We start from the raw sequence: 57,178 nt of genomic DNA on the forward strand, positions 1-57,178 counted from the left end.
ACGGATTAACAGTCCGCCGTTCTACCGACTGAACTACAGAGGAATCGTGTGAACGAGGCGCATAGTATCGACCTCAGTTCGTCTTGTCAAAGGGGGAACACGCACTTTTCGTTCGTTTGTCGACAATTTCAGCAAATCGCTGATTTTATAGCAAATTTGTGCTGAAATTACACAGCAAATTGCGCCGCCCGCAGGCGGCGCGCAGGATTAGAACAGTACGGAGTAGTTCAGACCAAACGTACGGCCACGGCCTTTATAAGTATACAGACCTGGTGCACCGTAGGTTGGGCTATACAGCCCCGGCGCACGCTGACCCCAGGCGGTGGTGTAGTCTTTGTCCAGCACGTTTTCCACGCTGAAGCTCACTTTACCCACCGGCAGGTCGTAGCTGCCCAGGAAGTCGACCGTGTTATAGCCATCGATCTTCTTACCGTCGGCATCTGACACGTCAAAGGTCTGCGTACTCTGCACGCGCAGGGTCCAGTCGCCCGGTGCCCAGTTGACCCAGGCGCTGGCTTTCGACGGGCTGGCGCTGTCTACCGTCAGCTTCTCCCATTTACCGTTTTCGCGGGTTTCAGACTTAATGGCGTTAAAGTTCGCGCCGGTGCTCCAGTCGCTGTCGGTGAAGAAATAGTCCACCTGGCCTTCAATCCCGTAGATACGACGTTTGTCGTCTTCCAGGTTGATGGTCATGTCCGTTTTGTTGATGGTGATGGTTTTATCCGAGAGCGAGTAGTACGCCGCAACCTGCGTGCGCAGGTTATCGCCGGTGTAGCGCCAGCCCAGCTCATACGCGTTAACCTTAATGCCGTCCAGCGTCGAGTCGTTAACGTTCACGCTGTTCAGCAGGCGATAGTGCCCGTCGACAAGCTGGTAAGTACCGGAGCCGTAGTACTTCGCCAGGTCCGGAATTTCGAAGCCCTGGGAGAAGTTAAACCACAGCTGCTGCTGTTCGGTCAGACGGCCAAGGATCCCGGCGTTGAACAGGAAGTTGTTGTAATTGGTTTTCCCGCCCGGTACCGCATCAGCCGATGTGGCTTTCCCGTTAGCGATGGCCTGTTGCTGGGTATAACCGACGAAGTCATCCACCTTGTTTTCGGTGTACTGATAGCGCACGCCGCCGCTCAGGGTAATGGCATCAATGTCGTAGCTGGCCTGCAGGAACGGTGCGAGGTTGGTAATGCTGTAACCCGGGTAACGGCCCACGTTATAGGCGTTCTCCAGATCCATACCGCCGCTTGCTGCCGCTTTATCCAGGTTGAAGAACTGCTGGTTAGCGTCGAAGGTTTCGTGGTCAGCATCCACACCCCAGGTCAGCGTTAAATCATCCATCGGTTTGCTGTTCAGCGTCAGCTTGCCGCCGTAAAAATCGGTTTTCTGCTGCGACGCACCGATGCTGCTCACCATGCCTTTGGTCAGTGTCGGGAACGGGTAGTAGGTCAGGCTTTCGTCACGATAGTAAATCTGTGCGACCAGATCCTGGCCCCAGAAATCGGTGTTGGAGTACTGCAGGTTAATCAGATGCCGCTCTGTGCCCGGCAGGCGGTCAGAGTTCAGGTTGCCTTTATTGTAGGCTTTGGCATCACCCGTAACCGCGGAGAAGTTTTCCCCGAGGAACAGGCCGTGCTTCCCGTCGGACTCGCTCTTGTAGTATTGCGTCGTAAGCTGCAGCTGCTGGTGATCGTCGATGTTGAGGGTGCCTGTTCCCATCACATCCAGACGGTCGGAATATTGTAATCCGGTCTGGGTGTTATCAATAATCACCTCGTTGCCTTTGCCGTCGTACCAGCCGCCGTAGCGCTGATACGATACTGACAGCCGGCCTGAAGCATTGTCGTTGCCGCCGCTCACCGCGGCTGACACGTTCTCATCGTGATCGTTATGGCTGTTAAAGCCACTCTTTGCTCCGGTCTGGAACTCCACTTCGGTATCCGGCTGGCCTTTTTTGGTGACGATGTTCACCAGACCGCCGGTGCTGCCGCCGCCGTAGAGGGACGTGGCGCCGGAGATCACTTCGATACGGTCAATGTTGAACGGATCGATGGAGTCGAGCTGGCGGCTGTCGCTGCGGGAGGAGTTCAGGCGCACGCCGTCCACCATCACCATCATCGAGCGGCCGCGCAGGTTCATACCGTAGTTGGTGCGGCCCTGGCTGCTGACGTCCATGCCCGGGATCAACTGCGCCAGGACTTCTTTAATCTCTTTTCCACCCTGAACCTGCTGTTCAATCTCAGCACGCTCAATAACCCAGGTAGTCTGCGCCATCTCCGCCACGCTGCGGTGCGCGCGGCTGGCGGAGACAACAATATTTTCTTCCTTTTGTTCTTCCGCCCACGCAGAGGTAGAAAGCATTGCAAGCAAGCAAGGATTTAAAACCCAAAGATGAGAACGTTTCATTGTTATGTAGTTCCTGAATGTGTGTGTCAGTACTCGGCGGTTCTTGCTAAAGATTGATAAACCTGGCTGCTGTCCGGGCGGGGAGTGCTACGCCAGTGGATCACGCCAGGGGTAGTGGCCAGCTCAAACGGCTCGTCGTCGTGCGCGCGATTCAGAATACGCGCGGCGCGCCAGGCCATCAGGCTGAGCTGGGGTTCGGCAATGCCAAGACGGTGCATCCCGGCATTCACGGCGAACAGGCGGTTGCTCTGCGGACCGTCCCATTCAAGGGTGAAATCATTGTTGATGCAGAAGGTTTCGTCGGCGTCCAGACGCAGGCGATGGGAGAGCGGTGCCAGAAACGCAGGCTGCACGGTGCGATAGCCGGTCGCGAAAATCACCACGTCGGTATCGAGTTGTTCACGGCCACCGTCAAGGTGATGCTGTAACGTCAGGCGCTTGCCGTTCTCCTGCTGCGCGATCGCGGTGACCGAGCGAGAGGGCAGGAGGTGTGCCCACGGTTTTTCCCGCAGCACTTCGAAGCGGTGATACATGGCGCGATAAATCGCCAGCAGAGACTCCGTGGTGATGCCGTCGGAGGTCATCTTCTGCTCGTGCAGCATCTGACGACGCGCCTCTTCGCCAAGCGTGGAGAAGCTGTCTACATATTCCGGTGTGAAATACTCGTTGGCGAAAGCCGCTTCATCCAGCGCGTTATAATTGTTGCGTCGGGAAACCCAGTTCAGGCTCAGTGGCTGACCCCACTCCCCGCGGAAGATATTCAGAAAAAGATCTGCACCACTCTGACCTCCGCCGACGACGGTGACGCGCTTGCCCGCTAAGTCCGGCGTGCGCAGCATCATCTCGCTGGCGTGGAAGCAGCTGTCATCCTGCGCCGGAGCGCAGTCAGGCAGGTTAATCTGTTTGCCAATTCCCACGCAGACGTGACGCGCCAGGAAGCGATCGCGCTGAGTCACCACGTCGAACAGACCGTTTTTTTCATCAAAACTGACCTGCTGTACCTGCTGGCTGAAGGACAGGTTGGTGAGGTTTTCCGCGGCCCAGCACAGGTAATCGGCAAACTCTTCGCGAGAGACCGTACGCTGCTCGGTGGTCAGAAAACGATAGAACTTTTTACGCTGCACCAGATAGTTAAGAAAACTGTGGCGATTGGTGGGCTCCACGGCGCTCACCAGATCTTTCAGGAAGCTGGTTTGCATATGGCAGTCCGGCACCATCATGCCAGGGTGCCAGGAGAAATGCGGCTTGCGTTCAAGAAACAGCGAACTAAAACCGTCCAGTCCCTCAGCCAGTGCGGCGATGCTGAGGTTAAACGGGCCAATACCAATGCCGATGAAATCATACGTTTTCATTGCGCTGACTCCTGGGAGACCAGAAAAAGAGGGTTATCAAGATCGGTGACATAGTTCGGCAACATGCGGCTGCCGCCGTCGTGTTCGGAGAAGGTCAGTTTGACCGGGTTGAGGATCACCCGAATAATTTGCGGCTTAAACAGATCAAACTTCGCAAAGCGTTCGGCGAGATCGGGATGCGCGGCCATATAGCGGCGCAATACCTCGGCCAGGATCTGGTAGAAACGGGTTTCGCTGACGCCGCTTTGCAGGGTAAGGCGTGAAATAAACCGCAGCACCGTGACAAAGTTACCGGTTTGCAGATCGTGAATGATGTAATCCGCACTCAGGCGCGCCGTGACGGACTTCACCTGTTCAGGCAGGCTTGCTGCCTGCGGGAAATCTTCATCCACCAGGCGCATGTCACCCTGGAAATCTTTCAGCAGGATGCGTTGCGGGGTGGCGTCTTTCATCACCAGCGTCACGTTCTGGCCGTGGGCGATAAGCGCCACGCCGTAGCGGCAGAGCAGGTGATAGAAGGGGATGACCGTCGCGTCAAAGAGCTTTTCCAGCCAGGCTTCAGCGGTCAAACCGGATTGGGCGATCCATGCGTCAATCAAGGGGCGTCCGGCGTTATCGCTCTCCATCAACGCAGCCATCAGCACCGCCTCTTCACCCTGCTGAAGATAACAGGACGGATTTTCGCGCCAGATAACCCCCAGCATCTCCTGATAACGGTAAGGCGCTTTCGGCAGCGCGGCGTAACCCGGGTGGGAAAGATACCCGGCCGCGGGCTCGCCAAGCACCTGCGCGCCACAGCGAATAAGCGTGGCATCGCTGGCGAACTGCTGCTGTAACCAGCGTGAGGCCAGCGGGCCAGCGGCAATGTACTTACCCGGAATACCGCGATAGCAGGAGGTGTTGTAAATGGTCAGCGGCAGCTTGATGTCAAACGGCGTGCGGCGGCTGGCATTGGTGAGGGTACGCAACGATTGCTGCGCCAGGTACTCGTCGCCAAACTCGCCCAGCTCAACCATTTCGCCGCGCGCGAGTTGCGCCAGGAAATGGACAGCAATCTTTTGTTGCCACTGCCACGGATGCAGCGGCACGGGCAGCCAGTTATCATCAAGATCCAGCGCCTGCCAGCGGGCATCAAACCGGGCGCGCTCGGCGTTATCCATGGCGCTCGCCAGTAGGGTATTGATATCGCAATCAACATCGCTGCTCCAGACCAGGTGCGCACGTTGCACGGCGACCCAGTGCAGGCGAAAACGGCCACGGTATTCCGGGGCATACTGGCGTAGCGCATCCAGCCCCCAGCCGCGGCGTCCCTTGTTAAAGATAAACTTAGGATGGCCGCTCATCAGGCACTGTAATTCGTCCGGGTCGAGATGAATGAGCGCGTCAGCATCCAGCGTTTCGCGCGCCTGTAACAGCTGAATATCACCCCGCAGCGTGGCATAGAGATCTTCCAGATGCTCCGCGGTCTGCGCGTCGCTCATCTCCAGTACCGTCGCAAGCTGCAGCAGTGCAGTTTCTGCGTCCACTGCGTTACCGCTGACGGTGGTCAGGCTCTCGGGGTCGATATGCAGCCAGCCCCAGATCCCGCGCGTGGCCTGGAACTGCCAGGTCTCCGCGCCCATGGTGATTTGCCAGCGATTGTCTGCCAGCTGCCGGGCGCTCAGGGTGCGTTCATATTCCAGCTCGGCGAGGATCTTCGCCACCATGTCGCGGTTCACTTTCTGCCAGTACACGTTCACAGTCCCACCTCGCTGAAGAAGCGATGACGCTGGTTCATGATGAGGCGCGAGCGTTTATGCGGGAAGTCGAACTCTTTTACGGTCTCGAAACCGGCAGACGAAAGATGGCGGAACAGGCGCTGGTTGTCGAAACGTGGCTCGGCAACGATGCGTGTTGTGCGTGGCTCATCCAGCCACAGATAATGGCTCAGACCGCGCAGCCAGCTGCGGATATACTGCGCGCCGCGCCAGTTTTCTTCCCCAACCAGCATGTGCAGGCCGCGGTCAAACGGCTGCCAGCGATAGTGACGGCCAATACGGTCTTCCGCCGCCCAGTAAATTTCAAAGTAGCCGAACGGCTGGTCATCAAAGCAGCCGATAAGCGGATAACAATAGGTCGAGTCGAGCTGACGGCGCAGGTAATTTTCCTGCTCCGCCTGCGGGCCGGCCATCTCCCAGAAGGCGTTAACGCGCGGGGTGTTCATCCAGCGGGTGAAACGTTCGCCGTCCTGCGCCACATCGGCCACGCGGAAACTCAGGGTGCGTTTAATCTGCGGGTCGTAACGGCGATAGACTTCGCCTTGCGGACGGTGAGGGCGCAGCGGGAAGTAAAGCTGACGGCTTTCATCGAACTGCATGCCGCCGTGGTTCTGGGGCCGTTCTCCCTTCAGCCACAGAGGCAACTGCCAGAACGTTTCGCGCGCCAGATAATCTCCGCTGGCAAGCGTAAACAGCGCCTGCGCCTGCGGTTCATCCTGCCAGGCAGACCAGGGGAGCGTGACGCCGGTCAGTGCCGGTGCGGCGATGAACAGCTGATCCAGCGCGTCGACTAACCAGCCTTCCGGGATACCACTCACGCGCTCAAGCACTGCGCTGCCGTCGAGACCTAACGTCAGGGGTAGAGTGTTCTCCGTTGCGGTGCAGCGAAAGCCATAGCCAGAATGGGCGATATTCGCGTTTGCCATCACGCCTTCTCCTTGTAAAACGGGTTGCTAAAGTCGAAATAGATCACTGCCGGATCGGCGATGGTGTTTTCGTTGCGATCGTGCAGGTAGCAGAAAAAGTTGCCTTTACAGTTCCAGGTTGGGCTGTCGAGCACGTAGTCGAGGCAGCGGGTCTGTTTCGCTGTTTTGCGTAATTCGACCAGTGCGTTACGCACCTGCGCCATCAGGCTCTCTTCGCTGTCGAAACCGGCGGCGGCGAGGGCGGCAGTCACGGCAAGCGTTGAGTTCAGCAGCAGGTAGTAGGGGAAGTAGCGCAGCAGCTGGCTTTCGCCAAAACGGTTTTCCACATCATGTTCACCCGCCTCTTTTAGCCATTCATCGGCCCCTTCAGTCCAGGCGCTGCCCTGACAATCGCGGTAGATCAGCCCGACGGGGAAATCCTGCTGCATCTCAACGAGGATATTTTGCTGGTGCGCCAGCAGAACCAGGCCGTAATCCGCTTCCGCGCTAAACAGCGGAAGTAAAACGCGATCGCAATACGCCTGCACCCAGCAGCGCGCAGCCCCGGCAAGGGGTAAATCCAGGCGCTGGCTCAGACGACGTACCGCCGCAACCAGCAGACTGTCACCTCCGTCCGGTGCCGCCTGCGTCAGGCTCACCAGTACGTTGGTCTGGCTGTCTGGTGTCCCGAACAGCAGGTTCACGCGCAGGGCCATCAGGCTCTCTTCCTGGATGACGCCATTTTCATCACGCAGCCCCGCCCAGCCGTCTTCCTGCATAACACGCAGGGTCGGGTAGCGTGCCTGTAAGGTCTGCCAGCGCGCTGTCTTAGCCAGACGCGCCAGGCGCATACCGCGTTTAACCTCTTTCACCGACAGCGTGCGCACGGAGTTGGTCAGGCGCACGCTGAGGGAAAACTTGATCATGTCGCTGTTGGTTTCGCTGTACAGCGAGCGCGAGGAGCTGGTGGGCAGCCACTGCGCGCCCGCTTCGCCCAAATCCTGCAGGTCGCCGTTAGCCACAAGACGCTGGCACCAGGCCTGACCCAGCAGATGCTCGGCCTGCCACGGATGCATCGGCAGCAGCCAGAAGGTATCGGTGAAGTGACCGAGGAGCTCAGGGGCGCTCTGGGCTGCGAAGCGCAGCAGGCGTTCGCGAAGAGAGACGGCCAGGCTGTCGCCGGCAATCAATTCACGCTTAACCGCAAACCAGCGCAGCGGGAAGCGGGAGGCAAAATCAGGCAAATAGCGGCGCGCTTCACTTTCGTTAAACGGCTCGTGAGATTTGGGGGCCGGGTGAAACGCATGGCCCACCAGCAGCGCCTGTTCTGCTTGCGCAAAATTCAGCGGTTTGTCACGCAGGGTTGCCCAATTGTGGCGCAAATCGATGGCCTGCCAGGTGTGGGCATGGCTTTCAAGGGTGCGTTGCTTAAAGCGAGCCAGCGTTTCGGTATCGAGTGAGCCCTTAACTGAAGGTTTTTCCAGAATTAAGTCAATCAGTTGCGTGAAAGTGACGGCGTCACCGCTGTCGCTGTCGCGCTGGATAAGCGTCGCCGGAAAGTGATACTGATGATGCTGAGTTGGAGAGAAATAGCGTACCGGAACCCGAATGGCCTGGGTTGAAGAGAGCGGAATATGAATCTGCGATAGCTCATCCGCAACGGTAGCGGGGAGATAGCGCCAGTCCTTCGTTTCACGCAACAGGGCGTTCAAAAAACACTGGGCCGCAACGTCTGTACCGGCGGAGCGGGGCAGAGTACGCATAGGTGTACCTCATTCCATGATTGATAATAATTATCGTTATGATATGCATTCTGTTTACAGTCGCAACTATTTTTGCAATATTTGTTTTCATAAACTTCATGATTTCCACACATTTATTGACACTATGTTCACATTCTCATGCGCACTTACCCTGAAACACTGACGGAAAACCTCACCCCGAAAGCGAACTGGCCACTGGCGCTATGCGCCGGATTGTTAGGTATTGGGCAAAACGGTTTGCTGGTCATGCTGCCGCAACTGGTCACCCTGACCGGGTTATCGCTCTCCGTCTGGGCGGGGCTGTTAATGTTCGGCTCCATGCTCTTTTTACCCGCATCGCCGTGGTGGGGACGCCAGAGTGAGCGACACGGCTGCAAGGTCGTGATGCAGGCCTCGCTAAGTGGCTATCTGGCAAGTTTCGTCGTGATGGCGCTGGTGGTCTGGGCGATGGCAAGCGGGATGATGAGTGCTGTCTGGGGGCTGGCGGGCCTGATCCTCTCGCGCACGCTGTACGGCCTGACCGTCTCAGGGCTGGTGCCCGCGGCTCAGACATGGGCCATTCAGCGCGCGGGTCTGGATAAACGCATGGCCGCGCTGGCGACCATTAGCTCCGGCCTCAGCTGCGGTCGTCTGCTGGGGCCGCCGCTGGCGGCGATGATGCTTAGCGTCAATCCGGTGGCACCCCTCTGGTTGATGGCGATTGCACCGTTTATTGCTCTCCTGCTGGTCCTTCGAGAGGTCGCCGATCCGCCGCTGCCGCCGGTCGCGCATCAGGCGACGCGTGTGCAGGTTTCAATGCTGCCGTACCTTGTGCTGGCGTTGCTTCTGGCCGCACTGGTGAGCCTGATGCAGCTTGGCCTGTCACCGCATCTCAGCCCTCTGCTGGAGGGTAACCCGCGAGAGGTGAGTCATCATGTCGCGCTGCTGCTGAGTCTGGCCGCGCTGGCAACGCTCGCTGCACAATTTCTGGTGGTCCGTCCGCAGCATTTCAGCCCGGTGACATTGCTCTGCCTGGCCGCGGTACTGATGGTGACGGGACTGGGGCTAATGTGTATTGCCGGGCTGGTGTTGTTCTACGTGGGGATTGTCATGACGTCGCTGGGAGCCGCCATGGCGACGCCGGGATACCAGCTGCTGCTGAATGAACGGCTGACCACCGGAAAAGGGGCGGGAGTGATTGCCACCAGCCACACGCTGGGCTACGGCCTGAGTGCGCTGCTGGTGCCTGTCGTCACACGTTTATTCGGCGAGGTATTTTTAACGCAGGCCGCCTGGGTGATGGCGCTGATGTTTCTGGTGATGAGCCTATGGGTACGGGCGGTCAATCGTACCCATATCGACCCGTCTTAATGGAGCTGGTGAGATGAATTGCCGGCAGGATCCTCATTTTGCCGCAGACGCAGCAGAGGGTCTTGCTGATAAAACTGACAGAACCGTTGCCACAGGGCCGGGAAACGGGGGGCGAAAAGCTCAGGTGCGCTAAAGAAATATTCTGACAGCACCGCAAAGCACTCCGCAGGATCGGTTGCCGCATAGGCATCGATGCTGGCAGCACTTTCGCCCACCAGATCTATCTCATCCTGGATATTATCCATTGCCGCATGCAGATCGTGTTCCCAACCTGCAACCTCACGAAGCGGGATCAGCGGTACACCGCTGGCACGATCGCCGTTGCGGGTATCCAGCTTATGCGCCACTTCGTGAATGATCAGGTTAAAGCCTGATGCGTCGAACGAGTCCTGAATATCAAGCCAGTTCAGAATGATCGGTCCTTGCTGCCAGCTTTGCCCGGACTGCACCACCCGTTGGTTATGCACCAGGCCGAAATCGTCCTGCCATTCATCGTCCACCACAAACGGTGCAGGGTAGATGAGTACTTCATGGAAGCCATCCAGCCACTCAATACCGAGTTCCAGTACCGGCAGACAGAAAAGCAGGGCGATACGCGCGTTTTTCAGGGGATCCAGCTCGAAGCCCTGCAGCGGAACCAGACGTTTTTGCTGCAAAAAGCGATCCGCCAGTTGAACCAGTTTTGATTGTTCATCCGGCTGAAGATTAGCCAGAACAGGGATCGCCAGCGCTTCATCCCACGGCAGCGCCATATTTCGGCCAGCGTCATTCGTTTTCCAGGGCCACTTAATCATCGCTTTGCTCGCAAACTCGTCACTTGAACAAAAGGGGAAGGTAAGGTTCTGTTAAAATGCCAGACATTCGGTCATTGCTTCAATTCCAGCCTGGATAAACTATCACTTCGTACGTAACGGTGGATAGCGGTTTGCTGGTATCACCTTCATTTTGTGAACTCAGTCGAAGCCTAATCTTATGACACTTACCCCATTATGGTCAGCGTGAAAACCAACTCCTTAAGGGATTTCGGCGCTTCACCGGTTGCGGCAGGACAATAAGCCGCTATTATTTTTGACTTTCGTTCGTATTGCCAGACAGGACATTCAGACGCTATGCCCGTAAATTTTGACCTTAACGATCTTTATGCTTTCAGAGCGTTAGTGGAATACGGCAACTTTCGGGTTGCTGCTGAATCTATCTGTTTGTCCCCGTCAGCACTGAGCCGCAGGATTGAAAAACTGGAGGCGGCGCTGGGAGCGAAGCTGTTTGACCGGACCACCCGCCACGTGGCTCTGACACTGTACGGGCAGAACTTTGCTGAACGTTCAGCCCAGTTGCTCGATAACGTTGAGTCCATGCTGGCTGATATTGATAAAGTGAGTGAAGAGCGGACCGGGCTGATTACCGTCGCTACGGTACCGTCTGCGGCCTATTACTTTATGCCGGATGTCATTCGTCGCTTTCAGTCCCGTTATCCGCGTGTCCGGATTAAGCTCATCGACAGCAGCGCGGGGAATGTCATTGACGCGGTTGCCCGTAGCCAGGCGGATTTCGGGATCTGTTTCGCCGGGAGTTTGCCCTCTGAAATCGAGTTTTTCCCCCTTGTGGAAGATAGCTATGTCGCCGCGTGCAGGCGCGATCACCCGCTGGCAAAAAAGACTCACCTGACGTGGCAGGCGTTTTATCAGCAGGACTATATCATCCTCGACAAAACGTCAGGCAACCGTAACCTGCTCGACCGGATGCTGGGGGATATCGTGCCTGCGCGTCCCAGCGTTTGCGAAACGCGCCATGTGACCACGATGCTCGGTATGGTAGAGGCGGGCATCGGCATTGCTGCCGTGCCCGCCATGTCGATGCCGACGTCAGAGCACTCGCTACTGACGTCTGTCCCGCTCGTGGCACCGGAGGTGAAACGCACTGTGGGGCTGATTCGACGCCGGGGGCGCATCCAGTCTTACATTGCGGCTGAACTGGAAAAACACATTACTGAGCAGTACCGCGGGACGTAACGGGGCTCATCCCCGTGTCGCGAATCACGGCGCTGGACTGTGTCGAGGAAAGGTAATCCAGCAGCGCTTTCCCTTCGCCAGGATGGTCGGCGTGGCGGGTCACGGCGCCAGCAAAGCGGGTGATGTATTGCAGGTTGTCCGGGAGTTTGCCAATAAACGTCACTCCCGGAATCGGCAGCAGTTCGCTGACCTGCTGGAAACCTACCGCGTATTTCCCTTTCGCCACTTCTTCGGCGACGGGGGTGCGCTCAACCTTCGTTGCTTTACCCATTACCTCTTTTTCAATCCCCAGCGTTTTGAACAGCGTCTGGCTGACGTATCTGCCGCTGGCGCTGTCGGAGTAGGCGATGGACTCCGCCTGAAGCAGCGTATGGCGAAGTTTCGCCTCGTTACTGATATCCGGGACGTCAGCGCCTTTTTTTACCACCATACCGACAGGGGAGTCCGCTAGTTCCGTGCGCGAGCCAGGCTGAGTCAGGTTGTCCTTTTCAAGTGTTGCCAGCGCATCGCCCACCATGATCACCACGTCGGCTTTTTCCCCGCGCGCAAGCCGGTTAGGAATTGCCTGCGGAGTCGTTCCCATAGACGGGCCGGGAATGAGCACAATGTTATCGCCGGTCTGGCGTTCATATTCCGGTGCCAGCTTTTCAAGGGCGGCTTTAAAACCGCCTGAGATCATGACCGTCACCTCTTTCGCTGAGGCACTGAAGCTCAGGACGGTCAGTATCAACGCGCCGGTGATCAGTCGAGGAATCAGTCTCATGCCGCCCCCTCTGATTTCACGGTATTTTGCAGCGTCACTGCACGACGACGGTACAGGTAGAGCGTTGCCAGCAGGGCGCACACCGCGGCGAAACTCATCCAGTAGCCGGGAGAGGCTTTATCCCCGGTATATTCAATCAGCGCGGTAGACATTACCGGCGTGAACCCTCCAAATACCGCCGTTGCCAGACTGTAGGCCAGGGAGAACCCCGCTACCCGAACTTCAGAAGGCATGATCTCCGTGAGCGCCGGGATCATCGCACCGTTGTACAGGCCATAGAGGAAAGAGAGCCACAGCAAGACGCTCAGCATCATTGAGAAGCTCGGTGCCTGCGCCAGCAGCGTCAGTGCCGGGTAGCTCGTCGCCAAAGCCAGCAGCGTCATGGCGATAAGCACCGGTTTACGCCCAAAGCGGTCCGACAGCGCACCGCCTATCGGCAGCCAGATAAAGTTGGAAATTGCCACCAGAAGCGTAACCAGCAGGCTGTCCGAAGCGCTGAGCATCAGCACTTTTTTCCCGAAAGTCGGCGCGTAAACGGTGATCAGATAAAAGGCCGTGGTGGTCATTGCCACCATCAGCATGCCGGCAATGACCACCTGCCAGTTACCGAGCAGGGTTTTAAAGACCTGATGCATCTCCAGGTGATGGCGGCGTGCATTGAACTCCTCTGTCTCTTCCAGCTTGCGGCGCAGGAAAAAGATAAACGGTACGATTAAACAGCCGACCAGGAACGGGATACGCCAGCCCCATTCACGAATGGCGCTCTCTGCCATCAGCGCATTCAGCGCAAACCCCATGGCTGCCGCAACCATAATCGCGACCTGCTGGCTGCCGGACTGCCAGCTGGTGTAAAAACCTTTGCGGCCGGGCGTGGCAATTTCAGCCAGATAGACCGATACGCCACCCAGCTCCGCTCCGGCAGAAAATCCCTGCAACAGTCGGCCAGTCAGAACCAGTAACGGTGCCCACAGACCTATGCTGTGATAAGACGGAATAAGTACGATCAGGAAGGTACCCGCCGCCATAATCGACAGGGTCACGATGAGTCCTTTTCTGCGCCCAACCTTGTCGATATAGGCACCCAGTACGATTGCCCCGATGGGGCGCATTAAAAATCCTGCGCCGAAGACGGCAAACGTCATCATCAGGGAAGCAAATTCACTGCTCGCCGGGAAAAAGGTATGCGCGATGTAGGTCGCATAAAAGCCAAAGAGGAAGAAGTCGAATTGCTCGAGAAAGTTGCCGGACGTCACGCGAAGTATCGCGCCCGCTTTCGAGCGAACGGTTGCAGGTGAGGTTGAGGAAAACATGGTTATCTCCAGTTTATTGTTGACGTTTTGCTCGTCTGTTTCTGAAAACTGGATCAAGAACCCCAAATTTATAAGCGCAATTAATACATGGACTGATGCATTTAACGCATCAATAGCGCGTGGTCGATCGGGAGTGATTGTCGTAACAACAACTTAACAATTAATTGATTTTTTATTCACCAGTTTGGGTAAGTCACTGATATTGCCGTTTTGTGACATCGCGCAGAGGCACCCTTGTTTGCAGAGAAGACAAAAGCCAGGCGATGCCTGGCTGTTAACTATCACTTACCGCGACTTACCGCAACGCGTTGGCAATCGCACTGAACATCAGTGAGGCTTCCAGCGGCTGTGCGCTAAACGACGGTTCGGCCTGCGGCCAGGTGGACCACTGAACGATCACCAGATTTTCCGCCTGGTTTACCATGATCATCTGCCCAAAGATCCCCAGCGCCCAGAGCGAGCCTTTCAGCGACTCATTCGCCGCGGGCACCACCTTCGTGGCCGTGACGGGCACTTCGTTGTTCCACCACTGATAGCCGTACAAGCCGGTCGGGTGTGCGTCAGAGACAGAGCCATCAGCCTGCGTCCAGCGTGAGGCGTCTTTCACCCAGTTGTCGGGCAGGATCTGTTTACCGTTCGGTAGTGTGCCGTTATGCAGGATAAATTCCCCGAAGCGTCCCCAGTCTTCCAGCGTGGCGTTAAAGCCATGCGCGCCGACATCATGCTGACCTTTACGGTAGGCATGCCATACACCGTCGCTCGCCATGCCGTACGGCTGCCAGATGCTCTTCTCAAGATAGGCGGCCAGGGTCATGCCCGTTGCACGCTCAAGCACGTCACCCAACAGCCAGGCGCCACCGGAGGAGTAAGACCAGTGCTGGCCTGCCGGGTGTTCGCGTTTCAGCCCCGACACCAGCTTACGCACGCAGTCATAGGTGCCTGGTTTCGCTTCACACTCGGTGAGCTGCGCGAAATCGGAGGCGGGATTAGTGTAGTCTTCGTTCCATGCCACGCCGGAGGTGTGGGTGATCAGCTGTTTTAACGTCACGCCGTCCCAGGCGGTGCCTTTCAGGTCTGGCTCGTATTGCGTGACCAGGTCGTCGAGTGAGCGAATTTTTCCCTCTTTGAGAGCCACGCCAACCAGCGTTGAGACCACGGATTTCCCGACCGAACGGGAGGTCCAGAGCGTCGTATCCGTATTGCCTTCGCCGAGATATTTCCACGCGATTTTGCCGTCTTTCAGTACTAGCATGCCGCTCACGTTCTGACGTTTCAGGTAGTCCTGCAGGTTATAGGTCTTGCCGTTGACCTGATAGCGGGCGTCAGTGAGCGGTTTCTCTGCGCTGAGCAGCGGCGTGGCGTTGCCGTGATGGAACACATCTCCCGCGTAGTTGCGGTAGTCATTTCGAAAGCCGACCACGCGATCCGCCCGGCTCCAGGTGAGCATCTTGTGCGTGTCAGGAAGCTGTTTGTCGAACGGAGCAGGGCAGGTGTTCAGGTCAGTACCGTTGCAGGCCGCCAGCGCGACAGGCGCAAACAGACCGCTACACAGGCTAATTACAACGCCCGCCAGCAGCGTGCGGTTCAGTGAAGGACAATTCATCATTTTTCTCGCTGTGATTAGGAACGCCTTCAGTTTAAGAACCCGCGGCTTATAATAAAAAACGCGTAATGGGGGAAATTCCCCCCGAAAACTGAATGGAGAGTGGCGTGTCGACGGTAATTTATTCCTTTGCCCAACTGGAAGCGTTTACCGCCGTGGTGGAATACGGTGGCCTGGCAAAAGCGGCGATGAAGCTCGGGAAAGATCGTACGACGCTGCGCGACCTGATTGATTTTCTCGAAGATGGATTAGGGTACAGGCTGTTTGTGCGTGAAGGACGCACGCTGCGTCTGACCCCTGAGGGCGAGCAGCTGCAGCGGCAGGCGCACCTGCTGATGCGCCAGGTGAAAGCCTTTGAGGCATTTGCCAGCGCGGTGCCGGAGCGTGCTACGCAGGACATCACGCTGGTTTACGATCCCTTTACCTCGAGGCCATTTTTGCAGGCGCTGATTGGCGAGATGGCGAAGCGACATTTACGTCTGAGCCTGGTCAGCGCCTCCCGGGATGAGGCTGAAGCGATGCTGGCCAGCGGGCAGGCGGATCTGGGCATTTGCCAGGCACGTAATCGCAGTGTGGGTAATGAAATGGAGTGGCGGGCGCTCGGGGCGATCGATATGGATTTCTACGCCTGCAACACGCTGTTCGCCGAAGCCACGCAGCCGCTGTCGCTGCTTGAGTTGTCGCTGGTGCCGCAGGTGATTATGCACGCCGCCTCGGATGAGCCGGTGGCGCGTCGTCTGCAGATTTCGGGGCACACCCTTTTTACCAACGAGCTGGAGATGTTGCGGGGCCTGCTGGAGCAGGGATGCGGCTGGGGGTTTTTACCGACGCATTTCCAGCCGACCGGGTGGAAAAAGGTAAAAAGGCTGCACACCGAAGTGGGCAGCCAGGGGATAAGTCAGACGATGGTGACCATCTGGAAGCCGGGAAGCGACAAGCGAGAGAAGATCGCTGAAACGCTGTCGCTGTTACCGGCGTTGTGGAAAAAATCAGCGCTGTGAACACCCATTGCACTGCTGATTCTGGATCTGCTGGAAGAAGTCGTTACCCTTGTCATCCACCAGGATAAACGCCGGGAAGTTTTCCACTTCGATTTTCCAGATGGCTTCCATACCCAGTTCAGGATAGGCCACGCACTCCAGACGCTTGATGCTGTTTTGTGCCAGTACCGCCGCCGGGCCGCCGATGCTGCCGAGGTAGAAACCGCCGTGCTTATGACAGGCATCGGTCACCTGCTGGCTACGGTTGCCTTTCGCCAGCATGATCATGCTCGCACCGTGAGACTGCAGCAGGTCGACGTACGAATCCATCCGTCCTGCCGTGGTTGGGCCGAGAGAGCCTGATGCATAGCCTTCCGGAGTCTTGGCCGGGCCTGCGTAGTAGATTGGATGGTCTTTGACGTACTGCGGCAGTTCTTCACCGTTGTCGAGCAGCTCTTTCAGCTTCGCGTGGGCAATATCGCGCGCCACGATGATGGTGCCGTTCAGCGACAGGCGGGTAGAGACCGAATGAGCAGAAAGCTGGGCCAGGATCTCTTTCATCGGCTTATTCAGATTGATGCTGACCACGTCGCCTTCGCCCTGTTGACGCAGGGATTCAGGAATATACTGGCCCGGATTGTGCTCCAGTTTTTCAATCCAGATACCGTCGCGGTTGATTTTGGCTTTGATGTTGCGGTCAGCGGAGCAGGAGACGCCCATACCAATGGGGCAGGAGGCGCCGTGGCGCGGCAGACGGATCACGCGAATATCATGGGCGAAGTATTTCCCGCCAAACTGTGCGCCCAGGCCGAGGTTCTGTGCTTCCTGAAGCAGTTCCTGTTCGAGCTGAACATCACGGAACGCCTGACCGTGTTCGTTACCTTCGGTGGGCAGCGCGTCGTAATAGCGCGTGGAAGCGAGCTTAACGGTTTTCAGCGTCGCTTCAGCCGACGTTCCCCCAATCACGAAGGCAATATGGTAAGGCGGGCAGGCCGCGGTACCCAGGGTACGCATTTTCTCAACCAGGTAGTTTTTCAGCTTCGCCGGGGTAATCAGCGCTTTGGTTTCCTGATAGAGATAGGTTTTATTCGCGGAACCGCCGCCTTTTGCCATGCACAGGAATTTATACTCGTCCCCGTCTACGCTGTAGAGATCGATCTGCGCAGGCAGGTTAGTGCCGGTATTGACCTCTTTATACATATCCAGCGCGGCATTCTGGGAATAACGCAGGTTATCTTCGATGTAGGTGTTATAGACACCCTGACTCAGCGCGGCTTCGTCACCGCCACCGGTCCAGACGCGCTGGCCTTTTTTACCCATGATGATCGCCGTGCCGGTATCCTGGCAGGTGGGCAGCACGCCTTTGGCCGCGATTTCAGAGTTGCGCAGGAACTGCAGGGCAACGTATTTATCATTTTCGCTGGCTTGTGGGTCGTTAAGAATAGCGGCAACCTGTTTCTGATGCGAAGGGCGCAGCATAAAGGCGGCGTCGTGGAAGGCCTGCTGTGCCAGCAGCGTCAGCGCTTCGGGTTCCACTTTCAGGATCTCCTGACCCTCAAATTCGGCAACAGAGACGTGTTCTTTGGTCAGCAGATAGTATTCGGTATCGTCGTGTGCGAGAGGGAAGGGGTTCTGGTAGTAAAACGGTTTGTTTGACATAGCGTATTGCTCCAAAAAAATAAAACCGCCGGAGAGGTAGCCCGGCGGTCAGGGATCAGAACATCATGGACATCCATGGATAACCAATCAGCAGCAGGGCCGCCAGGAAGATGGCACCAAAGATGGTGCCGAGGCGCCAGTAGTCTTTGGTTGGCAGGTAGCCGCTACCGTAGTAGATAGGGCTAGGGCCGGTACCGTAAGGGGTGATAATCCCCATGACACCCAGGGAGGTCACCATCAGCAGGACGAACACCTCCATATTCATGCCCGGAATGGTAGAGGCGATGGTCAGCATCGCTGGCAGCAGCGCCGTGGTGTGTGCGGTGGTGCTGGCAAACAGGTAGTGCAGCAGGTAGAACGCCAGCAGCAGTACGATGGTGGCAACACCCGGCGAGATACCGCTCATCAGCAGACCGCCTTCTTTACCCAGCCAGCTAATGAAGCCCGTGGAGGAGAGGCCATCCGCCAGTGCAACCAGGGTGGCGAACCAGACGAAGGTGTTCCAGGCGGCTTTATTCCCGGTGATATCGTTCCACTCCAGCACCCCGGTCCACAGCATCAGACCCACGATTAACAATGCAGCCATCGCCGGTTCAATCCACGCGGCGGCGAAGATCCACATCAGCAGCGCACAGCAGACGAAAATCAGCAGCAGGATTTCGTTACGGGACAGTTTGCCCAGTTTTTCCAGTTCACGGGTCGCCCACAGTGGCACTTCGTTGTTCACTTTAACTTCAGGCGGGTAGAACCAGTAGGCCAGCAGCGGCATGGTCAGAATCAGCAGCACGCCCAGCGGCAGGAATGCGATAAACCAGGTGCCCCAGGAGATGTCGATCCCCACGGTGCTTTTCACCAGCGCCAGCGCCAGCAGGTTCGGTGCGAGGGCAGACAGGAACATTGAGCTGGTAATACAGGCCGCGGTGATCGCCACCCACATCAGGTAAGAACCAATTTTACGCGCGCTTGGATCGTTCGGTTTCGAACCATACAGCGGCGGCAGGTTAGCGATAATCGGATAGATGGTCCCGCCGCTACGCGCGGTGTTGGAAGGTGTAAACGGTGCCAGCAGCAGGTCCGCGAAGGTGATAGCGTAACCGAGCGTCAGGCTGCGACGACCCAGATATTTCACCAGAATCAGCGCCAGACGGCGGCCGAAGCGGGTTTTGTCATAGCCTGCGGCAAACATGAAGGCACCGAAAATCAGCCATACGGTAGAGTTACCAAAACCGCTCACGGCCCATTTAAAGGAGGCACCCGCCAGTTTGAATTTCGGGTCGGCCAATTGTTCCGGGCTGAACAACACCCACTGGCTGCAGAGCGCAATCGCCACGACGCCGGTCAGGCCAATGACCGCGCCTGGCAGCGGTTCGAAGATCAAACCGACAATCACGCCGACAAAGATAGCGAAGTAGTGCCACGCGTAAGGAGGAAGCCCTTCCGGGACCGGAACAAACAGTAACAGCACGGCAACGACAACGGGCAATGCCATCATTAGCAGACGTTTTGCCTTTCCGTTGGATGCGTGACTCGCCACAGGGGGCGTTACAGCAGTTTTTGTATTCATAGTTTCGCGTCTTAAGTTGTCAGGAATTCGGTTATGCGCTGAAATATTCATTTGCTTTCTTTAGTTTGTTTTTATTTTATTTAGTTACTAAAGGTGCGCATTTGCTATTTCAGTAATAGCGATTTAACGCATTTTTGATGCGCTAAATTAAAAATTAATGATATTTATATATTGCGCCTTTGACTGTCTCGATGCTTGATCGCGATCAAAAAAATAGAGTTGCGGTGGTGTTTTTGTTCAGTTGATAATAACCACTCTGGCGTATGTGGGTATTATTTATTTTGATATGGATTTTACTCAATGTTGTTAACATTTCAAATAACCATTTTCATATAACTCTTTGTTTTTAATGGTTTTCTTTTGTCTCTTGGGATCGTGAAAAGGTCATTGATACGTTAACGGTGTTTAAAGGATTGTGAATGGAGTAATTAATATTGCTAACACCAATGTGTTATTAATGTTATTGAAGGGATTAAATAGTTTTTTAACTAACGTAATAGCTTTAGAAACTAAAAAAATCATTATATTAGTATTATGACATCGGAATAAAAAATCGAAATAAAACTGAGCCCGATAACGAATTCTTAATTTTAAAGTTTGGAGTTTCTATTATGAGCACTAACGAACGTATTCTAAGCCCCTTCACATTACCGAATGGTACCGAACTGAAAAACCGTTTGTTAATGGCCCCTATGACGACCTGTACCGGTTATTACGACGGTACGGTGACCAGCGAGCTGGTTGAGTACTATCGCGCCCGCTCAGGCAGTATTGGTACCATTATTGTTGAGTGCTGCTTTGTTGACGATCTCGGTCTCGCCTTCCCGGGTGCGATTGGCATTGATAACGACGAGAAAATCGCCGGGCTGGCGAAGATCGCTGAGGCGATTAAGTCCAAAGGATCTAAAGCGCTGCTGCAGATCTACCACGGCGGCCGCATGGTTGATCCGAAACTGATCGGTGGCCGCACGCCGGTGGGGCCAAGTGCCGTTGCCGCGCCACGTGACGGCGCCGCCACGCCGGTTGCCCTGACGGGGGAAGAAGTCGAAGGGATGATCGGTAAGTTCGGTGAAGCAGTACGCCGTGCGATTCAGGCGGGTTTCGATGGCGTTGAAATCCATGGGGCCAACACCTATTTGATTCAGCAGTTCTACTCTCCAAACTCTAACCAGCGTGACGACGAGTGGGGTGGCAGCCGCGATAACCGCGCGAAATTCCCGCTGGCCGTGCTCGACATCACCCATAAAATGGTGCGCCAGTACGCCGATGACGCCTTTATCATCGGCTATCGCTTCTCCCCTGAAGAGCTGGAAGAGCCGGGCATCCGCTTTGAAGACACCATGTACCTGCTGGAAAAGCTGGCCGCGCGCGGTGTGGATTATCTGCACTTCTCCGTTGGCGCAACCCTGCGTCCTTCTATTGTCGACACGCAGGATCCGACCCCGCTTATCGAAAAATACCGCGCAATGCGTTCTGACACGCTGGCGCAGGTGCCGGTCATGGGCGTCGGTGGCGTGGTCAATGCCGCGGATGCGAACGAGGCGCTGGAACATGGCTACGATCTTATCGCCGTAGGCCGCGCCACCATCGCCTACCCGGACTGGACAGACCGCATCGCGGCGGGAGAAACGCTGGAACTGTTTATGGACAGCACCCGACGCGAAGCGCTAAGCATCCCTGAGCCGCTGTGGCGTTTCTCGCTGGTGGAGGCGATGATCCGCGATATGAGCATGGGTGAATCGAAATTTAAACCGGGCATGTTTATTGAGAATGTTCGGGACGATAGCAACGAACTGGTGATTAACGTCAGCCTGGAGACCGACCGCATCGCCGACATTGAACTGGCTTCTGGCCCGACCCAGGACGTTGAGTTTGTCACCAGCTTCGAAGAGATCCGCACCCGTATTCTGGATGCAAACACCCCGCACGTGGATGCCATTACCGGTGCAACCAGCCAGAGTGAAGCGGTCAAAAAAGCGGTGTCCAAAGCCATGCTGAAATCCAGCAAAGCGCTGGCAGCCGAAGAGGGTGTCGACCCGAACGAGACCCGAAGCGTTGACGTTGTGGTGGTCGGTAGCGGTGGCGCGGGTCTGGCCGCAGCAATCCAGGCGCATGACGAAGGCGCAAGCGTGCTGATTGTTGAGAAAATGCCCTCCATCGGCGGTAACACCATTAAAGCGTCTGCGGGGATGAACGCCGCGGAAACACGCTTCCAGCGGGTGAAAGGGATTCAGGACAGCAAAGAGCTGTTCTATCAGGAAAGCCTGAAAGGCGGTAAAAACAAGAACAACCCGGCACTGCTGCGCCGCTTTGTTGAAAATGCCCCACAGGCGATCGAGTGGCTGGCAACCCGCGGCATTATGCTCAACGACATCACCACCACCGGCGGGATGAGCATCGACCGTACTCACCGTCCAAAAGACGGTTCTGCGGTGGGCGGCTATCTGATTAGCGGCCTGGTGCGTAACGTCAACAAACGCAACATCGAGGTCATGCTCGATACGTCGGTCAGCGACATTCTCTTCGAGAATGGCGAAGTCACCGGCGTACGTCTGACCACGGAAGAAAACGAAACCCTTACCGTTGCAACCAAAAGCGTCATTGTGGCTACCGGTGGTTTCAGCGCCAATAGCCAGATGGTGGTTAAGTACCGTCCTGACCTGGAAGGTTTCGTGACCACCAACCACAAAGGGGCGACAGGGGGCGGTATCGCGCTGCTGGAGCGTATTGGCGCCGGTACGGTCGATATGGGTGAAATCCAGATCCACCCAACCGTTGAGCAGAAAACCTCGTACCTGATTTCCGAATCCATCCGCGGTGGCGGGGCGATTCTGGTGAACCAACAGGGGAACCGTTTCTTCAACGAGATGGAAACCCGCGATAAAGTCTCTGCACAAATTATCGCCCTGCCGGAGAAATACGCTTACATCGTCTTTGATGAGCATGTCCGCGCCAAAAACAAAGCGGCAGATGAGTACATCGCCAAAGGGTTTGTCACCAGCGCCAGCTCACCTAAAGCGCTGGCTGAAGCCCTGGGTATGGATTACCACGCTTTCCTGGCGACCCTGGAGCGTTACAACGGCTTTGTTGAAAAACAGCACGATGACGATTTTGGCCGTACGACCGCGCTGCGTGCACCAATCAACGAAGGGCCATTTTATGCCATTCAGATTGCGCCGGGTGTGCACCACACCATGGGCGGTGTGACCATTAACACCGAAACCTGCGTACTGGACAGCAACCACAACGTGCTGCCAGGGGCATTTGCGGCCGGTGAAGTGGTCGGTGGTATCCACGGTGGTAACCGCATCGGGGGTAACGCGGTGGCAGATATCATTATTTTTGGTACGCTTGCCGGACATCAGGCGGCGATGCGCGCGAAAAGGGCGTAAGTCAGCCGTAAGGGTATGCCGGATACGCCCCGTGTATCCGGCATTTCAACCAGGGAGCTTGCACCATGTCTTCTGACCACCGCGTCTACAGTTACTCCGCCGTTCTGATGGGATCGCCCATTCTCCTGAAGCTTTTCTCTCATGATGAAGCCCTCGCTTCTCGCGTTTTTAGACTGATTAAACAGTATGAAGACCTGCTGACCGTCAACCGTGCCAGCTCGCAGGTGATGGATATCAACCATGCTGCCGGTCAGCATCCTGTCACCGTCAGTCGCCCGGTTTTTGAGCTTATCCGCTGTGCGAAAGCGGCAAGCCAGCTCAAGGACAGCGCATTTAACCTGGCCATCGGCCCGCTGGTGAAAAGCTGGAAAATCGGTTTTCGGGGAGATAGCGTTCCGCCTGCCGATGAAATCGCGTCGTTGCTCGCCATTACCCATCCTGAGGATGTGGTCCTTGATGAGGCCAGCAGCAGCGTGTTCCTGACCCGGGCGGGCATGGAGATTGATCTGGGGGCCATCGCCAAAGGCTATATCGCCGACAGAGTGCGCGATTACCTGCGTAAAGAGGGCGCTCAACTGGGGCTTATTAATCTTGGCGGTAATATCCAGACGCTGGGTTCACCGGAGGGGGGCTGGAGCGTGGGGCTCAAAAAACCGTTCGCCGGGGAGGCGCTGATCGGTACGATGACCGTAGAGAACATGTCGGTGGTGACATCGGGTACCTACGAACGCTTTTTTGAGCAAAATGGCAGGCGTTATCACCACATACTTGACCCGCGTACCGGCTATCCGCTGGATAACGAACTGGACAGCGTCACCATCATTTCGAAAAACTCCATTGACGGTGATATCTGGACCACGCTGATGTACGGCATGGGCGTCAGTAAAGGCTGTTCAGCGCTGCGTGCACGACCCGACATTGAAGCAATCTTCGTGACCAAAACAAAAGAAGTGGTGCTCTCTTCAGCGCACCACTTCCATTTTACCTTGCTGGATAACAGCTACCGCGTTACTGACAGTACTGCTTGAGCAGTGCCGTCTGCTCGGGCTGCAGGCGATAGCGATACACCGGCCGCCCGGTGGCACCGTAGTGAATGCTGGTGAACAGGATGTTGATTTGCGCCAGCCAGATCAGGTATTTGCGACAGGACACGCGCGAGATATTAACCGCGTTTGCCAGATCATCGGTGGAAAACTCCGTCTCCGGGTGCGCATCAATCCATTGACAAATCGTACGCAGCGTTTGCGGCGTTAACCCTTTCGGCAGTTTTTTACTGTCCGCCAGTTCCGGCGCACCGCCGTGGATCAATCTGTCGACGTCGGCCTGCTCATAGTACTGATGCGATCCCATCAGGCTGTGCTTTGCCTTCCAGCCGTTCAGCGCCTCTTCAAAACGCGGGAACTGGAACGGTTTAATCAGATAATCCACCACACCGTAATGGATGGAGGTCTGGATGGTGGCGGCATCGGCGGCGGAGGAGATCATAATGACATCAATCGGCCGGCCTGAGGCACGGATGACGGGAAGGAGATCCAGCCCGTTATCCTGCTGCATATAGACATCCAGCAGCACCAGATCGACAGGCTGGCTGGGGTCGTTAATGATGGCCCTGGCCTGGTTGAGCGTGGAGGCGACGCCACAGCAGCTAAAGCCTTCAACACGGTTGACATACAGACGGTTGAGGTCGGCCACCATGGCGTCATCATCGACAATTAACACATTTATCACGCGATATTCCTCTCGCTATCCCAGGGGATGTGAACAAAAAATTGGGTAAATACGCCAGGCTCAGACTCGACGGTAATGTCTCCGCCCAGGTTCTGGATCTGCTGACGAGCAAGGAACAGCCCAACGCCGCGATTTTCGCCTTTGGTTGAGAAGCCCTTTGTAAAAACAGCCTCGAGCTGAGCCGGATCAATACCGGGGCCATCGTCGCTGACTTCGCAACTGAGCCAGCCATTCTGATAATGTAGCAGCAGGCCAATTTCGCCTTCCTGCTGTCCTTCCATCGCGTCGAGCGCGTTTTCAATGAGGTTACCCAGCACGGTAATCAGCACCGCAACCTGCTCTTCGTTGGCGGTATCCGGTATCTGGCACTCATCGGCCAGCGTCAGGGCGATCCCTGCTTCCTTAGCCCGGTTGATTTTACCCAGCAGGAACCCGGCTATCACCGGAGATTTAACTTTGCTCTGAATGGTACCAATATCGGTCTGATAATTATGCGCCGTCTGGATAATGTACTCTTCAAGTTTGTCGTAGCGCTTCATATGCAGCAGCCCGAGGATCACGTGCAGTTTGTTCATAAACTCGTGCGTATGGGAGCGCAGGGCATCGACATAATTAACCATGCCATCGATACGCTGCATCAGCTGGCTGATTTCCGTTTTATCGCGAAAAGTGGTGATGGCACCAATAACCCGCTCCTGGCTTTTAACAGGCACCATGTTGCACAGCAAGAGTCGCCCGTTGCAGCTGATCTCCTGATCCTTGCGCGCAATGCCACTCTTCGAGACTTCCCGCAGGCTTGCCAGCAGGGGAGCACTGGCATTTTCGGTCTGTTTGCCGGAAGGCAGAAGCAATATTTCTCTGGCGGTGTGGTTAATCATCGTCACCCGACCCTGAATATCCACGGCCAGTACCCCTTCGCGAAGCGACTGCAGCATCGCCTGCCGCTGTTCGAACAGCGCAGAGATCTCATACGGCTCAAGGCCGAACAGGATACGTTTGAGCACGCGAACCAGGCCCCAGATGGCCAGCGAGCTCATCAATATACTGAATAATATGGTCCAGACGGCGTTAAGCCGCCCGCGGGCAATCTGATCTTCCACTTTTTTTAGGGAGATACCGACCACCACCACGCCGATCTGCTCGTGCTGGCTATCAAAGACGGGGGTGAAGACGCGAAGCGCTTCGGCGAGGGCACCCCGGTTAACGGCGACATGCTCCTTTCCTTCCAGCGCGGGCGTCAGGTCATCGCCGATAAAGTGCAGACCTAGCAGGGCTTCGTTCGGGTGCGAGTAACGAATACCGCGCATGTCGGTGACGACGGTGAAGAGCAGGTCGTTGCGCCTGGTGACCGCCTGGGCGATGGGCTGAATAATATCCGCCTGGGGAGCCTGCATCAGACCGCGTTGAATTTCGGGACTGTCGGCCAGCGTTCGCGCGATACCAAGGGCCGTATCCTTAACATCATCGCGGGTGGCGCGGGTGATTTGGACGGAATAGAGCGCAAATACCATCAGCAGCACAGAACCGATAATCGCGCACACCATTAACGTGACCAGGGTGTTCAGTTTCATGGGGCGCTTGCGCGTAAGGGGGAAGGGCTGCAAATCGCTCATCAAAACTCCGCGATGATTAAGAAAGGGGTAATTATCGCCGATGACGCGCGTTTCTTAAAGCCATGTAAAGGCATGGATTCGGTCCTCTTTTCGTGACCCTCCTCGCAGGTCACCTGTCTAAAACACTTTATAGTGTAGGGGTACTCATAATAAGGAGGTTGTTTATGAGCATTACGCTTACCGGTTCGGTCAAGGAAAGACGGCACGCCAGCACGATGAATATCGATAGATTGTCCACGCTGGACATGCTGAAAGTCATTCACCAGGATGATGCCCTCATCTCCGCTGCAATAACCCCATGTTTAACAACGATCGCCCGCGTGGTGGATAACGCCGCTGCGACCCTGAGTCACGGTGGTCGTCTGGTCATTGTTGGCGCCGGCCCGTCAGGCCGTGTCGCGCAGCAGGCAGCCGATGAGTATGCCCCGGGAAAAACGCCTGTGATCGCCATAACGGCGGGAGAGGAGGCGGGCAGCTACGAGCGCGGTGTCGCCGACCTGCAGGCCATCAAATTTGGTGAACAGGATATGATGCTGGCGGTCACTGTCAGCGGAAAAACACCGTGGGTCTGGGGCGCGATGCGCCATGCGTGGTCGTTGGGTTCCCCGGTCGCGGCTATTACGGATGACGCGCAAAGTGAAGCCGCGCAGCTGGCAAGCATGGTGATTGCCCCGGAGCTTGGCGCGGACGCGATCGCGGGTTATATCAATACCAAAGCCGGGATCGCACAAAAAATGATCCTGACCATGATAACCACCGGCCTGGCGGTTCGAACCGGACGCGTGTTCAGCAACCTGCGCGTGGATCTGGACGCCAGCAACACCAAATGGTCTGAACGGCAAATTGCCATCGTCATGGAAGCGGGGGGATGCACCCGGTCAGCGGCGAAAGCCGCGCTGGAGAGCTGCAACTATAACTGCAAAACAGCGGTGCTGATGGTGCTGACAGGGCTGGATGCCTGGAAGGCGCATGAACTGCTGGCGCAGAATAACGGCTATATTCGTCTGGCACTGCAGGAAGCACCATAACATTTCTCTGTTGAATAAAAAAAAGCCCGCGATGCGGGCTTTTTTTATACTAGGAAGTTAGAACTGGTACGTCATACCTACGCCAACGATGTCATCTGTAGAGATGCCGTTTGCTTCGTAGAAGCTTTCGTCGTTGTCCAGCATGTTGATTTTGTAATCAACATAGGTGGAGAAGTTTTTGTTAAAGCTGTAGGTCATACCGACGTCGATATAGTTAACCAGATCCATGTCGCCATGCTGGCCCTGTGGGTTACCCGCATTGCCAGGATAAGTCATGTCCTTGCCTTTGGAGTAAACCCATGCCAGGGACGGACGCAGGCCGAAGTCGAACTGGTATTGTGCCACGGCTTCAAAGTTCTGCGTCTCATCCGCAATCCCGGTATCGCCATATGGCGTCATATTACGGGTTTGCGCATACATCATCGCCAGATAAACGCTGTTGGCATCATATTTCGCGCCAACGGTCCACACTTCCGCAGTCTTACCGCCGGCGAAACGTGCGCTGTCTTGTATACCCTTCGCTTCCTGCTCATTGGTACGGTCAGAAGAGGAGTAGGCCGCGCCTAAGGTCAGGCCAGACAGATCGCCGGAGAAATCATAGCTAGTGGACATACCGAAGCCATCACCGTTCTGGAAACGCACGTCGTTATGACCGTTCTTGGTCCCTTCCTGATCTTCTGTTGCGTCCTGACCTTCGTTTGCCCCCTGATACTGCAGCGCAAAATTCAGACCCTCAACCAGGCCGAAGAAATCGGCATTACGGTAGGTCGCCACACCGTTTGCACGGCCGACCATGAAGTTGTCGGTCCAGGTATAAGAATCGCCCCCAAATACGGGCAGCATATCGGTCCAGGCTTCAACATCATACACGACGCCGTAATTACGACCGTAATCGAATGAACCGTACTCGCCATATTTCAGGCCAGCGTACGCCAGACGGTTAAATGAAGTATCACCGGCGTCTTCGGTATTATTGGCGTAGGTTTTATATTCCCACTGGCCATAACCAATAACATCGTTAGTGATTTGTGTTTCGCCTTTGAAACCAATTTGTACATAGGTTTCATCGCCATCATCCCCAGGGTGATCAGAGAAGGTATGACGCGCATCGATCTTACCGTACAGATCAACTTTATTGCCGTTTTTGTTATACATTTCAGCTGCATGTGCTGCGCCAGCCATTAATAATGCGGGTGCGAGAATTGCCAGAACTTTTCTTTTCATTATATATTCCCTTTAAAGATAATTAATATGAATATATGTAATCACTCTCTGTCATTACAGAATTGATACTATTCTACGCAATGTCATTTTGGTTCAAAAATAAATGTAATTAAAATCGTAGAAATATTGCAAAATATTTCTATCTGTCGCTTTATTTTTCTGGTGAATTAGAGTTTAGGATATATAGAAATAAATTATCATTAAGTATTTAGCGGCAGTATTATTTAATATCTCCAATTGATATTAAATATATTTCCTCGGGAATGCAGGGTATACGCGTCCCTGTCAGGACAGCCGTGATAGCGGCGGGGAAAGTTGCTATTGTAGCCGTTTTAACAACAGGACGTGATGATGGAACTTACGCAGTGGCAGTCTCGCTTTGAGCGTTGGCTCGATGAAAACCACGCGACCCACGACGCCGCGCACGATATTTCGCACTTTCGTCGTGTCTGGATGACGGCGCAAAAAATCATGGCGAACCAGGCGGTCGATTCACTGGTGGTACTGACCGCCTGTTATTTCCATGACATTGTCAGCCTGCCGAAAAACCATCCCCAACGCAGCCAGTCATCACGTCTGGCGGCCAGCAAGACGCTCGACATTCTGCGTCGCGATTTTCCGGATTTCTCCTCTGAACGCTATGCGGCCGTGGAGCATGCCATTGAAGCGCACAGTTTTAGCGCCGGTATCGCGCCGCACAGTCTTGAAGCCAAAATTGTTCAGGATGCTGACCGGCTGGAAGCGCTTGGTGCTATTGGTCTTGCGCGCGTCTTTGCGGTATCGGGGGCGCTGGGCGTGGCGCTCTTTAACGCTGAAGACCCGTTTGCCGATGCGCGCACTCTTAATGACCGCGCCTTTGCCCTCGACCATTTTCAGACCAAGCTGCTGCGCTTGCCTGATACAATGCACACAGACGTGGGGCGCGAACTTGCGCAACACAACGCCGATTTTCTCATCCAGTTTATGGCGAAATTAAGTGCCGAATTACAGGGCGACTGCCTGGGGCTGGATAGCCAGGTGCTGAGCCGCTTCCGTCGCAGTTTGAGCGAGTGAACTGTGGTAATCTGTTTCCAGTCTTTATTCTCCGGTTAAAAGAATGCAGGAAAATCGATCAGTGAGTGAGCCCGCGCCAGAGCAGGCTGAGAAATCAACGGCAACGGTGCAGGCTTTATTGCGCCAGCTGCTGGATATCTATGATGCTAAAACGCTGGCGAATCAGCTGGTGGCGCACGGTGAAAGCCACTGGAGCCCGGCAATCCTGAAGAGACTGCTGACCAGCGAGCGGGCAGGGCAGCGTCTGAGTGAGGGCGAGTTTCGTTATCTGCAAAACCTGCTTCCGCGTCCTTCAGCCGCGCACCCGAACTATGCCTTCCGTTTTATCGATCTGTTTGCCGGCATTGGCGGCATTCGACACGGGTTTGAGGCCATTGGCGGGCAGTGTGTGTTTACCAGCGAGTGGAACAAACATGCGGTCCGTACCTACAAAGCCAACTGGTACTGCGATCCCCATGAACACCGTTTCAACGCCGATATCCGTGATGTTACGCTGAGCCACAAAAGTGGCGTGAGTGATGAAGAGGCGGCTGAGCACATTCGCCAGTCAATTCCGGCCCATGATGTCCTGCTGGCGGGCTTCCCGTGCCAGCCTTTCTCGCTGGCCGGCGTGTCGAAAAAGAATGCCCTCGGACGCGCCCACGGTTTTGCCTGCGATACGCAAGGCACGCTGTTCTTTGATGTTGTCCGCATTATCGACGCCCGTCGTCCGGCGATTTTCGTGCTGGAGAACGTCAAGAATCTCAAGAGCCATGACGGCGGAAAGACCTTCCGCATTATCATGCAAACGCTTGATGAGCTGGGGTATGACGTAGCGGACGCTCAGCATATGGGCGCGGATGACCCGAAAATCATCGACGGTAAACATTTCCTGCCGCAGCACCGCGAACGCATTGTGCTGGTTGGTTTTCGCCGCGACCTCAACCTGAAGGGGGATTTTACCCTGCGGGATATTCCCTCTTTATATCCTGCGCGTCGCCCAACCGTGGCCGACCTGCTGGAGCCTGTTGTCGACGCGAAATTTATCCTCACCCCGGTGCTGTGGAAATACCTTTACCGCTATGCGAAAAAACACCAGGCCAAAGGCAACGGTTTTGGCTTCGGGATGGTTAATCCGAACGATCCGCACTGTGTGACGCGCACGTTGTCCGCTCGCTACTATAAAGATGGCGCAGAGATCCTGATCGACCGGGGCTGGGATAAAGCGCTGGGGGAGAAAGATTTTGACGATCCCGATAACCAGCGTCACCGTCCGCGCCGCTTAACGCCGCGTGAATGCGCTCGGCTGATGGGGTTTGAGACCCCGCAGGGGTACACCTTCCGCATTCCGGTGTCGGACACCCAGGCTTATCGACAGTTTGGTAACTCGGTGGTCGTTCCCGCGTTTGCGGCGGTGGCAAAACTGCTGGCCTCCCGCATCAGACAGGCCGTGGCGTTACGTGAGAGTGAGGCCGTCAATGACGGATGTTCACGATAAGGCGACGCGCAGTAAAAACATGCGTGCCATCGGCACGCGTGATACCGCCATTGAAAAGCGGCTAGCCGGGCTGCTGACCGAGGCGGGGTTTGATTTCCGCGTGCAGGATGCCGCGCTTGCGGGCCGTCCGGATTTCGTTATCGATGCGTATCAATGCATCATCTTTACCCACGGTTGTTTCTGGCATCACCACGACTGCTACCTGTTTAAGGTTCCCGCGACGCGTACGGATTTCTGGCTGGAGAAGATTGGCAAGAACGTCGCGCGGGACAACCGTGACCTTAGCACGCTTCTCGCGCAGGGCTGGCGGGTGTTGATTGTCTGGGAGTGCGCGCTGCGCGGCAGATTAAGACGTACCGATGCCGACCTGACAGAACGGCTGGAAGAGTGGATCTGCGGCGACGGGCAGGCCGCGCAGATCGACACCCAGGGTATTCACCCGCTTACGGTTTCTCCACCTCACACGGCGTAACAACCGGCTTCGCAGGAAGCAGATATTTCCCCAGCGTTACCAGCACAACGGCAAAGACAATCACGCCCAGCGCCAGCCATTCCACGGGAGATAACGTTTCGCCCGCAAAGCTGGTGCCCAGCAGTACGGCAACCACCGGGTTCACGTAAGCGTAGCTGGTCGCGATCGCCGGCGAGACATTGCGGATCAAGAACATATAGGCGTTAATGGCGATGACAGAGCCAAATAGAGCCAGGTAACCCACGGCCAGGAAGCCCGAAAGGTCCGGCATGGCTGTCAGTTTTTCGCCCGTCAGCGTTGAGGCAATCAGCAGCACAATTCCCGCCGCGAGCATCTCAATCGCGCCCGCCATCATGCCGGTCGGTAGCTCAATTCGTGAACCGTATACCGACCCAAATGCCCAGCTCATGGAGCCGATCAGGATAATTACTGCGCCCCACGGATTTCCGCTCAGGTTACCGCCGCTGTTGAGCAGGATGATCCCGGCAAGCCCGATCCCAATCCCTACCCATTCGAGCTTGCGGGTGCGGATGCCGAAAAGACGGCTAAAGCACAGGGTAAACAGCGGGACGGTCGCGACCACGACGGCGGCAATTCCGGACGGCACGTTCTGGTGCTCGGCGACCGTCACAAACCCATTCCCTATGGCCAGCAGCAGCAGGCCAATCAGAGCGGCATTGAGCATCGGGCGAAGCGGAGGCAGCTTATGGCCCCGTAACAGCAGAAAGGCCATCAGTAACACGCCCGCCGAGAGAAAGCGTACGCCCGCCATCATGAGCGGCGGCCAGCTCTCCACGCCGATACGAATGACAAAGTAGGTGGAACCCCAGATGATATACAGCGAAAAAAGTGCCCCAATGAGCGGTAGCAGTTGCCGGAAACGCATAATCCCTCGCGACAAAATGAAAAGGTCGCTGACAGTAAACGCCAAAACTATCGGCCTGGCGAGCGCTTTAATTGTGTAGTTGATGTGAATTTTTTGTTGACGCGAGGTGCCTGTTTCCGGGTTTACACTTTTGCTCCATACTATTCACTTAATTACCAAAAAAAGAAGGAATGAGATTTTGGCAGGAAGTAGCTTATTAACATTACTGGATGATATTGCCACCTTACTGGATGACATTTCGGTGATGGGGAAACTGGCGGCGAAGAAAACCGCCGGGGTTCTGGGAGACGATTTATCGCTCAACGCCCAGCAGGTGAGTGGCGTTCGGGCCAACCGTGAATTACCGGTGGTATGGGGCGTAGCGAAAGGCTCATTCCTGAATAAGGTGATCCTGGTGCCGCTTGCGCTGCTGATCAGCGCGTTTATCCCATGGGCGATCACGCCGCTGCTGATGATTGGCGGCGCATTTTTATGCTTCGAAGGCGCTGAGAAGATCCTGCACTCGTTCGCCGCACGTAAGAACAGCGACACGCCGGAAATGCGCCAGCAGCGTCTTGAGGCGCTGGCCGCGCAGGATCCTAAAACCTTCGAGCGTGATAAGGTGAAAGGTGCCATTCGTACCGACTTTATTCTGTCGGCGGAGATCGTGGCCATTACGTTAGGTATTGTCTCTGAAGCACCGCTTCTGAACCAGGTCCTGATCCTCTCCGGGATCGCCATTCTGGTCACGGTGGGGGTGTACGGGCTGGTGGGGCTTATCGTTAAGCTGGATGATATCGGCTACTGGCTGGAAGAAAAATCGAGCGCTATCGCCAAAGGTATCGGTAAAAGCCTGCTGGTGACCGCGCCCTGGCTGATGAAGAGCCTGTCAGTGGTTGGCACGCTGGCGATGTTCCTTGTCGGAGGCGGTATTGTGGTTCACGGTATCGCGCCGCTGCATCATGCTATTGAACATTTCGCCTCGGCGCAGGTCAGCATAGTGGCGGCAATTCTGCCCACGCTGCTTAATCTTGTGCTGGGCTTTATCATTGGCATTATCGTGGTTGGGGCCGTAAAACTGGTCGAAAAAATCCGCGGAACGTCGCACTAATTGTTACCTGTTGCGGGGTGCAAAAAGATCATTCCTCGTCTAAATTGAAAACGTTTCACCCTGATACAGGAGGCAGGTATGGTCTTTTTGGTCAGTGATGAAGTTAAGCCTAAGAAGGGCGGCCCACGTATGATTGTCACCGGGTATTCCAGCGGTATGGTGGAATGCCGGTGGCACGACGGTTATAGCATCAAGCGGGAAGCGTTCCGTGAAGATGAGCTTCAACCGGGAGACGGGCAGCGCAAGCGAGACAAGGCTTAATGACATAACGCCCGGCTTTGCCGGGCGTTTTTACCTTCCGTATCCGGCGTCGGGCAGTAATCAGGGAGTGTGTGTGCAGCGCGAGACCTTTGTTGTAAGACGATCTTTTCTGCAATGGCTGCATATGCGTAGCAATCCGGGGTTGATTGTTAATCTCTGTTTTCTCATCGTACTGATATTTTCCACGCTCCTGACCTGGCGAGAGGTGGTGGTACTGGAAGATGCGTATATCTCCAGCCAGCGTAATCATCTGGAAACGGTAGCCACTTCGCTGGACCGGCAGTTACAGTACAGCGTGGATAAAATGCTTTTTTTCCGCAAAAGCATGCGTGATGCCATCCAGACGCCGCTGGCCTTTGATGTCCTGTATGAAGCGATTTCACGCTTTAACGCCTTTCGCACGCGCCCCAGCTGGCAGCTCGCCGTTGATAAAAAACGCACTCTCCCCATCAACGGCGTGTCGGATGCGTTCGTCGAAAAAACCACGCTGTTGAATCGTGATCCTGAGCGTATCAGCAATGAAATTTCTGCCGCCCTCGAAGTGGGGTATTTACTCCGACTGGCGTCCTCGGTGGGGCAAAGTGAAGAGCGGGTTATCTATGCGTCACGCGCCGGGTTTTACCTTGCGACGGACACGCCTGAACAGACGAGTGATATTAGCCAGCGCTATTACTATCTGGTTACCCAGCCGTGGTTTACCCAGCAGTCTGAACGTAACAATCGCGCTCGCGCGGTGCGCTGGTTTATCTCCAGCCCGTCGCCCTGGACCGGTGGTGAACGGATGATCACGGCCAGCGTACCGATCTATTTTGACCATTACTGGTATGGCGTTGTGGCGATGGATTTCTCATTGAAGACCATGAAACATCTGCTGGAAGAGGCAACGCAAGAGCGTACAGAGGGGGAATATCAGCTGTACGACACCCGGCTGAATATGATTGCCACGTCAGAAGAGACCGGCAGCCTGGTGAACCGGTTTGACGAACGCGAAACGGCGCAGATAGCGCACGCGATTGAGAACGATACCGGCGGGGGGATCCGCCTCGGAAGCCGCTTTATCAGCTGGGAGCGGCTCGATCACTTCGATGGTGTGATTTTACGCGTTCATACCCTGCATGAAGGCGTGAAGGGGGACTTCGGCAGTATCAGTATCGTGCTGGCGCTGCTCTGGGCACTCTTCACCGCCATGCTTCTTATCTCGTGGCTGGTTATCCGTCGGATGGTCAGCAATATGTATACGCTTCAGCACTCTTTGCAGTGGCAGGCCTGGCACGATCCGCTCACCCGCCTGAATAACCGTGGTGCCCTGTTTGAGCGTGCCAAAATGCTGTCGGAAAAATGTCGGCAGCAGTCGCTGCCGTTCTCGGTGATTCAAATCGATCTCGACCATTTTAAAAGCATTAACGATCGCTTTGGCCATCAGGCCGGGGACAAAGTGCTTTCCCATGCCGCAGGCCTGATTGGCAGCGCACTGCGCAAGAATGATGTTGCCGGACGCGTGGGTGGGGAAGAGTTCTGCGTGGTACTGCCCGGCAGCGGGCTTGAAGAGGCGAGGGGGATTGCGGAACGCATTCGCTCACGCATCAACAGTAAAGAGATCCTGGTGAAAAAGAGTACCACCGTGCGTATCAGTGCCTCACTGGGGGTAAGTAGCGCCCAGGAAAAGGACAATTACGATTTCGAACAGTTGCAGTCAGTGGCGGATGCCCGGTTGTATCAGGCCAAGCAGTGCGGGCGCAACCGGGTGTTCTGGCACGATCAGGATAAGAAGTGATCCAGCCCCTCCTGCCAGCCCGCGGGTCCGGGCTGTTGCGTGTGGTACACCCGGGCGGGGTTATCGTCACGTAACGTGATGCCCTGCCGGTTAATACCCTTGATCACCACGGCGTAGTCCACGCTGTCCAGCAGCGGGGCATCATTTGGACCATCGCCAAGCCCCAGAGTGACCGGCACAATGCCTTCCCGCTCACGGTACTGCTCAATCAGCCAGTCAACCGCAACGTCTTTACCGCAGCGAGCATCCAGAACATGCCAGAAGCGGGCTCCCTGCAGGCATTTCAGGCCGCACTGCGCCAGCGCCTCGTCAAATTGCGCCATTTTTTCATCGCTGTCGCGCCAGATGAGCGTGACAGAGGCTTCGTGTCGGCGCGCGAGGGTCGAGCGATAGCGCGTCAGCCCCGTCCACTCGCTGATAACCCGTTCGTCGACGTCATCAAAGGTGGTGAATTTAAAGCCCCGCTGCTGGCGAATCTGGTCGATCAGCGGGCGAATGTCGCGGTGTGTCATCCCCCTGATGTGGCGTTGACCTGTCTCCCAGCGCACGTCGGGTTGAATCACCGCGCCATTCTCAGCTATGAAGGGCAACCCCTCCAGACCCAGATCCTGCTGGATATCCAGCATTTCTGCCGCGGTCTTGCTGCTGCAGAGAATAACCGGCACCTGGTTATCCTGGAGGGTGTCCAGCCAGGGCATGGCCGGTTGCCACTCGTACGTATGAATATCGAGCAACGAGCCGTCGAGATCGGAAAAGATCAGCAGGCTATCCTGCAATGAAGGCATAACGACTCCTGATAACTGACAAACTGCCACCTAAGAATATTCCTAAAAAAATTCCTAACGCTTAAGTGAGGCAAAAGGGCATCCCGCCTGCCAAACCCGCATGCGGCGTATGTTGTCCCTCATAACTAAATTTATTATGTACCAAATATTATATTCGCCATGAGAATATATGCTTGTCATACAAAATGGTTGAGGATAGTGTTTTGTGTACATCAGATTTCCTGGTGTAACGAATTTTCAAGTGCTTCTTGCATAAGCAAGTTTTGATCCCGGCCATCCCCATGACCGGGATTTTTTTCGTCCTAACGATTTGCTTCAGACACGCTAAAATCGTGTATATCAAGCTCGAAGGCCTCCGCCAGTTCACGGTAGGTGTGATAATCCCTTCCGTTCACAATGACCCTGTCGGAATTGTCGTCTGAACGACGGACTTCTGACTCACTGATCTCATTAATGGCGGCCAGCAGGGCATCGACATCCACCTCAACCTCGCGTTTGATGGTGTCGCTGTACTCTTTGTCGGTCTTCATTACGGGGTACCTCATTTTGCCGTCTCCAACCGTAAGTATAGACTGCGCACAAAAACGCCATTCACACCGGGCAGCGATGCCAGTTAAGGCGTTTTGTTCTACACTGGCTCAAAACCAGAGGAGGAACGTATGAAGGTCAACGATCGGGTAACCGTTAAAACGGACGGTGGACCGCGCCGCCCGGGTGTGGTCCTGGCAATTGAAGAGTTTAGTGAAGGCACGATGTACCTGGTATCACTTGAAGACTACCCGCTCGGCATCTGGTTTTTTAACGAACTGGGACACCCGGATGGCATCTTTGTAGAGAAAGCGCAATAGCATGGCGTCGGGTGGCGACTGGCGCGCCCGACACTGTCCACAGAAGCAAAAATCTCTGGCCAGGCCAGAGATCAAAGGTAGGGTGCAAAGGGTTTTTTTAGCGACTAACGCATGTTGACGAAAATCCCGTTCGTCACATTATCGGTGAGGCGTACCACGTGATAGATCACTTGCTTATTATGCGTTTTAATTTTCCTTTTAATATTTCCTTTATGTGACGAAACGGTTTTGGCTTTAATATTCATCTGGTCTGAGATCTGAATAGTCCCTTGCCCTGCCATCCACATTCGCAGCATGCTTGATTCAGTCCTGCTTAATGATAGGGTGGGTAAGTTAACCGCTCCTACATTTTTAACTTCTTTATTCAAATAATCACCCAGAATGTCATCCAGCGACTCTGGTTTAATCGATTTAGAACTGATCAATAAATTTTTACGAACCAACAAATACTCATCGAAATGGATATTCGCGATCGCCATAAAAACAATAAACAGGGTTTTTGGATGCTGATTAATGATTTGCTTAATGTGCTGACTGTTGGCTGGATCGTGAATGAAACAGTCCTCATTAATAAACACCACGCCTGGTTTAAGTTCGTCACAAGCGGCTGCGAGTTCGTCAACGGTGTGTGCATCGTTGATGTCTCTCTTTCTTACCCCTCTGCTTGCCAGGTACCCGGTTAACCCTAGCCGGGTGTAGCTGCATAAATCCATAATGATCGTTGACATGGCATACCCTCACTCAATGCGTAACGATAATTCACCATCTGCCTGAGAGCTCATAACAGCCATACGGGATGGAAAAAATTAATAAACCTGTGAGCATGACAAAGACTTTCAGGCGGACTCACTATCCCGTAAAGTTACGTATAATTTGCCAGGAATCTTCTTAAAGTAAAGTAAATATTAAGTATTGTGAGGTGGTTAGAAACAATTAAACCGCGTCAGATATATCCTGGAAGATGTTTTTCACGTTTTATTTTAGGAATATCCTCAGAAAGACAATATCAACTGTGAGGGCTATTATTTACGCGGTAGCTCACTGACAATATCTGCTAACAGATTGAATATCTCGCCGAATAAGTGCTCACAGAAGGGGGCGATAAGGGGCATCAGTAATGACATTAATAAAATACCGACCGTCAGCGTCAGCGGAAAACCAATGACGAACACCGAGAGCTGCGGTGCCATTCGGTTGAGTAAGCCTAAGGCGAGGTTCACGGTCAGCAGCAGGGTGATGATCGGCAGCGCCAGCATCAGGCCGTTCAGGAAAACAAGCCCGGCCGCACGCGTAAGCGCCAGAAACGCGTTGCTGTTCACCGGGTTTTCCCCAATCGGCAGCGTATGGAAAGTATCCACCAGCATGGAGATGAGCCACAGATGGCCGTTGAACGACAGGAACAGCAGCATGGCGAGCAGATCGATAATGCGCGCCAGCACCGGCATGTTGAGGTGGCTACCGGGATCCACAAACGTGGCGAATGATAAACCCATTTGCAGGCCAATCAGTTCGCCGGCGGTCCGCACGGCCGCGAAGGCAAGCTGCATGGTAAAGCCTACGGCCACGCCAATCATCACCTGTTGCAGTGCAACCCACACCGCTTTCGCCGAGAAGATCGGAATATCCACGGGCGGGAGAGAAGGGGCGACGATAATGGTGATGATGATGCCCAGCCCCACTTTGACGCGCTTGGGTATCGTTTTCTCACTGAGAATGGGGGCCGTTGTAATCAGCGCCAGGATACGCAGCATCGGCCAGAAATAGACGCCAAGCCATTGAACCCACTGGTCACTGGTGAAGTGCAGCATCGTCGGGTCAGCCGATGATGTACGGCAGATTGGTAAACAGGTTGCGCATATAGTCCAGCAACAGGTTCAGCATCCACGGCCCGGCAACGATAATCGCCACGAACACGGCGATGATTTTTGGGATAAATGACAGCGTCATTTCGTTAATCTGCGTGGCGGCCTGCAGGATACTGATAATCAGACCGGTCACCAGCGCGACAAGCAGTAACGGCGCGGCAACGGCTATCGCGATTTTCATCGCTTCCGTGCCCATCATCATGACCGATTCTGGCGTCATTACGGCTCCTTAACTGTAGAAACTCTGCGCCAGCGAACTGACCAGCAGTTGCCAGCCATCGACCAGGACAAAGAGCATGATCTTAAAGGGCAGGGCAATGGTGGCCGGGGGGACCATCATCATCCCGAGCGCCATCAGAACGCTGGCGATCACCAGATCGATAATCAGGAACGGAATAAAGATGGTAAAGCCAATCTGAAAGGCCGTTTTCAGCTCACTGGTGACATACGCAGGAAGCAGAATACGCATCGGAACGGCTTCCGGTCCCTGAAGCTCGCCGGTATTGGACAGGCGGGCGAAGAGTGCCAGGTCCGCTTCCCGGGTCTGGCGGAGCATAAACTCCCGCAGCGGCTGAGCCCCTTTATCGAGCGCCTCCTGCATGGAGATTTTATCTTCGTTAAACGGCTGGTATGCGTCGGTATAAATCTTGTCGATAACCGGCGACATAATGAAAAAGGTTAAAAACAGCGCCAGACCCAGCAGTACCTGGTTAGGCGGCGCGGACGGGGTGCCCAGCGCATTGCGCAGCAGACCAAAGACGATGATGATTCGGGTGAAACTGGTCATCATCAGCAGGATCGCCGGAATAAACGTCAGCGAGGTGATGAAAACCAGCGTCTGCACCGGCAGCGACCAGCTTTGCCCGCCGCCTGCAAGAGGGGTTGAGACCAGACCGGGCAGTTGCGCGTAAACCGCAGGGGCAAACAGGCCGACGCCCGCAAGCGTAAGGGATAACAAACGGCGCATCAGGATCTCCCGGAACGCTTAAGCAAACTCTTCATGACGGACTGAAAATCCGCAGGGACTTCTGCGCGCTCGTCACCCGTTGCCGGGGCTGGCGGCAGTTTATGCAAGACGTTGATGCTGGAGGCAGTCACGCCCAGCACCAGCCGTGCATCTTCCACATCGACAACGACCACGCGCTCGCGTGGCCCCAGTGTCGTGCTGGCGCTGACCTTCAGACCGCGGGTGCCGGCGGTTTTACCCGCCAGGCCGAAGCGCTTCGCCAGCCATGCGACGATAAGAATAAAGGCAATAATACCGAGCAACGCGCCACTCACCTGGAGCAGCGGAGAGCCGGGAACGGCAGAGGGCTGTGATATTGTTGCCTGGGTTTTCATGCTTAACGGCTCAGACGACGCATACGTTCAGATGGCGTAATAATGTCGGTGATGCGCACGCCGTATTTATCGGCAACCACTACGACTTCACCCTGGGCAATGAGATAACCGTTGATCAGAATATCCAGCGGTTCGCCGGCGAGACCGTCAAGGGCCACCACGGAACCCTGCGTCAGACGCAGCAGCTCTTTAATGGTCATGCGGGTGCGGCCCAGTTCCACGGTCAGCTTAACCGGGATATCCATAATCAGATCAATATCCTGCAGCGTACCGCTGACATCGCCGCCGCCGAGCTGCTGGAACACAGCATCCGCTGCACTTTTGGCCGGAGTCGTTTTTTGCTCGTTTAACGCGTCAGCCCACAGATCGTCCAGTGCTCCGCTGTTTTCATCGGACGGATTGTTCATGTCACTCATTTGGGCTGTTCCTCATTCAGCGAATTCAATATCGGGTTGATCAAGTGCTCAACGCGTAACGCATACTGACCGTTAATTGTGCCGTACTGACTTGTCAGCACGGGGACACCATCCACATGGGCAATAATGCGGTCGGGTTTTTCTATCGGCAAAACATCGCCGGGTTGTAATTTCAGGATCTGGGATAAGCGCAGCGGGATATCCGCGAAGCTCGCCACCAGCTCAAGCTGAGAATGCTGAACCTGACGCACCAGGTTTTCACGCCAGTTCTGATCTTCGTTGCGTGAGTTCTCCAGCGGCGGGTTGACCAGCAGTTCACGCAGCGGTTCGATCATGCTGAACGGCAGGCAGATGTTGAACTCACCGGTCAGGTTACCGATCTCCACATGGAACGGGGTATTCACGACGATATCGTTCGGGGAGGTGGTGATATTGGTAAATTTCACCTGCATCTCAGAACGTACGTACTCCACTTCCAGTGGGTTAATCGCTTTCCACGCGTCGCTGTAAGATTCCAGTGCCAGCTTCAGCATGCGGTTGATGACGCGCTGCTCGGTGTGGGTAAATTCACGCCCTTCCACTTTGGTCGGGAAACGCCCGTCGCCACCAAACAGGTTATCCACCGCAATGAACACCAGGCTTGGCGAAAACACCACCAGACCTGTGCCGCGCAGCGGTTTCAGGTGGATCAGGTTAAGGTTCGTTGGCACCGGCAGGTTGCGGGCAAACTCATGATACGGCTGGATGCGGATCGCACCGACCGTGATATCCGGGCTACGACGCAGCAGGTTAAACAGCCCCATACGGAACTGACGTGCAAAACGTTCGTTAATGATCTCCAGCGCCTGCAGACGTTCACGTACTACGCGGCGCTGGGTATTGGGATCATAAGGACGAATATCGCTATCGCCGCCAATACCCGGTTGCGGATCATCGTTCTTATCGCTGTCGCCGTTAAGAAGCGCGTCGATTTCTGCCTGAGAAAGAATACTGTCGCCCATGTCGTTACCGCAGTATGAAGGCTGTATACAGAACGTCAGTGACTTCCTGCTTGGGTTGACCGTTTACCAGCGGGGTCGCCAGCGTCTGTTTAATGGCGTCGACCAGCTTTTGCTTACCGTCATCGGTAGCAAGCGTTGAGGCGTCCTGACGAGAGAACAGCAGCAGCAGACGGCTACGCACTTCAGGAAGATAATCATTCAGGCGCGCACGCGTGGCTTCATCTTTCAGGCGTAACGTAATACCCACATACAGCACACGATCCGCATCACCCAGATTCACGGTGAAGGTATCCAGTGGGAAGAATACCGGTGCCGGCGGAGGAGGCGGTTCGGCTTTGGCCGCAGCGGTAGAAGGTTCCTGCTGCATACGCCAGTAACTATAGCCCGCGGTAGCGCAGGCGGCGAGCGTGATTAACACCAGCAGCGGGATCCAGATGGAACGCTTGCTTTTTTTGGTGATCGCGGAGTCAGTCATCTGATACGAGCTTCCTGTTTCGGTACAGCATAATAAGGTGATTATCCCGTGTCCTGCTGTCGTCAAAGCGTGGAAAAGACGGGGATAATCACGCTACCTCTGGCGTTTAGGCAAAGATGTCTACGGCACTGTTGCCACGCGCCGCGGATTGCAGGGCGGCAGGGGCAGGCAGTAACTCATCGCTCTCCTCATTAAAACCGCCGGTATTACCGGAACGTGAAGCCTGTTGCTGCTGTTGAGAGGAGGACTGCTGCTGTCCGGCAAAGCTCTCGCTGCTGACACTGCTTTGCGCGAGCTGAATGCCACTCTCAGCAAGCGACGTGCGCAGGACCGGCAGTGCAGCTTCCAGGGCCGCACGCACGTGGCTGTGCGCCGACACCATTTGCAGCTGTGCCTGGTTATCATCCAGTTTCAGGGTAATCTGGACCTGGCCCAGATCTTCCGGATGCAGACGCAACTCTGCGGTCTGCTGGCCCTGTTTCGTGAACAACGTGATGTGCTGACTCAGGGATTGCTGCCACTCCTGGGTTCCCAGCGGCTGGCTCAATACCGGTGCCGTGGCAACGGTTGCGGCAGCATGGCTGGTGACGTTGCTGGAAATGACGGGCGCAAGCGTTGCTGTCGGGGCTGTTGAAGAGGGTGAACTGGCGAGATCCTGCTTCTCAGCGGCGGCGGCCACGATCGGGGTTGCCGGTGCGTTGACCGGTTGAGACGGATCGGCGTTTTGCGCCTGCGCCTGATAAGTCGACGCTTGTTGCGCTTTTTCATGGCCCGACAGCAGGGTGCTCATGGACTGTTGACCTACACCATTTTGCGAAAGCGCGGCAGCGTTCAGCGTTGATTTCGCCGTCACGCCAATACCTGTCGCGCCAGAGGCCACCGGCGTTGCCGTCTGCTGGTGGGGCAGCATCGCCATCAGCGCGCTCAACCCTGCCAGCTCTTCTTCGCTCAGCTCGCTTTTGCTGTCATCCTGCGTTTTCACCGCGCTCAGGGTCTTCAGGGCATCACCTTTTGAAACCGGCACCAGCCCGGAAACGAGGGTTTCCAGCGGGGTGGCTGCTGTCGGTTCATCGCCTGTCAGGGCTGGCTGATGCGAGAGCAGGTTGGCTATTTTGGCCTGCAGGGTGTTCTCTCCCCCGGCTTCCTGAGCAACTTTTGACAGCTTACTGCCGGCTGCTTTCAGGTCAGCCAGCGTCAGCGGCGCATCGTTGCCCTGGCCTGTTGCGTCAGTCAGGGCGCCTGCCAACAGAGAAAGAAAGTCTTGTGCACCGTCGGTGCCTTTCCCTGTTTGCATGCCGCCCGACAGGTCGCTGTCGGTCATCAGCAGTTGTTGCAATGTGATCATTCCGGTTTCCTCATTGATGCGCGCTGGGCAAACTCATCCATTTTCTTCTGATCCAGACGGTTTTCCGCCAGGGTCGTTGCCGCGATCTGTCGGTCCTGTAAGGTCTGCCAGGCCTGCAGTCGCTGCTTTTTCTCGCGCCAGAAATTCAGCGCGGTGTCGACTTTCTGGGTCCACTGGTTAAGCTGCTGGCGATGCTGTTCTATCGCCTTTTCCAGCGTCTGAATAAACTGCTGATAGTTAATCCAGCGCTGGCTTCCAATGCCCTGTGTCATATCGGTATTGAGGTTGGTGCGATATTCATGCTGATAGTCGATTAACATCTTCAACTGCTCTTCAGCCTGCTGGCACCCGCGTCGCATTGCGCCGAGCTGCAATGCGGCATCATCAACTTCTTTCTCAGCCAGATCTTTCAGCGTTGATAACGCGCTGTTTTGCGCCATGACCTTCGCCCTCCACCTGTGTTACACCTGCGGGAAAATCAGCTCCAGTGCCTGGAGTGAGTCTTCCCAGTCGGCGCGTTCAAAAATACCTTGTTGCAGAAACGCCTCCAGCTGCGGCCACAGGCTAATCGCTTTGTCGAGTATCGGGTCGCTGCCTTTGGCATACGCCCCCACGCTCACCAGATCGCGGTTGCGCTGGAAGCTGGAGAGGAGTTGTTTGAAGTTACGCACGCGGGCGTAGTGCTTCTCTGTGATCAATGCCGTCATTGCACGGCTGATTGATGCTTCGATATCAATTGCCGGGTAGTGGCCGGCTTCGGCCAGACGGCGCGATAACACAATATGACCGTCGAGGATCGCACGCGCGGAGTCGGCAATCGGGTCCTGCTGGTCATCGCCTTCGGTCAGAACCGTATAAAAAGCGGTGATTGAGCCGCCGCCGCTGATGCCGTTTCCTGCACGTTCGACCAGCGCCGGGAGCTTGGCAAAGACCGAAGGCGGATAACCTTTGGTCGCCGGAGGTTCTCCGATGGCGAGAGCGATTTCACGCTGCGCCATCGCATAGCGGGTCAGTGAGTCCATAATGAGCAGCACGTGCTGGCCGCGGTCACGGAAATCTTCCGCGATACGGGTGGCATACGCAGCACCCTGCATACGCAGTAACGGTGAGACATCCGCCGGTGCGGCGATGACCACCGAGCGGGCACGGCCTTCTGCACCGAGAATGTTTTCAATAAAGTCTTTTACTTCGCGACCACGTTCACCGATCAGACCCACGACGATGACATCGGCCTGGGTGTAACGTGCCATCATGCCAAGCAGGACGGATTTACCCACCCCTGAGCCGGCAAACAGGCCCATACGCTGCCCGCGGCCTACGGTCAGCAGGGCGTTAATCGGGCGCACGCCGGTGTCGAGGACATGTTCGATGGCGGTACGCTGAAGGGGGTTAAACGGCTGGGTGATCAGCGCGCCGGTTTCGGTGGTGTCCGGCGAGGGCAGACCGTCCAGCGGTTTACCGCTTCCGTCCAGAACGCGGCCAAGCAGGGCAGGGCCAAGCGGGAGCTGTTTCCCGCTTTGCAGTCCATCGCCGCTGATATTTTTCGCATACACGCGCGCCCCGGGCAGGATGCCTTCAACTTCTTCAAGGGGCATCAGGAACAGGCGCTGGCCGTTAAAGCCGACGACTTCGCTCTCAACTTCACGCGTCTCTTGTCCATCCTGACGCTCAATCACGCAGGTGGCTCCCAGCGGAAGCTGCAGGCCAGTGGCTTCCAGCACCAGGCCGGTGGCCCGCGTGAGTCGTCCGTAACGGCGAACGGACGGCAGCTGCGTCATCTTCGCTTCAAAATTATCGAGCGTGTTGAGCCAGCGGGTGAGGCGTGCAGTCATCAGACGACTCCCGGTGCTGCCAGGCGGCACAGTTCCTGCCAGCGGGTCGCAACGCTGGCATCCAGGTCACCTTCATCGGCAGAGACCTTGCAGCCTCCGTGATGCAGCGACGGGTCGCCGCGCAGACGCCAGCCGTGCAGGCTCAGCGTGGCGCCCAGGCTCTCTTCCACGCGCTGGAGGTCGTCCGGATGCACGCGCAGCTGCGGTTTCCCACTGAACAGCGGCTCCTGCTGAAGCAGACCCTGAATTTGTTTAATCAGCGCGGTGTTGTCCACCGCCGGCGCGTGGCCGATCACCTGACGGGCGGCTTCCAGCGCCATCTGCATCAGCCTTGAGGCAATGACGCTGTCCAGCGCATCCAGCGTGTGCTGAAACTCGCTGACCAGCTGCTGCATACGGGCGTGAAGCGGAGCCTGTTGCTGGCGCGCCTGTTCAATGCCGTGTTCTAACCCTTTGGCCAAACCTTCCTGATACCCCTGATCGTGGCCTTTCTGGCGTCCTTCGTTCAGGCCAGCCGTGTAGCCCTGCTCATGGGCCTGAATCTGCAGCTGGGCCAGCATCTGCGCGCGCTGCTCTTCTTCGCTCAGCTCAGGCTGCTCGACATCCGGGTCGCCCTCTTCGGGCGAAAGCACGGCGGGTGTGAACTCTGACAGGGGAGGCGCCAGATCGTCGGGCGTCCAGCGCTTCCACGGCAGTTCATTAGACATAGGTGTCGTCTCCGCTGCCAATCACCATCTCGCCGGTTTCTGCCAGACGACGAACGATAAGCAGGATGGCTTTCTGTTCGTTTTCCACCTGAGACAGACGGACCGGGCCACGGTTGGCAAGGTCGTCGCGCAGGATATCTGCCGCACGCTGAGACATGTTGCGCAGGAACTTCTCGCGCAGCGGCTGCTCGGCACCTTTGAGGGCGATAAGCAGCGACTCGGAGTCCACTTCCTGGAGCAGGCGCTGGATGCTGCGATCGTCCACTTCGACCAGGTTTTCGAACAGGAACATCTCGTCGATAATTTTCTGTGCCAGCTCGCCGTCGAATTCGCGAACGGCGGTAATGACCGCTTCTTCCTGCTGCGTTTTCATCAGGTTGATGATCTCTGCCGCCGTTCTCACGCCGCCCATTTTGCTGCGCTTGAGGTTCTGGCCATCGAGCAGGTTGTTCAGCACTTCGGTCAGCTCCGCCAGCGCGGCTGGCTGGACACCACCGAAGGTCGCGATACGCAGCATCACATCGTGACGCAGGCGCTCTTCGAACAACGCCAGAATATCGGCCGCCTGGCCACGTTTGAGGTGGACAAGAATGGTGGCGATAATCTGCGGGTGCTCGTCGCGGATAAGGTCGGCGGCACTCTGCGGTTCCATAAAGTTGAGCGTCTCGATACCGCTGGCGGTATCGCGCGTTTCCAGAATGTCTTCCAGCAGGCTGGCAGCACGCTCTTCGCCCAGCGCCTTGACCAGCACGGAGCGCAGATAGTCGTTGGCGTTGACGTTGAGCGCGGCAAACTGTTCGGCTTCCTGCTCAAATTCAGACAGCACTTCCGTCAGCTGTTTGTTAGAGATCTGGCGTACGTTTGCCATTGCCGCACTGAGAATCTGTACTTCGCGCTGCGAGAGGTGTTTGAACACCTCGGCCGCACGGTCTTCGCCAATGGTCATCAGCAGGATGACGCTTTTATCGGTGCCTGAAAGCGTGTTACTCATGTTCGTTACCCATCCACTGGCGGATGACCAGCGCCACGACGCGCGGATCGTTATCTGACATTTCGCGAATGCGCTGGCTCATGACCTCGGCGCCCATACGCTGGTTAGCACGGCGTTGCTGCATCTGTTCGTCTTTGCTGAGGCGAACTTCAACCGCATCTTCCACTTCCTGACGGGTACTGACCTGTTCGCGCGCCGCTTTTTCAGCTTCAGCACGACGCTGGAGCTGAGGACGAATGCCCTTACGCCACAGCAGCCACGCGACAATCAGAACCAGCAGCCAGCGACCTGCGGACAGCAGCTGATCGATAAACGCCTGCTGTTGCCAGAACGGCAGTTCGCCACCTGACTCTTCAACCGAGTTGAACGGTGAGTTCACCACGTTGAGCGTATCGCCGCGCTTCTCGGAGTAACCCATCGCTTCACGGGTCAGGTCTTCAATCTGTTTCATCTGCTCGGTGGTCAACGGCAACGGCTTGCCATCCGCCAGCGTCTTGTAGTTCACCACCACCGCAACCGACAGACGCTGTACATCGCCCACGTTCAGTTTGGTGTGGCGGATAGTACGGTCCACTTCGTAGTTGGTGGTTTCGTTACGACTGCTGGTACGCGGACCGGCGGTGCTGGCTGTTGATGTGGTCTGCTGATTCGTTTGCTGACCGTTCTGCTGATTAGCCGGTGGCGTTGAGATTGGTGCCGCGTTAGCCGGTGCTGGCTGGTTAGACAATGCGCCTGGCACACCGCCTGGGTATGCGCCGCCAACCTGTTCGTTTTCATTGACCTGACGAGAGCGCATTACCGCCTGAGCCGGGTTGCCATTCGGGCTGTATTGCTCTTCGGTCTGTTCTTTATTAGAGAAGTCAATCTGCGCGGTAACCTGCGCATGCACGTTGCTGTTACCCACGACCGGGCCAAGGATGGCTTCGATGCGACGCTGCACGCGGCTTTCCACGTCCGCGGCATATTTCAGCTGCGCGTCATTCAGATCGCGGCCTGCGGTATTGGACTGGGTCAGCAGATGACCACTTTGATCAACCAGCGTCACGTTACCCGGCGGGAGACCGGCAACAGCGCTGGAGACCAGATGGGTCACCGCGCTGATTTGTCCTTCATCCATTGCACGGCCAGGCTGGAGGTTAACGGTGACGGAGGCCGACGGGGATTTCTGCTCGCGGACAAACAGGGAGGGTTTAGGCATGGCCAGGTGCACACGGGCACTCTTCACCGGACCCAATGTTTCAATCGTACGGGCCAGCTCACCTTCCAGCGCACGCTGGTAGTTCACCTGCTCGCTGAACTGGCTGATACCGAATTTTTCCTGATCCAGCAGTTCAAAACCTACCGCACCGCCCTTTGGCAGTCCCTGTTGCGCCAGGCGCAGACGAAGTTCGTGCACCTTATCAGCCGGTACCTCCAGCGCACCGCCGTTATCCGCAAAGCGATAAGGGATGTTCATCTGGGTAAGCTGGGTGACGATGGCACCGCCATCCTGATCGGAAAGGTTACTGTAAAGCGTGCGGTAATCAGGGCTTTTCGCCCACAAGACCATCGCTACAAGGATCGCAATTGCGGCAGCGCCTGCCACGATCAACGGGATTTTAGGATTCGCGCGAAGGCGGTTCATCCACTCGAGTGATTTATTTTGTGGCGCTGTCGATGCTGTTGCACTCATTGCGCACCTCTTAAATCCTGGTGGTTTACGTTATTCGTGTAGAGAAACAAAACTGACTCCCGGGTCGGCAAACACGACAAAAGTTCCATATTGATGGCCCTGCCATTATTTGATGATTCAGGATTTTCTATGCGTCAAATAACCTGGTTTTTTCACGCTATTTACCGCCATTATCTTATTGACAAGCTGTTAGTCTTGACCCCGTAAAAAACCATTCAGGGGAGAGTCATGGCTATACAGGGTATTGAAGGGGTGATCAGTCAGTTGCAGGCAACGGCGATGACGGCCCGTAATCAGAATGTGGCAGAACAACCGAGCATCAGTTTTGCAGGACAACTGCACGCCGCGCTTGACCGTATCAGCGATACCCAGACCGCCGCACGTACTCAGGCGGAGAAGTTCACCCTCGGCGAGCCGGGCGTGGCACTGAATGATGTGATGACCGATTTGCAAAAAGCCTCGGTTTCCCTGCAGATGGGGATTCAGGTGCGTAACAAGCTTGTGTCTGCTTATCAGGAAGTGATGGGGATGCAGGTTTAAGTAATCTAACCTGATGCTATTTATAGTTAATTATTGCCCTCATACATGTTGTGGGGCATGGGCGGGGCAAAGCTAATGACATTTCGTTTTGGACAGGCGTCTCATCCGGTCATTTTTCGTCTTCCAGAGCTGGGCCCCCGACACATATCATCAGTTTTGTTACGTCTTCATGATGCAAACATGTGTTTCACCTGGACTGGCCTGATAAAATGTAACTCCTTTATTTTACAGGGATAGAAAAGTGAAAAGTTTGTTTCTGTTTTTTTCTGCAATTTTACTGGCAGGTTGTTCCGCCAAATACAGCACAAATAATATTCAGGAGCGTACAGAATCCCTGTCAAAAGATGCTCCAGTTGCGATCTCTCAGCCAACTGACGGCGTATATGAAACACACACTTATTCTGGTTCTGGCAAAGCAACGGCGGATGCTGTAAAAGCGGCATTTTTGCGGTATTCAGATAATGTGACAGTTTTTAGTGACTGTGATGATCTCGCATGTCTGAAAAACCGGCATACACTCAGCCGGGGATATTATGTGGTCCCACAGATACTGCACTGGGAGGATCGTGCAACTGAGTGGTCCGGCATTCCAGACAAGATTGAAGTGAAAATCACGGTTTATAATGCTGAATCCAATAATCGTGTTGCATCAACCATTATCAATGGCAAAAGCAAGTGGGCTACCTTCGGTGGCGATCACCCACAGGATTTGTTGCCAGAACCTGTAAGCGCGTTTATCTCGAGTCTGTATTAATTCTCCATCAAGCTTTCATATAAAACCCCGTCTCAACGGGGTTTTGACAGGCTTCAGTAAAGTCCTCTTTCCTTATGTTAAGACCCGTCGATCTTCGCTGGCAGCCCAAGCGCTTTAATGCCACAATATTTTTTTCTTCGAATGCAGGAAAGATGATGAAAAAAATAGCAATTGCTGGCGCGCTGCTGGCACTGACCGGGTGCGTTCAGGTGGATAACTATCAGGAAGTGATCAAACACCCCGTCCCGGCGCATCTGGCAGGGTACTGGCAGTCAAAAGGGCCGCAGAGCAAAATGGTGAGCCCAGAGGCGATTGCCACGCTGGTGGTGACGGAGGAGGGCGATACGCTGGACTGCCGTCAGTGGCAGCGCGTGATCGCTGTACCGGGTAAAATCATGCTGCGTTCAGACAGTTATTATAACGTCACCCGCAAGCTGGATATTTATCCGCTGGAGCGCGATGGCTCTGTTCTTGAGTATGATGGTATGGAGCTACAGAAGGTCGATCGCCCGACGGTAGAGTGCGCAGATTATCTGAGCAAAAATCCGCTGGAGAGTAAACTTCCGTAGTGCATGTTGCCGGGTGGCAGCTTCGCCTGACCCGGCATTCAATTCGCGTCAGATGCTTTTACAACTACAACGCATCCTCAATCACCCACACGCTGACGCTTCCACCTTTACAGGTAAAGGTGCCTTCGCCATCCGCTGCGGTAGTGACCGTTTCTTCGCGATTGCCGAGAAAATCACGCCACGTTTTGTTGCCGTAGTTTTCACCCAGACAAATCACTTTCTCGCCGTCATCGCCATTCGACATCACCACCACACAGCCAGGATCGTCTTCGGTGCCGCTGCGGCTGAAGGCGATACAGTTTGGGTGATCGAAGAACAGCGTCTGCACGCCGTGGGCAAAACGCTGGCGGGCGAGGATCAGCTCGTGAAGCTGCTCGATGACCGGCATATCAATATGGTAGGTTTCGCCGTCACCGCCCGTATCGTCATAGCTGGCACCGAATAAATCCGGATAAAAGACGCTGGGTACTCCGTTTTCACGCAGCAGGATCAGGGCATAGGCCAGCGGTTTAAACCACGCTTCAACCGGCGCTTCCAGTGCCTGCAAAGGCTGAGTGTCATGGTTGGCAACCAGAGTTACTGCATGGAACGGATCGGCTTCGACCAGGGTGCCGGTAAAGATTTGGCTCATGTCGTATTCCCGACCCTGGCGCGATGCTTCGTGGAATTTCATCTGCAGGGGGGCATCGAACAGCATCGTCTTGCCATCGACCTGGTCAATATAGGCCTGCAGTTTATCCACTTCGTGGGACCAGTATTCCGCCACGATAAACAACGGTTGCGTTGCGACTTCCTGAACGTGCTCAATCCACTCCTTATAAAACCAGGCGGGAATGTGTTTGACGGCGTCCAGACGAAAACCGTCACAGCCAGTTTGTTCCATGACCCAGCGGGCCCAGTATTTGATCTCCTCGGTGACGGCATGGTTGCGAAAATCAATGTTTTCGCCCATCAGGTAATCAAAATTACCCATCTCATCATCAACCTGGTCGTTCCAGCCTTCACCGGTGTAGTCGTTGACGATTTTAAAAATGCCGTCTTCATCGGGGTTTTCAATATGGTCGACGCCGCTGAAGCATTTGTAATCCCAGATAAACTGCGAATATTGCCCGGCACGGGCAGGGAAGGTGTAGCGTGTCCAGGCTTCACACTCAATGATCTCATCGTCGATCTGCGTGCGATCCTGTTCGTTGACGCGCTGAACGCGGACGGGTTCTTTCTCGTCTGCGCCCATTTTGTGGTTAACCACCACGTCAAGGAGGACGGCGATCTCATTACTTTTGAGTGCGTCGATGGCCTCCAGCAGCTGAGCTTTGTCACCGTACTTGGTGGCGACGCTGCCTTTCTGGTCAAACTCACCGAGGTCGAAGAGATCGTAAGTGTCGTATCCGACCGAGTACCCGCCGGATGCGCCTTTACAGGCTGGCGGCAACCAGATCATATTGATGCCGATTTCGTTAAGATTGGGGGCTAACGCCGTGACCTCTCGCCACAATTCACCGCCCGCAGGGTAATACCAGTGAAAACATTGTAACAGGGTGGGGTTTTTCATCGTCCGTGCTCCAGAAGCCGTTTGGCAGACTTCTGGAGTATGGATCAAGAATCGCTAATGTGAATTAATGATTCATCTCTCCGGGAAATAATATGTTGCCTGACAACTTCCCGTAGGTAACGTTAACGTTTTTTTGCTTGTTGGTTTGGGCAATAAGACCGCTCAACTCACTCATTCTTTCCTGCAACAAATCCTTGAGGAGGAGCTCATTCTGCAGCACCTGATTCAGTATCACCATCGCCTGATCCTGGATGTGTTTGCTGTCGGGTGGAAAAGGAGTCGTGCTGATTTCTTCAACCAGCGAAACGTATGCAACCTCCTGTTCGATGAGCTCATCCCATTTCCCGGATTGAGCAAGGCTCAGCATTGTATTGCTAAGCGCATAAAGAGCATGCCACTTTTTAAGGGATAAGCTGGAGTCGTTCATTAAAGTTAATCCTGCTTGGGAGTATAACCCGGGCCGATTTGCTTCCAGGCGTCGGAAATATTGAGCAGCAGAGCCTCGACTTCGGTAATCGCCTCGATGTCATTGCGCAGATTGGCATGTAACAAACGGCGTACCATATAGTCATAAAGCGCAGAAAGGTTGCGGGGGAGTTCTCCTCCCACATCCATATTTAACCCAGCCTTAAGGCCATTTTCGATAATATTAATGGCCTTAGACAGGGCCTCTCCTTTTGCCGGGATGTCTCCCTGCTCAAGGAAAAGGCGCGCCCGGATAAGCGCGCTATGGATACCGTCGAACAACATGACAACCAACTGGTGCGGGCTGGCACTCAAGACAGCAGATTCAAGACCTACCTGCTGATAGGCTTGTACACCAGATTTGCTATACATATCGTTTCCTTTCTTACTTACTGCTGAACTGTTGGGTCAAATAAGTGGCCGTGCCGTTGAATTTTGTGACCAGCTTATCTAAATCGTTAAATTGCTTTTTATAGCGCGCCATCGTGGCTTCAATCGTCAACTCCATCGCGTCATAACGTTTACCGATGGATTTGAGCGTGGCGTTAATACCGTCCTTCGCATTCTGAATGACGCCTTCTTTACCTACAGAGGTGCTCAGCATGTCAGTCAGCGTATTGTTCATCTGGGTGGCGAAACCGGTGGTTTTACCATCCCCGACAAAATAGGCCTGAACGCCAGCCGGGTCATCCGTGAGGATCTTGGTTAATTTCTTATCATCAATTTTCAGGTTGCCAACCGCGCCGTCCGCGCCTTTGACCGGGTCCTGTGTGATGCCAAGTTGGGCCATAATGGCATAGGAACCGCTCTGCACATTGGTCAATAAAGCACGCAGATCGGATTGTACTCCGCGGATAGTACTGTCACCCATCAGTACGCCGTTATTCGAAGACTGGGCGGTTGCACCCACCGCAGGTGGCTCATATTTCGTCAATGAGGCAATGGTGGACTGCAGAGAGTTATAGGCAGTTACCCATTCTGTAATGGCTTTTTTGTTATCGTCTGTAGAGCGGGTTACGGTCAGGGTTTCATCGGCCGTGCTCTGTGCTTTCAGGGTTAATGTTACCCCTGGAATGGCGTCAGTGATGGTATTGGTCTGGCGGACAATCTGGATACCGTTGACGTTAACGACGGCATTTTGTGATTTCACCTGTTCGGTAAGTGCGCCACTGCCAATGATGCCTTTCAGCGTATCGTCGCCGGTCACTGTTACCGTCATATCAGAATCGGTACCGGTGGTTTTGGAGGTCAGCATCAGACGATAGTCGCCATCATCCGCTTTCACCACACTTGCCGAGACACCGCCGTTGGCAGCGTTAATGGCTTTAGCGATCCCGTTCAGGGAGGTATCGCCATCGGCCAGGGTTACTGTCAGTGGTTTGCTGTCAGCGCCTGCCTGGGTAATGGTAATGGTTCGGCTGTTGGTGCCCGTGGTGCCACCTAACTGCTTAGTATTGCTGTCGATAGTGCCTGGCGTGGTCGTCAGCACCTGGCCTTTAGCAATCTTGCTGACGTTGACTGTCACATCACCAACGTTAGCGCCGGAGGTACTGATAGCCGAAAATGCAGTATTGGTGCTGCTAATGGAGGTTGAGTTCCACGTATCTGTTTTTGCGAGCTTAGCAGCTGCGGTTTGCAGATTCGTCAGGGCGCTTTGTAATTTACCGTAACCGGTAATCTGCGCGTCGTAGGTGGTTTTTTGCTTGGCAATAGCCGTCAATTTTGTTTCTTCTGCTGCCTGCAGCTTATCGTACAGATCTGACAGGCCGGGCATGCCCACCCCGAGATTACTGATAGTCGCCATGTAGTGTTCCTTCTTAATGGATGTTTCAGTCGTTTATCGGCCCGTTCGACGAAAAGTTTACGGCAAGCTTAAAAAATATATCGCTGAATAAGCGACCTAAATGACGCGTTTTAAATCAACAGGGTGCATGACGAAGAAATATACCGAAGAGAATAAGACGGTGATTTTTTGCGTTAATCTTTTATTCATCATGCACTCTGCAGCCGCTTTAGCGTAAAATAAACCTTTATAAAACAAATAATTAAATATTTTCTTCGATATTTTCTAAAGTCTGCTGTTCGAGCGTCGATAACCATGTTGACGGTGAGAGACGCCGTGAGTGTTAGGCACCGACCCTAGAAACCATTTTTGAAGGAATTAAAATTATGTCAGTTATCAATACTAACCTGTTGTCCCTGACCACTCAGAACAACCTGAACAAATCTCAGTCTTCTCTGGGCACCGCTATTGAGCGTCTGTCTTCTGGTCTGCGTATCAACAGCTCTAAAGATGATGCTGCGGGTCAGGCGATTGCAAACCGTATGAACTCTCAGATTAAAGGGATGACTCAGGCTGCTCGTAACGCCAACGACGGTATCTCTCTGGTTCAGACCGCTGAAGGTAACCTGAACGAGATCAACTCCAACTTACAGCGTATCCGTGAGCTGGCTGTTCAGGCTGCGAACGATACTAACGGTACCACTGACTACACCTCAATCAGCACTGAAATTACTCAGCGTCTGGGTGAAATCGACCGTATCGCTGGCGCTGCTAACTTCAACGGCAAAAAACTGCTGGACGGTAGCCAGACTGCTTCTCTGAACATCCAGGTTGGCGCAGGTACTGGTGCAACTGATAGCATCGCTATCACCACTGGCGCACTGATTGATGCTAAAGCTACCAGCCTCGACACTGGCCTGACCGGTACTATCACCGATAACAGCACTGCTAAAGCTTTCATCACTGCAGCTGACAACGCTATCTCTAAAATTGATACCGCTCGTTCTAACATGGGTGCGATTCAGAACCGTTTCGAATCTACCATTAACAACCTGAACAACTCTATCACTAACCTGTCTGCTGCTCAGTCTCGTATCCAGGATGCTGACTACGCAACTGAAGTATCTAACATGTCCCGCGCGCAGATCCTGCAGCAGGCTGGTACTTCCGTGCTGTCTCAGGCAAACCAGGTTCCACAGGCGATGCTGTCCCTGCTGCGTTAATAGACGCACTATCTTTAAAAAAGGTTGCTGGAAACAGCAGCCTTTTTTTTCACTATTTTTCCGTAAAATCACCGGATCGTAATCTGTAAAATAAGGCTGCATTTAGCAGCGTTTTCCCGCCATCACCCCCCGAAACACAGTGTTACTCTGCCTAAAATCTCCTTTTCCGGTCGTCTGACGACAGTTTACCGAAGAGTTATAAGATGAGTGAATTCGCACGTAGCCGGGCTATGCGTCAGTTTTATCGGAATGTGTTTACCCGATTCATTGATCTGCCTGAAGCCGATGTTATGCCCGCCAACATCACGGCCGAAATTTTCAGTTTTAAAAGCACTAATTTCACTGCGCTCGAACCCATGATTCGTGTGGCCGAAACGGGGCTGGATGCTGAAAAGGATACGGCTTTAAAAGACATGCTATGTGCCATCGTGCTGGCAAACACCGCACTGGATGAGTCCGTCATTGGCGAAAAACAGACTCTTTCTGCCGAGATGAGTACCCAACTGACAGAATATATTGTGTCGGCGTTAAAAGCCGATGACAACATTCACTATCTTGTCGCCGCCATTCAGCTTCTGTTCCGCGTCAATGAAATCAGCTCAGCGTTATTTTTAATTAACAACAACCTTTCGCTGGTTAGCAATTCGGCACCTGTGCTGAAAATCCTGCTGTTGATCTGTTTAATGGAAAATGATTTCAACCAGGCGATGGTTGTTATCCAGGCTCTGACGGCAGACGCTGCATTAATCGGCGAAGATCCTATGGCCCTGTTGATGATTACCTGCGGCATCTACAGGCTGGGGGGCATACCCGATTCGTACATCGATTTTCGATCGCTTCATGTGAGCGAGCATGCGGTGGAAAATCAATCCTACGATTACTGGATCGCAAAAAGCACAGCTGCCAAAACAACGGTGCTAGTCACGTGCGACAGCGAGGATTATTTCGAGCACGCTGTGCCGATGCTCTATTCACTCTATGAGACCAATCGCGACGTCCTTGATGTGCACGTGCATCTAATTAACGGCAATGATGATGTTAAACATAGCCTGATGACCCTTCGCGAACAGCTACCTGAGCTCAACCTCTCTGCAAGCCATGAGCAAATAACCCGTAATGAGGACATGTCGGTAGTCCGTGCTGCACGTCGCCTCGTTTTCCTGCACCACGCACTGCAGGCGTTTAACACTCCCATTATTGCCATTAACCCTAATGTGCTGGTGCGTAAGCCGTGGTGTGAGCCAGAAACGGCGCTGTTGCTCCTGCAAACCGAATCCTCACCTTTCTGGGAAGAGGTTTTTGCCGGTTTTATTTACGCAAAACCCGGCGGCGTAGCGCAACGATATTTCGACCGCGTTGTGCCGTTCATCCATACCAACCTCGCCAGCGGCAATCATGCGCCTGGTCTGGAGCAAGTCGCACTCTTTTCCTGTCTGGACATGCTTTCGCCAGAAGACCGTCTGGCGATCTCGCGTGCCGAGCGTAGCGGAATACTCGATAGCCAGTCGGGTGAGGAGGCGTTCTGTTGGGTTGCAAGGAACACAGCAGGCCCATACCAGGAATATAAATCGTCGCTTATTCGCACGTATCAACGCTGAAGCATT

General features: G+C 54.9%; 53 protein-coding genes. 18 read left to right on the plus strand and 35 right to left on the minus strand.

All coding sequences use genetic code 11. The features are described 5' to 3' along the window. Positions 1–207: 207 nt before the first annotated feature. Genes QLG09_RS14770 through QLG09_RS14790 form a run of 5 tightly spaced genes read right to left on the minus strand, consistent with a single transcriptional unit; the run spans position 208 to position 8,174 of the window. Positions 208–2,397, minus strand: coding sequence for a TonB-dependent siderophore receptor (locus QLG09_RS14770; protein ID WP_151712445.1), 2,190 nt, complete (start codon positions 2,395–2,397; stop codon positions 208–210). A gap of 26 nt (positions 2,398–2,423) precedes the next feature. After that, a complete protein-coding gene (locus tag QLG09_RS14775) occupies positions 2,424–3,749 on the minus strand; it encodes a SidA/IucD/PvdA family monooxygenase (protein ID WP_282489020.1) in 1,326 nt (441 codons plus the stop codon). Next, positions 3,746–5,488, minus strand: a complete 1,743-nt coding sequence (gene iucC, locus QLG09_RS14780) for an aerobactin synthase IucC (RefSeq protein ID WP_282489021.1) — start codon at positions 5,486–5,488, stop codon at positions 3,746–3,748. Before iucC ends, QLG09_RS14775 begins: the two co-directional genes overlap by 4 nt. After that, positions 5,485–6,432, minus strand: coding sequence for a GNAT family N-acetyltransferase (locus tag QLG09_RS14785; protein WP_121339354.1), 948 nt, complete (start codon positions 6,430–6,432; stop codon positions 5,485–5,487). Before QLG09_RS14785 ends, iucC begins: the two co-directional genes overlap by 4 nt. Continuing rightward, complete coding sequence (locus QLG09_RS14790) at positions 6,432–8,174, minus strand: IucA/IucC family protein (RefSeq protein WP_282489022.1); 1,743 nt, start codon at positions 8,172–8,174, stop codon at positions 6,432–6,434. The genes QLG09_RS14785 and QLG09_RS14790 overlap by 1 nt, the downstream gene beginning before the upstream one ends. 138 nt (positions 8,175–8,312) lie before the next feature. On the opposite strand from QLG09_RS14790, the gene QLG09_RS14795 reads away from it, so the two are divergent. After that, positions 8,313–9,524, plus strand: coding sequence for an MFS transporter (locus QLG09_RS14795; protein WP_126487913.1), 1,212 nt, complete (start codon positions 8,313–8,315; stop codon positions 9,522–9,524). On the opposite strand, the gene mtfA is transcribed toward QLG09_RS14795, so the two are convergent. Next, a complete protein-coding gene (gene mtfA, locus QLG09_RS14800; protein WP_014170764.1) occupies positions 9,521–10,318 on the minus strand; it encodes a DgsA anti-repressor MtfA in 798 nt (265 codons plus the stop codon). The genes QLG09_RS14795 and mtfA overlap by 4 nt on opposite strands. 315 nt (positions 10,319–10,633) lie before the next feature. On the opposite strand from mtfA, the gene QLG09_RS14805 reads away from it, so the two are divergent. Further along, positions 10,634–11,533, plus strand: a complete 900-nt coding sequence (locus QLG09_RS14805) for a LysR family transcriptional regulator (protein ID WP_014170763.1) — start codon at positions 10,634–10,636, stop codon at positions 11,531–11,533. Here QLG09_RS14805 and QLG09_RS14810 read toward each other — a convergent pair. The 3 genes from QLG09_RS14810 to QLG09_RS14820 form a co-directional block, all read right to left on the minus strand. Beyond that, entirely contained in the window at positions 11,508–12,296 is a 789-nt protein-coding gene (locus QLG09_RS14810; RefSeq protein ID WP_176587149.1) for a substrate-binding domain-containing protein, read from the minus strand. The genes QLG09_RS14805 and QLG09_RS14810 overlap by 26 nt on opposite strands. After that, entirely contained in the window at positions 12,293–13,606 is a 1,314-nt protein-coding gene (locus tag QLG09_RS14815) for an MFS transporter (protein WP_020883317.1), read from the minus strand. The genes QLG09_RS14810 and QLG09_RS14815 overlap by 4 nt, the downstream gene beginning before the upstream one ends. 295 nt (positions 13,607–13,901) lie before the next feature. After that, positions 13,902–15,209 (minus strand): serine hydrolase, encoded by a 1,308-nt coding sequence (locus QLG09_RS14820; RefSeq protein WP_073396273.1) that lies wholly within the window; start codon positions 15,207–15,209, stop codon positions 13,902–13,904. A gap of 95 nt (positions 15,210–15,304) precedes the next feature. On the opposite strand from QLG09_RS14820, the gene QLG09_RS14825 reads away from it, so the two are divergent. Continuing rightward, a complete protein-coding gene (locus QLG09_RS14825) occupies positions 15,305–16,210 on the plus strand; it encodes a LysR family transcriptional regulator (protein WP_282489023.1) in 906 nt (301 codons plus the stop codon). On the opposite strand, the gene fumA is transcribed toward QLG09_RS14825, so the two are convergent. Both fumA and QLG09_RS14835 read right to left on the minus strand, forming a co-directional pair. After that, a complete protein-coding gene (gene fumA, locus QLG09_RS14830) occupies positions 16,199–17,848 on the minus strand; it encodes a class I fumarate hydratase FumA (protein ID WP_282489024.1) in 1,650 nt (549 codons plus the stop codon). The genes QLG09_RS14825 and fumA overlap by 12 nt on opposite strands. A gap of 55 nt (positions 17,849–17,903) precedes the next feature. Further along, the gene (locus QLG09_RS14835; protein ID WP_073396077.1) at positions 17,904–19,412 is read right to left on the minus strand and encodes an anion permease; all 1,509 of its coding nucleotides are present in this window, start codon (positions 19,410–19,412) and stop codon (positions 17,904–17,906) included. 611 nt (positions 19,413–20,023) lie between these two features. On the opposite strand from QLG09_RS14835, the gene QLG09_RS14840 reads away from it, so the two are divergent. Both QLG09_RS14840 and QLG09_RS14845 read left to right on the plus strand, forming a co-directional pair. Next, the gene (locus QLG09_RS14840) at positions 20,024–22,804 is read left to right on the plus strand and encodes a flavocytochrome c (RefSeq protein WP_059306560.1); all 2,781 of its coding nucleotides are present in this window, start codon (positions 20,024–20,026) and stop codon (positions 22,802–22,804) included. 65 nt (positions 22,805–22,869) lie between these two features. Next, positions 22,870–23,832 (plus strand): FAD:protein FMN transferase, encoded by a 963-nt coding sequence (locus tag QLG09_RS14845; protein WP_282489025.1) that lies wholly within the window; start codon positions 22,870–22,872, stop codon positions 23,830–23,832. Here QLG09_RS14845 and dcuR read toward each other — a convergent pair. Both dcuR and QLG09_RS14855 read right to left on the minus strand, forming a co-directional pair. Next, the gene (dcuR, locus tag QLG09_RS14850) at positions 23,813–24,532 is read right to left on the minus strand and encodes a two-component system response regulator DcuR (protein ID WP_014170753.1); all 720 of its coding nucleotides are present in this window, start codon (positions 24,530–24,532) and stop codon (positions 23,813–23,815) included. The genes QLG09_RS14845 and dcuR overlap by 20 nt on opposite strands. Beyond that, positions 24,529–26,145: a sensor histidine kinase gene (locus QLG09_RS14855; RefSeq protein ID WP_163306429.1), complete on the minus strand. Its 1,617-nt coding sequence runs from the start codon at positions 26,143–26,145 to the stop codon at positions 24,529–24,531. The genes dcuR and QLG09_RS14855 overlap by 4 nt, the downstream gene beginning before the upstream one ends. A 164-nt stretch (positions 26,146–26,309) precedes the next feature. Between QLG09_RS14855 and QLG09_RS14860 the strand changes: the two genes are divergently transcribed. After that, complete coding sequence (locus QLG09_RS14860; protein ID WP_163306427.1) at positions 26,310–27,173, plus strand: N-acetylmuramic acid 6-phosphate etherase; 864 nt, start codon at positions 26,310–26,312, stop codon at positions 27,171–27,173. Between the two features lie 57 nt (positions 27,174–27,230). On the opposite strand, the gene ompC is transcribed toward QLG09_RS14860, so the two are convergent. Then, entirely contained in the window at positions 27,231–28,397 is a 1,167-nt protein-coding gene (gene ompC / locus QLG09_RS14865; protein ID WP_163306424.1) for a porin OmpC, read from the minus strand. Between the two features lie 351 nt (positions 28,398–28,748). Here ompC and QLG09_RS14870 point away from each other — a divergent pair, with 351 nt between their 5' ends. The 3 genes from QLG09_RS14870 to QLG09_RS14880 all read left to right on the plus strand — a co-directional run bounded on the left by QLG09_RS14870 (position 28,749) and on the right by QLG09_RS14880 (position 31,399). After that, a complete protein-coding gene (locus tag QLG09_RS14870) occupies positions 28,749–29,450 on the plus strand; it encodes a phosphohydrolase (RefSeq protein ID WP_020883326.1) in 702 nt (233 codons plus the stop codon). Positions 29,451–29,511: 61 nt separating this feature from the next. Next, positions 29,512–30,927 (plus strand): DNA cytosine methyltransferase, encoded by a 1,416-nt coding sequence (locus tag QLG09_RS14875; RefSeq protein WP_050737016.1) that lies wholly within the window; start codon positions 29,512–29,514, stop codon positions 30,925–30,927. After that, positions 30,908–31,399, plus strand: coding sequence for a very short patch repair endonuclease (locus tag QLG09_RS14880; RefSeq protein ID WP_282489027.1), 492 nt, complete (start codon positions 30,908–30,910; stop codon positions 31,397–31,399). Before QLG09_RS14875 ends, QLG09_RS14880 begins: the two co-directional genes overlap by 20 nt. Here QLG09_RS14880 and yedA read toward each other — a convergent pair. Continuing rightward, the gene (yedA, locus tag QLG09_RS14885; protein WP_020883329.1) at positions 31,371–32,285 is read right to left on the minus strand and encodes a drug/metabolite exporter YedA; all 915 of its coding nucleotides are present in this window, start codon (positions 32,283–32,285) and stop codon (positions 31,371–31,373) included. The genes QLG09_RS14880 and yedA overlap by 29 nt on opposite strands. A 178-nt stretch (positions 32,286–32,463) precedes the next feature. Here yedA and QLG09_RS14890 point away from each other — a divergent pair, with 178 nt between their 5' ends. From QLG09_RS14890 to dgcQ, 3 genes are all read left to right on the plus strand, one after another. Further along, positions 32,464–33,375, plus strand: coding sequence for a DUF808 domain-containing protein (locus tag QLG09_RS14890; protein ID WP_214579434.1), 912 nt, complete (start codon positions 32,464–32,466; stop codon positions 33,373–33,375). Between the two features lie 78 nt (positions 33,376–33,453). After that, complete coding sequence (locus tag QLG09_RS14895; protein WP_014170745.1) at positions 33,454–33,636, plus strand: DUF2158 domain-containing protein; 183 nt, start codon at positions 33,454–33,456, stop codon at positions 33,634–33,636. 73 nt (positions 33,637–33,709) lie between these two features. Continuing rightward, positions 33,710–35,410, plus strand: coding sequence for a cellulose biosynthesis regulator diguanylate cyclase DgcQ (gene dgcQ, locus QLG09_RS14900; protein ID WP_044867762.1), 1,701 nt, complete (start codon positions 33,710–33,712; stop codon positions 35,408–35,410). Here the strand turns inward: dgcQ and QLG09_RS14905 are convergent. Together QLG09_RS14905 and yodD are read right to left on the minus strand one after the other, a co-directional pair. Beyond that, a complete protein-coding gene (locus QLG09_RS14905) occupies positions 35,395–36,195 on the minus strand; it encodes a mannosyl-3-phosphoglycerate phosphatase-related protein (RefSeq protein ID WP_020883332.1) in 801 nt (266 codons plus the stop codon). The two genes, dgcQ and QLG09_RS14905, sit on opposite strands and share 16 nt — an antisense overlap. A gap of 302 nt (positions 36,196–36,497) precedes the next feature. Continuing rightward, a complete protein-coding gene (gene yodD, locus QLG09_RS14910) occupies positions 36,498–36,725 on the minus strand; it encodes a YodD family peroxide/acid resistance protein (RefSeq protein ID WP_008500310.1) in 228 nt (75 codons plus the stop codon). A gap of 129 nt (positions 36,726–36,854) precedes the next feature. Between yodD and dsrB the strand changes: the two genes are divergently transcribed. Beyond that, a complete protein-coding gene (dsrB, locus tag QLG09_RS14915) occupies positions 36,855–37,043 on the plus strand; it encodes a protein DsrB (protein ID WP_020883333.1) in 189 nt (62 codons plus the stop codon). A 104-nt stretch (positions 37,044–37,147) separates the two neighbouring features. Here the strand turns inward: dsrB and rcsA are convergent, their stop codons facing one another. The 14 genes from rcsA to fliF form a co-directional block, all read right to left on the minus strand. Then, positions 37,148–37,771, minus strand: coding sequence for a transcriptional regulator RcsA (gene rcsA / locus QLG09_RS14920; protein ID WP_008500313.1), 624 nt, complete (start codon positions 37,769–37,771; stop codon positions 37,148–37,150). A gap of 294 nt (positions 37,772–38,065) precedes the next feature. After that, entirely contained in the window at positions 38,066–38,851 is a 786-nt protein-coding gene (fliR, locus tag QLG09_RS14925) for a flagellar biosynthetic protein FliR (protein WP_020883334.1), read from the minus strand. A 7-nt stretch (positions 38,852–38,858) separates the two neighbouring features. After that, the gene (fliQ, locus tag QLG09_RS14930; RefSeq protein WP_008500315.1) at positions 38,859–39,128 is read right to left on the minus strand and encodes a flagellar biosynthesis protein FliQ; all 270 of its coding nucleotides are present in this window, start codon (positions 39,126–39,128) and stop codon (positions 38,859–38,861) included. 9 nt (positions 39,129–39,137) lie between these two features. Further along, positions 39,138–39,875 (minus strand): flagellar type III secretion system pore protein FliP, encoded by a 738-nt coding sequence (gene fliP / locus QLG09_RS14935; protein WP_151712434.1) that lies wholly within the window; start codon positions 39,873–39,875, stop codon positions 39,138–39,140. Continuing rightward, on the minus strand, positions 39,875–40,249 hold the full coding sequence (gene fliO / locus QLG09_RS14940) for a flagellar biosynthetic protein FliO (protein WP_014170739.1): 375 nt from the start codon (positions 40,247–40,249) through the stop codon (positions 39,875–39,877). The genes fliP and fliO overlap by 1 nt, the downstream gene beginning before the upstream one ends. A 2-nt stretch (positions 40,250–40,251) precedes the next feature. After that, on the minus strand, positions 40,252–40,665 hold the full coding sequence (fliN, locus tag QLG09_RS14945) for a flagellar motor switch protein FliN (RefSeq protein WP_014170738.1): 414 nt from the start codon (positions 40,663–40,665) through the stop codon (positions 40,252–40,254). Then, the gene (gene fliM / locus QLG09_RS14950) at positions 40,662–41,666 is read right to left on the minus strand and encodes a flagellar motor switch protein FliM (protein WP_014170737.1); all 1,005 of its coding nucleotides are present in this window, start codon (positions 41,664–41,666) and stop codon (positions 40,662–40,664) included. The genes fliN and fliM overlap by 4 nt, the downstream gene beginning before the upstream one ends. Positions 41,667–41,670: 4 nt before the next feature. Further along, on the minus strand, positions 41,671–42,141 hold the full coding sequence (gene fliL / locus QLG09_RS14955) for a flagellar basal body-associated protein FliL (RefSeq protein WP_020883336.1): 471 nt from the start codon (positions 42,139–42,141) through the stop codon (positions 41,671–41,673). A gap of 106 nt (positions 42,142–42,247) precedes the next feature. Further along, on the minus strand, positions 42,248–43,486 hold the full coding sequence (gene fliK / locus QLG09_RS14960; RefSeq protein ID WP_282489028.1) for a flagellar hook length control protein FliK: 1,239 nt from the start codon (positions 43,484–43,486) through the stop codon (positions 42,248–42,250). Further along, complete coding sequence (gene fliJ / locus QLG09_RS14965) at positions 43,483–43,926, minus strand: flagellar export protein FliJ (RefSeq protein WP_014170734.1); 444 nt, start codon at positions 43,924–43,926, stop codon at positions 43,483–43,485. The genes fliK and fliJ overlap by 4 nt, the downstream gene beginning before the upstream one ends. A 21-nt stretch (positions 43,927–43,947) precedes the next feature. Continuing rightward, entirely contained in the window at positions 43,948–45,318 is a 1,371-nt protein-coding gene (gene fliI / locus QLG09_RS14970) for a flagellar protein export ATPase FliI (RefSeq protein WP_049023035.1), read from the minus strand. Next, the gene (gene fliH, locus QLG09_RS14975) at positions 45,318–46,025 is read right to left on the minus strand and encodes a flagellar assembly protein FliH (RefSeq protein WP_063156593.1); all 708 of its coding nucleotides are present in this window, start codon (positions 46,023–46,025) and stop codon (positions 45,318–45,320) included. Before fliH ends, fliI begins: the two co-directional genes overlap by 1 nt. Continuing rightward, on the minus strand, positions 46,018–47,016 hold the full coding sequence (gene fliG / locus QLG09_RS14980) for a flagellar motor switch protein FliG (protein WP_014170730.1): 999 nt from the start codon (positions 47,014–47,016) through the stop codon (positions 46,018–46,020). Before fliG ends, fliH begins: the two co-directional genes overlap by 8 nt. Continuing rightward, positions 47,009–48,688 (minus strand): flagellar basal-body MS-ring/collar protein FliF, encoded by a 1,680-nt coding sequence (fliF, locus tag QLG09_RS14985; protein ID WP_049022923.1) that lies wholly within the window; start codon positions 48,686–48,688, stop codon positions 47,009–47,011. Before fliF ends, fliG begins: the two co-directional genes overlap by 8 nt. A 228-nt stretch (positions 48,689–48,916) precedes the next feature. Here fliF and fliE point away from each other — a divergent pair, with 228 nt between their 5' ends. From fliE to yedD, 3 genes are all read left to right on the plus strand, one after another. Beyond that, positions 48,917–49,228: a flagellar hook-basal body complex protein FliE gene (gene fliE / locus QLG09_RS14990; protein ID WP_014170728.1), complete on the plus strand. Its 312-nt coding sequence runs from the start codon at positions 48,917–48,919 to the stop codon at positions 49,226–49,228. A gap of 241 nt (positions 49,229–49,469) precedes the next feature. Further along, on the plus strand, positions 49,470–49,982 hold the full coding sequence (locus QLG09_RS14995) for a DUF4823 domain-containing protein (protein WP_044856851.1): 513 nt from the start codon (positions 49,470–49,472) through the stop codon (positions 49,980–49,982). A gap of 155 nt (positions 49,983–50,137) precedes the next feature. Next, entirely contained in the window at positions 50,138–50,551 is a 414-nt protein-coding gene (gene yedD, locus QLG09_RS15000; RefSeq protein WP_020883340.1) for a lipoprotein YedD, read from the plus strand. Positions 50,552–50,615: 64 nt separating this feature from the next. On the opposite strand, the gene amyA is transcribed toward yedD, so the two are convergent. The 4 genes from amyA to fliD form a co-directional block, all read right to left on the minus strand. Continuing rightward, the gene (gene amyA, locus QLG09_RS15005) at positions 50,616–52,103 is read right to left on the minus strand and encodes an alpha-amylase (protein WP_020883341.1); all 1,488 of its coding nucleotides are present in this window, start codon (positions 52,101–52,103) and stop codon (positions 50,616–50,618) included. Between the two features lie 64 nt (positions 52,104–52,167). Next, positions 52,168–52,530: a flagella biosynthesis regulatory protein FliT gene (gene fliT, locus QLG09_RS15010; protein WP_014170725.1), complete on the minus strand. Its 363-nt coding sequence runs from the start codon at positions 52,528–52,530 to the stop codon at positions 52,168–52,170. A 5-nt stretch (positions 52,531–52,535) separates the two neighbouring features. Beyond that, positions 52,536–52,940, minus strand: a complete 405-nt coding sequence (gene fliS, locus QLG09_RS15015) for a flagellar export chaperone FliS (RefSeq protein WP_014170724.1) — start codon at positions 52,938–52,940, stop codon at positions 52,536–52,538. Positions 52,941–52,953: 13 nt separating this feature from the next. Continuing rightward, the gene (gene fliD / locus QLG09_RS15020; protein WP_044856850.1) at positions 52,954–54,372 is read right to left on the minus strand and encodes a flagellar filament capping protein FliD; all 1,419 of its coding nucleotides are present in this window, start codon (positions 54,370–54,372) and stop codon (positions 52,954–52,956) included. Between the two features lie 365 nt (positions 54,373–54,737). Between fliD and QLG09_RS15025 the strand changes: the two genes are divergently transcribed. Continuing rightward, on the plus strand, positions 54,738–55,574 hold the full coding sequence (locus tag QLG09_RS15025) for a flagellin (RefSeq protein WP_020883343.1): 837 nt from the start codon (positions 54,738–54,740) through the stop codon (positions 55,572–55,574). 203 nt (positions 55,575–55,777) lie between these two features. Beyond that, positions 55,778–57,172: a hypothetical protein gene (locus QLG09_RS15030; RefSeq protein ID WP_282489029.1), complete on the plus strand. Its 1,395-nt coding sequence runs from the start codon at positions 55,778–55,780 to the stop codon at positions 57,170–57,172. Positions 57,173–57,178 lie beyond the last annotated feature (6 nt).

This window comes from Enterobacter sp. V89_11 (assembly GCF_029967775.1).
GTDB classification, from domain to species: Bacteria; Pseudomonadota; Gammaproteobacteria; order Enterobacterales; family Enterobacteriaceae; genus Enterobacter; species Enterobacter ludwigii.

Excerpts from the sequence above, each read along its gene's own strand:
- QLG09_RS14770 (WP_151712445.1), bottom strand. The coding sequence starts at position 2,397 with ATGAAACGTTCTCATCTTTGGGTTTTAAATCCTTGCTTGCTTGCAATG.
- QLG09_RS14775 (WP_282489020.1), bottom strand. The coding sequence starts at position 3,749 with ATGAAAACGTATGATTTCATCGGCATTGGTATTGGCCCGTTTAACCTC.
- QLG09_RS14785 (WP_121339354.1), bottom strand. The coding sequence starts at position 6,432 with ATGGCAAACGCGAATATCGCCCATTCTGGCTATGGCTTTCGCTGCACC.
- QLG09_RS14790 (WP_282489022.1), bottom strand. The coding sequence starts at position 8,174 with ATGCGTACTCTGCCCCGCTCCGCCGGTACAGACGTTGCGGCCCAGTGT.
- QLG09_RS14795 (WP_126487913.1), top strand. The coding sequence starts at position 8,313 with ATGCGCACTTACCCTGAAACACTGACGGAAAACCTCACCCCGAAAGCG.
- mtfA (WP_014170764.1), bottom strand. The coding sequence starts at position 10,318 with ATGATTAAGTGGCCCTGGAAAACGAATGACGCTGGCCGAAATATGGCG.
- QLG09_RS14805 (WP_014170763.1), top strand. The coding sequence starts at position 10,634 with ATGCCCGTAAATTTTGACCTTAACGATCTTTATGCTTTCAGAGCGTTA.
- QLG09_RS14810 (WP_176587149.1), bottom strand. The coding sequence starts at position 12,296 with ATGAGACTGATTCCTCGACTGATCACCGGCGCGTTGATACTGACCGTC.
- QLG09_RS14815 (WP_020883317.1), bottom strand. The coding sequence starts at position 13,606 with ATGTTTTCCTCAACCTCACCTGCAACCGTTCGCTCGAAAGCGGGCGCG.
- QLG09_RS14820 (WP_073396273.1), bottom strand. The coding sequence starts at position 15,209 with ATGAATTGTCCTTCACTGAACCGCACGCTGCTGGCGGGCGTTGTAATT.
- QLG09_RS14825 (WP_282489023.1), top strand. The coding sequence starts at position 15,305 with ATGGAGAGTGGCGTGTCGACGGTAATTTATTCCTTTGCCCAACTGGAA.
- fumA (WP_282489024.1), bottom strand. The coding sequence starts at position 17,848 with ATGTCAAACAAACCGTTTTACTACCAGAACCCCTTCCCTCTCGCACAC.
- QLG09_RS14835 (WP_073396077.1), bottom strand. The coding sequence starts at position 19,412 with ATGAATACAAAAACTGCTGTAACGCCCCCTGTGGCGAGTCACGCATCC.
- QLG09_RS14840 (WP_059306560.1), top strand. The coding sequence starts at position 20,024 with ATGAGCACTAACGAACGTATTCTAAGCCCCTTCACATTACCGAATGGT.
- QLG09_RS14845 (WP_282489025.1), top strand. The coding sequence starts at position 22,870 with ATGTCTTCTGACCACCGCGTCTACAGTTACTCCGCCGTTCTGATGGGA.
- QLG09_RS14855 (WP_163306429.1), bottom strand. The coding sequence starts at position 26,145 with ATGAGCGATTTGCAGCCCTTCCCCCTTACGCGCAAGCGCCCCATGAAA.
- QLG09_RS14860 (WP_163306427.1), top strand. The coding sequence starts at position 26,310 with ATGAGCATTACGCTTACCGGTTCGGTCAAGGAAAGACGGCACGCCAGC.
- ompC (WP_163306424.1), bottom strand. The coding sequence starts at position 28,397 with ATGAAAAGAAAAGTTCTGGCAATTCTCGCACCCGCATTATTAATGGCT.
- QLG09_RS14870 (WP_020883326.1), top strand. The coding sequence starts at position 28,749 with ATGGAACTTACGCAGTGGCAGTCTCGCTTTGAGCGTTGGCTCGATGAA.
- QLG09_RS14880 (WP_282489027.1), top strand. The coding sequence starts at position 30,908 with ATGACGGATGTTCACGATAAGGCGACGCGCAGTAAAAACATGCGTGCC.
- yedA (WP_020883329.1), bottom strand. The coding sequence starts at position 32,285 with ATGCGTTTCCGGCAACTGCTACCGCTCATTGGGGCACTTTTTTCGCTG.
- QLG09_RS14895 (WP_014170745.1), top strand. The coding sequence starts at position 33,454 with ATGGTCTTTTTGGTCAGTGATGAAGTTAAGCCTAAGAAGGGCGGCCCA.
- QLG09_RS14905 (WP_020883332.1), bottom strand. The coding sequence starts at position 36,195 with ATGCCTTCATTGCAGGATAGCCTGCTGATCTTTTCCGATCTCGACGGC.
- yodD (WP_008500310.1), bottom strand. The coding sequence starts at position 36,725 with ATGAAGACCGACAAAGAGTACAGCGACACCATCAAACGCGAGGTTGAG.
- dsrB (WP_020883333.1), top strand. The coding sequence starts at position 36,855 with ATGAAGGTCAACGATCGGGTAACCGTTAAAACGGACGGTGGACCGCGC.
- rcsA (WP_008500313.1), bottom strand. The coding sequence starts at position 37,771 with ATGTCAACGATCATTATGGATTTATGCAGCTACACCCGGCTAGGGTTA.
- fliR (WP_020883334.1), bottom strand. The coding sequence starts at position 38,851 with ATGCTGCACTTCACCAGTGACCAGTGGGTTCAATGGCTTGGCGTCTAT.
- fliQ (WP_008500315.1), bottom strand. The coding sequence starts at position 39,128 with ATGACGCCAGAATCGGTCATGATGATGGGCACGGAAGCGATGAAAATC.
- fliP (WP_151712434.1), bottom strand. The coding sequence starts at position 39,875 with ATGCGCCGTTTGTTATCCCTTACGCTTGCGGGCGTCGGCCTGTTTGCC.
- fliO (WP_014170739.1), bottom strand. The coding sequence starts at position 40,249 with ATGAAAACCCAGGCAACAATATCACAGCCCTCTGCCGTTCCCGGCTCT.
- fliN (WP_014170738.1), bottom strand. The coding sequence starts at position 40,665 with ATGAGTGACATGAACAATCCGTCCGATGAAAACAGCGGAGCACTGGAC.
- fliM (WP_014170737.1), bottom strand. The coding sequence starts at position 41,666 with ATGGGCGACAGTATTCTTTCTCAGGCAGAAATCGACGCGCTTCTTAAC.
- fliL (WP_020883336.1), bottom strand. The coding sequence starts at position 42,141 with ATGACTGACTCCGCGATCACCAAAAAAAGCAAGCGTTCCATCTGGATC.
- fliK (WP_282489028.1), bottom strand. The coding sequence starts at position 43,486 with ATGATCACATTGCAACAACTGCTGATGACCGACAGCGACCTGTCGGGC.
- fliJ (WP_014170734.1), bottom strand. The coding sequence starts at position 43,926 with ATGGCGCAAAACAGCGCGTTATCAACGCTGAAAGATCTGGCTGAGAAA.
- fliI (WP_049023035.1), bottom strand. The coding sequence starts at position 45,318 with ATGACTGCACGCCTCACCCGCTGGCTCAACACGCTCGATAATTTTGAA.
- fliH (WP_063156593.1), bottom strand. The coding sequence starts at position 46,025 with ATGTCTAATGAACTGCCGTGGAAGCGCTGGACGCCCGACGATCTGGCG.
- fliG (WP_014170730.1), bottom strand. The coding sequence starts at position 47,016 with ATGAGTAACACGCTTTCAGGCACCGATAAAAGCGTCATCCTGCTGATG.
- fliF (WP_049022923.1), bottom strand. The coding sequence starts at position 48,688 with ATGAGTGCAACAGCATCGACAGCGCCACAAAATAAATCACTCGAGTGG.
- fliE (WP_014170728.1), top strand. The coding sequence starts at position 48,917 with ATGGCTATACAGGGTATTGAAGGGGTGATCAGTCAGTTGCAGGCAACG.
- yedD (WP_020883340.1), top strand. The coding sequence starts at position 50,138 with ATGAAAAAAATAGCAATTGCTGGCGCGCTGCTGGCACTGACCGGGTGC.
- amyA (WP_020883341.1), bottom strand. The coding sequence starts at position 52,103 with ATGAAAAACCCCACCCTGTTACAATGTTTTCACTGGTATTACCCTGCG.
- fliT (WP_014170725.1), bottom strand. The coding sequence starts at position 52,530 with ATGAACGACTCCAGCTTATCCCTTAAAAAGTGGCATGCTCTTTATGCG.
- fliS (WP_014170724.1), bottom strand. The coding sequence starts at position 52,940 with ATGTATAGCAAATCTGGTGTACAAGCCTATCAGCAGGTAGGTCTTGAA.
- fliD (WP_044856850.1), bottom strand. The coding sequence starts at position 54,372 with ATGGCGACTATCAGTAATCTCGGGGTGGGCATGCCCGGCCTGTCAGAT.
- QLG09_RS15025 (WP_020883343.1), top strand. The coding sequence starts at position 54,738 with ATGTCAGTTATCAATACTAACCTGTTGTCCCTGACCACTCAGAACAAC.
- QLG09_RS15030 (WP_282489029.1), top strand. The coding sequence starts at position 55,778 with ATGAGTGAATTCGCACGTAGCCGGGCTATGCGTCAGTTTTATCGGAAT.